Origin of the sequence: Bacillus sp. SIMBA_074 (assembly GCF_046534555.1) — a bacterium.
GTDB classification, from domain to species: Bacteria; Bacillota; Bacilli; order Bacillales; family Bacillaceae_G; genus Bacillus_A; species Bacillus_A mycoides.
In genome coordinates, this window is record NZ_JAWRYM010000003.1 from 114473 (window position 1) to 172143 (window position 57671).

Here is a 57671-nt window from a genome sequence, read left to right on the forward strand (position 1 = left end):
ACCATAAATTTGATCCATCAGCTTTTCAAAAGCTAGATGAAATTCCATTCGATTTTGCTCGGCGTCGCATGTCTGTCATCGTGAAAAATATTTTAGGTGAACATACAATGGTTTGTAAAGGTGCCGTAGAAGAAATTTTATCAATTTGTAACTACACTGAAGTTGATGGACAAATTGTCCCTCTCACTGAAGAAATGAGAGTAAATGTAAAACATCTTAGCGAAACTTTAAATAGTGAAGGAATGCGTGTCATCGCTGTAGCATACAAGAACGATAACAAACCTTATCATAAAGCTTATGCAGTACAAGATGAATCCGCTATGATCCTTACTGGATATATCGGCTTTTTAGATCCACCTAAACCATCTGCTGCTTCTGCAATTCAAGCATTGCAAAAACATGGCGTACAAGTGAAAATCTTAACAGGCGATAACGAAATTGTTACAAAAAAAGTTTGTAAAGAAGTGGGATTAAATATAGGCGAACCTGTCCTCGGTTACGAAATTGATTCTTTACCAGATAAAACATTAGCAACACTGGCAGAAGAAACAACAGTGTTCGCAAAACTAAATCCAATGCAAAAGTCCCGCATCATTCGCGTATTGCAAGGTAATGGTCATACTGTAGGTTATATGGGGGATGGTATTAACGATGCCGTTGCACTACGTGATGCTGATGTTGGAATATCTGTTGATACTGCTACTGACATTGCAAAAGAATCTTCCGATATTATTTTACTTGAAAAAAGTTTAACTATATTAGAAGCAGGTATTTTAGAAGGACGCACTACTTTCGGCAATATTTTAAAATATATAAAAATGACAGCTAGCTCTAACTTTGGAAATGTATTTAGTGTATTAGTGGCAAGTGCTTTCATTCCATTTTTACCGATGCTTGCAATTCATCTCTTAATTCAAAACTTACTTTATGATATTTCACAGCTTTCAATTCCATGGGATAAAATGGATAAGGAATTTCTAGAGAAGCCTAGAAAATGGGATACTGCAAACTTGCGTAACTTCATTATTTGCATCGGTCCAATTAGCTCTATATTCGATATTATCACATTCGTTGTCATGTGGAATGTGTTCGGTGCAAATACACCTGGAGAACAATCGCTATTCCAATCTGGTTGGTTTGTCGTTGGGTTGCTAACTCAAACATTAATTGTCCATATGATTAGAACACAGAAAATTCCGTTCATTCAAAGTACAGCATCAATACCAGTTCTTATATTAACCGCTTGTATTATGGCAATCGGAATTTACATTCCATTCTCACCACTTGGTGCAGCAATTGGTTTACAAGCATTACCACTAAGCTACTTCCCGTGGCTCATAGGAATATTATTAGGTTATGCTTTCTTAACACAATTCCTGAAAAAGCTTTATATTAAAAAATTCCACAGCTGGTTGTAAAAATGAGAATGAGTGGGTATTTCTCACTCATTCTCAAAAAATATAACATGTACTTATATGTATGGAGGTAACCATGATGATATGGTATGACATCGTATTAAGGTTATTTATAGCAATTATTGTAGGAGCTTGCATCGGAATGGAAAGACAATGGAGACATCGAATGGCTGGATCCTCTCTTCCATCTAAAAAAGAAGGGTTTAAATCTCTAAAACCTTCTACATAAACTTATTTTCTAATTTTTGCTGAAACGACTTTTCTTGCTTACGCAATAATTGACTACCTCTCTGTAAAAGAGGTGTTCCATACTTTTCATTAATTTGATCAATAACAGCAAGTAACGGCTCCTCTTTCGCATCTTCTTCGAATGAAAACAAATCTAACTGTTTCACTGATTCTGTCTTCCACTCTAATTCAGTAGCTGTAACACCTAACAGACGAACAGAATCACCATCCCAGTGTTGCTTCCATAAACGTGATGCTGCTTGGAAAATAACCCGTTCTTCCCATATTGCATTTTTCAATTGTTTACTCCGTGTTACCGTGCGACGATCATGGTATTTAATCATAATTTGAATGTTATAACTAACGAGAGTTCGTTTTTGTAGCCTTTTGCTTACTGATTTCGATAATCTTTCTAACATATCAAGTAATTCTTTTTCTTCGTCCATATCCTTTGAGAAAGTCATCGAATTTCCAACGCTTTTATGTTGTCCCATTTGATTCGGATCAACTTCCCTGTCATCCATACCTTTTGCACGTTTTTGTAAATCAACACCGTGCTTTCCAATTTTAGCGCGAATGATATGCTCGTCTCCTTTTGCTAACTGTTCAATTGTATGTATATGAATGTCTTTTAGTTTTTCAGCTGTTTTCTCTCCGATTCCATGCATCTCTGCAACTGATCGTGGCCAAATAATTTCTGGGATATCACGTTTTCGAAGTACTGTAATTCCAAGAGGTTTTTTCATATCTGAAGCAGTCTTTGCTAGGAAAAGGTTTGGGGCAATCCCAATGCTACATGGAAGCTGTAACTCTGTTAGTAACGCTTGTTGAACCATCTTCGCTATTTCAAGAGGCGAACCGAGCGCATAGCAATCTGTAATATCTAAATACCCTTCATCTATAGAAAACGGTTGTATTTTTTCTGTAAAACGGGAAAGAATTTGAAACATTTGAAATGAAGCTTCTCGATATAATGTAAAATTAGGGTGCCTCACAACTAATTGCGGGCATAATCGCTTCGCTTCCCATAGAGGCATCGTCGTACGTATTCCATATTCTCTCGCCTCATAACTACATGTTATGATAATCCCTTTTCTCTCTTTTTCATTCCCCGCAATCGCTAATGGCTTTCCTTGTAATGATGGGTCATGAGCAATTTCGACAGATGCGAAAAAACAATTCATATCTACATGTAAAATAACACGTCCATTTTTCGGATACATTTCTCGCATACTACTCACCCCTTAAAGAACATTTGTTCCTTCATTATATCAAATTTCTTTACACGTTATAATAATTATTGGCTTTTCTCTATCTATTTTTTGCTATACTGTACGTAACAAATGGATATTATTGTAAAGGAGGTGAATCGTTATGAAACAACATAATAAACTCAATTATGTATTTATTATTATTATAGTAATCCTTGCGATTAATTATTTGTTACTTCCCCTTTTTAACATTAACATTTACGCTTTAGGAATCTTCTCTCATTTCATACGTTTTGCAACAACTTATGTACTTCCGTGGGTCTTCTTATATTGGCTTATCCGCCTCGTGAAAGCAATTGAATCAAAATAAAAAAAGACGTGTAAACCATAATTGGTTCACACGTCTTTTTGACTTTATTACTTACTTCGCTACTTCTTCGATAATAGCTACAACTAATTCTGCTGTTTTCGCTAATTCTTCAACAGGAATTTTTTCATTTGTTGTATGAATTTCTTCATAACCAACTGCTAAGTTAACTGTTGGGATACCATGTCCTGCGATTACGTTCGCATCACTTCCGCCACCACTTTGGTGAAGAGAAGGCGTACGACCAATGTTTTCAGCTGCACGTTTCGCAACTTCTACAACGTGATCGCCAGCAGCAAACTTAAATCCTGGATACATAACGTTTACTTCAACGTCTGCATGACCACCCATTTCTTTTGCAGTTGTTTCAAATGCTTCTTTCATTTTTGCAACTTGTGCTTCCATTTTCTCATTTATTAAAGAACGAGCTTCTGCAAAGATTTGAACATGATCGCAAACGATATTTGTTTGTGTACCACCTTCAAAACGTCCAATATTTGCAGTTGTTTCAGAATCGATACGACCAAGTGGCATCTTTGCGATTGCTTTTGCTGCGATAGTAATTGCAGATACACCTTTTTCTGGTGCTACGCCAGCATGAGCTGTTTTCCCGCGAATAATCGCATTCACTTTCGCTTGTGTTGGCGCTGCAACTACAATTTCACCAACTTTTCCATCACTATCTAATGCATAACCATATTTTGCTGTAATGCGCTCGCGATCTAACGCTTTTGCGCCAATAAGACCAGATTCTTCTCCAACTGTAATAATAAATTCAATTTTACCATGAGGAATGTTTTTCTCTTTTAAGACACGAATTGCTTCAAACATAGATGCTAATCCAGCTTTGTCATCGGCTCCTAAAATTGTAGTACCATCTGATACGATATATCCATCTTTAATAGAAGGCTTAATTCCATTACCAGGAACTACTGTATCCATATGAGAAGTGAAATAAATTGTATCAACACCGTCTTTTGTTGCTGGTAAAGTACAAATTAAGTTACCTGCACCATGACCAGTCACACCCATCGTGTCATCCTCAAATACTTCTACACCTAAAGCAGTAAATTTCTCTGTTAACACTTTGCAAATTTCTGCTTCAAATTTTGTTTCAGAATCTACTTGTACTAACTCCATAAATTCATTTACTAAACGTTCTTGATTAATCATAAGACTGCGCCTCCTGCACTACCATTATGTATGTAACAACATTAATTATAACAGAATTTCGCAAAAGTTTCGAAATACAAGACAAAAAACAGATGGTTAACACATCTAGATACCCATCTGCCTTCTATTACTCGTTTAACAATACCCAGCGCATATGATCTTCCCAGATGCCATTTACCATTAGCATTTTTCGAGATACACCTTCATATTGAAATCCTATCTTCGTCACTACTTGTATAGATGCTAAATTTCGTGGCATAATTGGTGCTTCTATACGATGTAAATGAAATTCTTCAAAGGTAACTTGAATTGCTTTTCTAAGCGCTTCTGTTGTGTAACCTTTATTCAATTCTTCCTTATCTAATTTATAACCGAGTACACAAGATTGATAAATTCCGCGAACAATTAGATTAAATGAAATACATCCAATAATTTTTGTATCATCACCCTTTTTAAAAATCCAAAGCCTGATAATCTTGCCTTCCGCGAACTCTTTTCTATCCTTTTGTAACTTTTTCTTTTGATAATCTAACGTGAAAAACCCCTCCGGTCTATACTCTTCCCACGCTTTTAAAAATTCACGATTTCTATCGTAATATTGAAGAACTTTTTCCGCATACGACTCATCAATTTCTCTTAAATGTAAACGATCTGTCTCGTATATTTTCATCATTGTATCTCCATTCTTCAGCTTGCATAAAAAAAATTAATAATCTATCTTTTAACATATTCTCTACGTATGCTCAAATTCCCTGTAATATTTTGCACCCCCTTCCCGAATTTTGTCCTTTCTCTCCCCTTGTCCACAATTTCATTTCTCGTTACAATGAAATTGTACTGATTTGCAAGGAGGTTTAACGATGCATAAAAAAGCTCAAAAAATTATGGTTTATATAATGCTAATTTCTATGCTTGTAACAACATTACTTACTGGCGCAAGTATGTTTTGGTAAAAAGGACGATTCACTCGTCCTTTTTTTACTGCTTACACATACAAAATAGACCATCTCGAAATCGAGATAGTCTATCTTGTAATGAACATTTTATTTTATATATATTACAATTGCTACAATGCTAAAGGAAAAGGCCATTACAAGTGCTATTACAAAACTTGTATATTGTTTCTGCTGAAATGCCCCAATAACAAAAGTAAGATTGAGTAATGCCATAAATACAATCGCTACAACGTAAGAACATATATTAAAAGTTGCCAATATGAATGTAATAACAAATAGAAAACCAACACAAAACTGCATGTAAGAAATTTTTGGATTTAAATACATATGAGCAACCCCTTTACTCAATTATCTTTATATATTCTCATTAATGCATGGTTATGTACACATGTCAAGACAACTTATAATAAAAGAAAAAGCCAACCGTTTCGTTGACTTTTCCAAATACTATGGCCCCTTTTTCCTTCGCCAATTGCTGAAATGTTTTTTTCGATTTCACAATCGATACTTTCGTTCCAATTGGAATACGATCAAACAAATATTCCACATCATGTTTCTTCATTCTTATACATCCTTGCGAAATATATTTTCCAATTGAACTAGGCTGGTTTGTCCCGTGTATCCCATACTTACTTCCATCCGTTCCTCTTGCATTAAATCCCATCCACCTCGATCCAAGTGGATTTTTTGGAGAGCCCCCAGGAATATCCTTCGCAATATAATAGGGATCCTTCGCCTTCAATACAATGTCAAAGGTCCCTTCTGGGGTTAATTCATTTGTTTTCCCTGTCGCTACTGGAAAAACCTTTTGGATCTTCCCATCATCGATATAAGCTAGTTTATTCGTTGCTTTATTTACAATTATAAAAGGATCTCCAGCACGTGGGTTATCACCAAGAGGCCAGATCGGTGATAGAGAAAGACATAATACTAAAGAAAGAAGATACGGCATATATAGTTCCTACCTTCTAAATAAGTTCTTTTATATTATCCTTTCCCTTAAAACGACTTTTAATGAGTAAATATTGCTCCATTTCATAAACAAGTTGAACGAGTTTTGCACGTATTTCAAATTCTTCTCGCGAGACTGGTAAAGGCATTTCTCTAAATACTTCTCGCATTTCTTGAAGTTGTCTTAACGAAATGACCCCTGTACTTTCAGGTCGAATAGAATTCCCTATATTTTCAATTACGTCTGCAATCATATCAGCTTGTTCATACGTCCAAGATAGTGATGCAGCTAATGGTATCATGCGCTCCAAAATTTCAAATTGTTGCATACGCATATCAAAATACCGATAATAATAGTCATCTTCACGCATAAATTCATTCTCAAGTTTTTTAAATGATAAATCTTTCGCTTCTTTCAGCATCATTTCTGTTTCAATTAATTCGGCCCCACTCCAATTACTATCTCGATTCCTTAAATAAACGACCATTTCAAACAAAATCGTTCTGAAATGCTCTTCTATTTTTCCTTGATACTCTTTCAGTTTATCCTCACTGCTTGGCATGTACATGTTTACTAATAAAGCGACACTAATTCCAATCGTTAATATAGCAATTTCATTACCAACTATAGACCATGTAATTTGCTTTAATGAGTACAGATGCATAACGATAACTGAACTTGTGACAATGCCTTCTTGAATTTTGCACATAACTGCAGTCGGAATAAAGGTAAGCAGTAATACGCTAATCGCAAGTGGTGTATAGCCAATCGTTTCAAAAATACAAAACGCGAATACCATCGATAATACGCAAGCTAAAAAACGGTGCAACGATACTTGAACGGATTTTCGTTTCGTATTTTGCACACATAAAATGACTAAAATACCAGCTGAACTATAAAATTCTAATCCTAATAACTGAGCAATAAAAACTGCCACACCCGTTCCAAGTGCTGTTTTCACTGTACGGTATCCAATTTTAAACATATCATTACTGCTACAAAAAATATAGACAAATGTATATTCTTAGAGTATTCCTGCTTCTATGTGTCCTGTCTCACCACTAACTCGCTACTACAGTTTGATCTAACACTCCACAGGCGTAAATTCCGATGTAGCCCACCGTACATATATACAATCTATTCACGTTAGTATTGTATATTTTTTTGCTTGTAAAAGGTTGATTGACGCGTTCAAATCTCTATCCATTACATTTCCACATTCACATGTATATACTCGGTCAGATAGCTTTATATTCGTTTTCTTTTGACCGCAACATGAACATAGCTTTGAAGATGGATAGAACCTGTCTACTTGACGTAGTTCAATTCCATATTCCTTACATTTCGTAAATAACCATGTTTTAAATGTATAAAAGCACTGCTTAGCAACTGCTTTAGATAGATGTTTATTCTTCATCATACCTTTCACATTCAAATCTTCCACTGTAATAAACGTTGGCTTGGTTTTCACCACATCATTTACAATAGACTTTACATACGCTAATCGAATATTTGCTAGCCTGGCATGTAGTTTTTGCACCCTAAGAATATTTTTATCTATATTCGCTCTTTTGTTAGTAACAGATTGTTCACCTCTCTTTTTTATATTTTCAAATTTACGCGATAAAGAACGTTGCTCACGTTTTAAGCGTTTTTCTATCTTTTTTACTTGTATTGTTTTATTAATGTTTTCATGAACGATACCGTCGCTACGTATAGCAAAATCCTTCACCCCCAAATCAATCCCTACACCTGTTTGATTGAGTATTGGCTTCGTTCCTGCTTCTTCCCATTTGCAAAGCACAGACACAAAATATCTTCCTGCTCTTTTACCTATCGTTCCACTTTTTACAATCGCATTTTTGGGGATATGCCCATATTCTTTTAACCTCATCCAACCAATCGTTGGGACTTTTACCCTATGTCTTTCTACTGTCCAATCTGTTTTGTTGTTTTTAGGAAAATAGCATTTCACATCTTGATTCTTCTTTTTCTTATAACGTGGAAATCCAGATAAACCCTTAAAAAATCTTTTAAAAGCTTTATCTCCATTCATAATTGCCTGTTTTACCGCTTTACTAGATACCTTTTTAATCCATTGGCTACATTCTTTTGTATAGACATTGTTTAGCCATTTAGAAAAATCATATCCACTCAAAAACTTTCCCTCTGATTCATACATCTCTTTGTTTTTGGAGAGATACAGATTGTAAACGTACCTACACACTCCAATTGTTTGATTGATCTTGATTATTTGTTCATTTGTCGGTTTTATCTCTATAAAATATGCTCTTCTCATATCTCTTTATCCCTCGACATTTTTTGTATTTTCTCAATCATATATCCTACGACTACATACATGAATGATAGATAGCAAATCTTGAACAAGTTCTTCTTGTGGAGATCGTTTTTCATTTATTTTTTTGATTTCGATAAGCAGTTAAAACACCTGAATTATCCCATCTTTTCAATGTTTCAATAGACATATGAATTATTCCCAAAAATTCTTTCAACATATACTCGTTCATAATTACATTTTAATACATATGTCTATGATGGTTTACTTTTTTGACTACTGTTTAATGCTCCTATATGGTATAAACTTATTTACAGTTATTATAAAAAAAGGATGACGCAATGTCATCCTTTTCTACCTATTATTCACGTACCCTTCACATATTACAATATCTTTTGCAAAAATTCTTTTGCACGGTCACTTTTTGGTGCTGTAAAAAACTCTTCCGGATTACTATCTTCTACGAGCTTTCCACCATCTAAAAAGAGAACACGGTCTGCTACTTCTTTTGCAAATCCCATTTCATGTGTAACGATTGCCATCGTCATTCCTGTCGTAACTAATGATTTCATAACTTCTAACACTTCTTTCACCATTTCTGGATCTAGCGCAGAGGTCGGTTCATCAAATAACATAACTTCCGGTTCCATCGCTAACGCTCTTGCAATTGCTACACGTTGCTTTTGTCCTCCTGAAAGACGATTTGGATATGCATCTTTCTTATCTAATAACCCCACTTTTTCTAGAAGTTTCTCAGCTTTTTTTTCAGCTTCTTGCTTCGTTACTTCTTTTACATTGATAGGAGCATACGTAATATTTTCTAATACAGTCATATGAGGGAATAAGTGAAAATGTTGAAATACCATTCCGACATTTTCACGAACGTGCATAATATTTGTTTTCGGATTCGTTACTTCTTCCGTTCCAATCCAAATGTGACCATCTGTCGGCGCTTCTAATACATTCATACAGCGTAAAAACGTTGACTTTCCAGATCCAGACGGTCCAATAATTGCAACAACCTCTCCTTTCTCAATCGTTGTTGTAATTCCTTTTAATACTTCATTTTTCCCAAATGATTTATGAAGGTTGTCAATTTTAATCACTTTTCTTCATTCTCCCTTCAATGGCTTTCCCGACTAATGTAAGAATAATTACTAATATATAATAAATAAGTCCAACAAAAAGTAATGGCTCAAGATATTTAAATGTTTCACCACCTACAATATAAGCACGGCGCATTAAATCAGTCGCTCCTATTACGGTTACTACAGCCGACTCTTTCGTAAGTGTCGCAAACTCATTCACAAGTGCTGGTAATATATTTTTTAAAGCTTGAGGAAAAATAATATTTCTCATCATTTTACTGTACGGAATACCTAAAGCCATTGCTGCTTCTGTTTGTCCTTTATCGACTGCTTGAATGCCGGCACGAATTACTTCTGACATATATGCACCTGAATTTAAGCTAAATGCAAGTACAGCTGCTAAAAAGGCTGGTATCTCATAACCCATCATTTGCGGAACACCGAAATAAATAATCATTAATTGTAATACTAGCGGTGTGCCACGAAATATTGACGTATAAATATCTGCTGCAATATTTAATACTCGTATTCTAGCAATTTTGCAAAGTGCTAATAACGTTCCTAAAATAAATCCTACCACAGCTGATGCAGCTACAATTTTCAATGTAACTTCTAATCCCTTTAATATATATGGTATTGAAGGCGTAATTGCCGAAAAATCTAGATTCATCCTTTTCATTCCCCTCACAGAAAAGTGAAAGGCAGCTTATTTTCCGCTGCCAAACCATTTCTTCACTAATTTATCCATTTCTCCATTTTCTTGCATTTTCTTAATTACTTTATTAAATTCTTCTGTTTTATCACTATTTTTCGGAAGAGCAATTGCTGCACCTACTTCTTCTGGTGCTTCTTGAATTTCAATTCCTTGTAGTTCTTTCATTTTTTCTAAATAATTTTTTGCAACTGTGTCTTCTATAATTGCAGCGTCAAAACGACCAGCTTTAATTTCTTGTACGATTTCTGGTATACGGTCACGTCCCTCAGCTTTGAAATCGACTTGTTTCTGAAATTCTTTTGCCTTTTCTTCTTGAATTGATCCTGTTTGTACTCCTACTTTTTTCCCTTTTAAATCTTCTAACGATTTAATATTAGAGCCCTTTTTTGAAACGATCATATTTTTTGCAACAAAATATATATCTGTGAAATCAGCATTATTTTTACGCTCTGCAGTTGGCGTCATACCCGCCATAACGAAATCAACTTTTCCTGAATTAAGAGATGCTAATAATCCGCCGAAATCCATGTCTTTCACTTTCACTTCGTATCCAAGTTCTTTTCCGATATATTTGGCAATATCAACATCAAAGCCGATAATTTCATCACTTTTTGAAGCTTCCACGTATTCATACGGTTTATAGTCTGCTGAAGTCCCCATAACGAGTACTTTTTTATTTTTTCCCGTAGCCTTTTCTTCCCCATTACTACAAGCACTGAACATACTTACAATTAAAATAAGTGCAAACGATATTGATAATAACTTCTTCATCTTTCTTCCCCCTAATAATGTATATTTAAAAGTTTAATAGAATATTTATTCGATGTTTGTATTGTATCAGCACTTTAATTTTTATGCAATATATAAAATAAAAATAAATATAAAAACAGTATTAAAGCTGTTGTTAATGCATAAAAACATGCATAAAATAACAACTCCCTGCATGTTTAATTATTTTAAAAACTAAATAAAAAAGGCGGTACACCCACTTGATTGTGGACGTACCGCCTTTTTCTCTTCCTTATAGTTCTTCGCAATTATCTTCGAAATAAGATTGTAGTTTTGCAATTACTTGCATTGGTTCATGACCTTCAATTTCATGACGTTCTACCATCGTTACAATTTTTCCATCTTTCAATAACGCAAATGATGGAGATGAAGGTGGATATCCTTCAAAATATTCACGAGCTCTTGCTGTTGCTTCTTTATCTTGACCCGCAAATACCGTTACAAGGTGGTTAGGGCGTTTATCATAATGTACGGAATGTGCAGCAGCAGGACGAGCAATGCCACCTGCACAACCACATACAGAGTTTACCATTACAAGTGTTGTACCATTTCTTTTAAATGCTTCTTCGACTGCTTCTGGTGTCGTCAATTCTGTATATCCCGCAGAGACAATCTCTTCACGCGCTTGACGGACAACATCATTCATAAAAAAGTTAAAATTAATCAATCTTTTCCCTCCTCTAATTCTACCTATTTGTATCTTACCAGTTAATGTTTATGAAATACAAGTAAGTTTACTTGTATTTCGGCATAGAAAAGGTGTTAGAGCCCTTGCTCTAACACCTTTTTTTAATGGCCACGATGCTTTTGCTTTGCTTTTTGTACTTTAATTAAACGTCTTCTTTGTTTTTCAGCTTCTCGCTTCTCTTTAGACTGCACTTTCTTTTCTTGTTTATACAATTCATAAGATAAACTAATCGCTTCTTGTGCCTTAGTAAAACGTTTTACATTTACTTCTTTTGCCGCTTGTCGTATGATACGTTTTATATTTTTGGGACGCTGTTTTTCTTTCACTTCCACACTGCATTTTGCAACGTGCTGGAAATATGCTAACATTGGACCATTCACAAATATAAGTACTTCTTCATCTGAAGGTTCCATTCCAAAAATATATCTTGCTCCATACAATTTCCCTTTTTCTTTATGCGTAATAATTCCTACGAAAAATTGACCATCGTGATATACTGTCAAATCCATTGACAGCCCCTCCTTTAAAAAAATTAGAAATACTGGACATCCCGGAGGGGAAGGTTACTGACATAAAATCATGCGTCTGGACTACCGACCAGAACTGTGTTTTTGTATCTCCTTCATTATATTATATCTTATTTCCCATAATTTTCATATATTCACCAATCATTTTTTTATGCGATCCTACAATATAATCAGGTAGCTCTGTTACCGGGAAGAATGTAAGCTGAACCGCTTCTTCTTTATTCATAACAAAGTTCCCTTCGTATTCATCGGTATAATAGGCTGTCGTTACGGATTGAAACTCATCACCGTTTGTTAATTTTGAAAAATAGTTCGCTCCAGAAAATACATTGATTAATCGGAGGTTCTTTACTTCTATTCCTGTCTCTTCATATACTTCACGGTAAGCTGTTTCTTCTGGTGATTCACCAAGCTCCATTAGCCCGCCAGGCAACCCCCATTTTCCGTAAGGCTCTGTTCTTTGCTGTAATAATACATATCCACTTTCATTTATAACGAGTACAACAGCACCAACTAAAATTAAAGGGCGATGACCAACTACTTTTCGTAACTCCTCTACATATCCCATCGTATCCCTCCTTTTTCGTTGTCCACACTATTGTATCATATGTATGAAACGACAAAATGCGTATATTTTTCATTTTTTTAACAAAACATTTATTTTATGCGCTTCATCTACTGTAGCTAACATAATGGATTCGACTTCTGCACTCTTCTCTAGAAATTCTCTCGCCCACTCTTCTGTTTTTCCTACTAAAGCTAGAACATCTTGCTGAATCCTCCCATCCTTTACTAGTACAAAAGAAACTGGAGATCTTCTTCCCGCCACTTTCAGATCAAGCCGCGAAACTGCTTCATATTCTGGATACTGAAATATAGAAACAACACCATTCGCTTCCCACAATGCTAATTTAATCGTTTGAATATCGCTCACATTTCGCATACGAAGTTCCGAAAATAAATATTCCACCGTAATTCTCGCTTTTTTCAAATTGCTAAAATCAATGGAACCATTATGTATAAGAATAATAGGTGCTGGCTCTAAAAAGCGTCTCCATCTATCCCATTTCAACATTAAGACTGAGCTTATAATGTGAAGTACAACGAGTATGAACGTTGTAATCATCGAGCCGAGTAACCCCACTTTTTCATCAGATAATGCGTTAGAAATATTCCCACCAAGCAATAATACTAATACGACATCTAAAAAACGAAGTTGTGCGATGGACCTTTGCCCCATCGCTTTCGCAACTAATATTAAAAATATGTATGCTATGATAGCTCGAATAACCCATTCACTATTAGATAGATGCCGTGCTCCTTCAAAAATATGCATATGCATCACTTTGCACTCCTTACCCGTCTCAAACTGCTATTCTGTCTTAGTTTGCAACGTTTAAGGGCATATATGTAAAAAAGCTAGTTCGTTTTTACACGAACTAGCTTTTTTACTTAACTGAAAACATATATTTTTTATACGTTTTCCGTACCGATAATATGAGCCCCATCATAATCATATTCGAAAATAAGGAACTTCCCCCATATGATAAGAACGGTAATGCAATCCCTTTTACAGGCATTAATCCAACGATCATACCGATATTTTGGAATATTTGAACCGTTAATATTCCGATTGATCCAGCACATAATAATGTACCAAATAAATTATCAGCAGAATAACCGATAATAATTGTTCGATATAGTAGTAATAGGAACAAGAACACAACTAACGCCGCTACTATAAATCCACCTTCTTCGGCAATTGTAGCGAAAATAAAGTCAGTGTGTTTCTCTGGAATATAGACGTTCCCTTCACCGAATCCTTTCCCTTCCATACCTCCACTACCTACAGCTAAAATCGATTGCTGTGTTTGATAGCCTTCATTTGCATTCTCAAATGGATTTAGCCAACCTATAATACGTGATTGTTGGTGAGGTTTTAACAAAGTAACTAATTTATTAAAGAAGAAATCTGGATATTTTACAAATATAAATATTAATGTAGACAATATGGTCACCGGAATGACTGTACATAACGCAATTAATTTCTTTTGAATTCCTGACATAAATAAAATACATGCGATAGCTGCTGCATATAAGAACACCATACCTGTATCCGGTTGGCTATATACAACGGCCATAGGCGGGAGGGATACTAGCATAATTTTACCTACTAATTGTAAATCCGTTTGGAATGTCCTTGCCATATACTGTGCATTATGCTTCACTGCTATACTTGCTACTACAAGAAGCAATGCGATTTTGAAAAACTCGGATGGCTGAATTTGTCCAAGTACTGGAAAAACGAACCACCTTTTTGCCCCTAACTTTTCAGGTGTGAAACCTGATGGTGGTAATACTTTCAAAAGAATAAGTGAAGCAAACCCAGCAATATAAAGCGGCCAAGACAATTTTTGCAACTGATCTAAGTCGATGCTAGCAACAAGAAGTAACAATACAACCCCAATTATGTAGTTAACTCCCTGCTTCATAGCAAAGTTTGCATCTCCATACTGTCCGGTTTGCTGACTGCTATATATAGCAGTTATACTTATAACACAAAATGCACACAAAATTAAAATTAATTTTACATCTAAACTTTTTAGAAACTCGGTACTTCTTTTCATGACATCCTCCTGAAACATTGTTACAGCAAAATAAAAAACCAGGAGTCAACATTCTTCATGTTTTGACGACTGATTACACATTATCTATAAAACACTTATATAGAATAACTCTCTTTTTCATACAATACAATATATTATACTACAGTTTCATCAGTAAGATTTGCCAAAAAAATTATTCTTTTCTTATTTTATATCTATATACCATATATCAGCAATGTATTTTCGTAAATTCCTAATACATAATCGTTCATTGTAAGATTACTGGGAAAAGTTTTGTACATATAGTAGGATGCAGATGAAGAAATAAGATGATAAAAAGCTCGCATAAGCGAGCTTTTTATTAATATACAGATGTATTGTTTTCTGACGTATTTTCTAAAATTTCTTTTACACGTCCTAAGAACTTACCACAAATTAAGCCATCTAGTACACGGTGATCAAGTGATAAACATAAGTTAACCATGTCGCGAGCACCGAACATACCATTATCCATAATTACTGGGCGTTTTACAATTGATTCAACTTGTAAAATAGCCGCTTGTGGGTAATTAATAATACCCATAGATTGAACAGAACCGAATGATCCTGTGTTATTAATTGTAAATGTTCCACCTTGCATTTCGTCCGCTTTTAACGATTTCGTACGTACTTTTCCTGCAAGCTCTGTAATTTCACGAGCGATGCCTTTAATCGTTTTTTCGTCCGCGTGCTTAATTACTGGTACAAATAGTTCTTCCTCTGTTGCAACAGCGATAGAAAGGTTAATGTCCTTCTTCTGAACGATTTTATCGCCAGCCCACATTGAGTTAATTTGAGGATATTCTTTTAACGCTTGTGCTACTGCTTTTACGAAGAAAGCAAAGAACGTTAAGTTAAAGCCTTCACGCTTTTTGAAATCGCCTTTAATTGAGTTACGGTATGATACAAGGTTTGTCACATCTACTTCAATCATCATCCAAGCATGAGGTGCCTCATGTTTACTGCGTAACATATTTGCTGCAATTGCTTTACGCACACCTGTTACCGGAATCTCGATATCTCCAGGCATTGTCGGCACAGAAACTGGTTTTGCAGCTTCTACTTTTTGCGCTACCGGTGCTACTGCCGCTGATTTTGGTGCTTCTGGACGCTCTGCTACTGCAACAACTTCCTCTTTCTTCGCACCTGCTTGCGGAATATTTCCAGATTCCACTAGCTTTAAAATATCTTTACGAGTGATACGGCCATTTGCTCCCGTACCTTCTACTAAATCTAAATCAACATTATGCTCACCTGCAAGTTTTAAAACAGCTGGTGAAAAACGTGGTTTTCCATCAGTTGGTTGTTTTGCTTTCGGTGCTTTTTCAGACGTAGCTACTTCTGCCTTTGGTTCTTCTTTTGTTTTTTCCTCAACAGCTGTCGCTGCTACTTCATCTGCGCCTTCTACTTGAATAACACAAACTACTTCACCTACAGCTAACGTCTCACCTTCACCAGCGATTAATTCTTTCACAATACCAGTGAAAGAAGATGGTACTTCAGCATTTACTTTATCAGTCATTACTTCTGCAAGCGGATCATACTTGTTTACGTGATCGCCAACATTAACGAGCCATTTACTAATTGTACCCTCTGTAACGCTCTCCCCGAGCTGAGGCATTGTGATATTTTCTACAGCCATGTATAGTCCCCCCGATTAAAATTCCGCAAGTTCACGCATTGCTTTTTCAACTTTATCTGGATTTACCATAAAGAATTTTTCCATTGTTGGTGCATACGGCATTGCTGGAACGTCTGGACCTGCAAGACGTGCGATTGGCGCATCTAAATCAAACAGACAGTTTTCAGCAATAATTGCTGCCACTTCACTTATAATACTTCCTTCTTTATTGTCTTCTGTTACAAGAAGAACTTTACCTGTTTTAGAAGCTGCTTCAATGATTGCTTCTTTATCTAATGGATATACAGTACGTAAATCAAGAACATGTGCAGAGATGCCATCTTGCGCTAACTTTTCAGCTGCTTGAAGAGCAAAGTGAACACATAATCCGTACGTGATAACAGTAATATCATCACCTTCGCGTTTTACATCTGCTTTTCCGATTGGTAATACGTAATCATCCTCTGGCACTTCACCTTTAATTAAGCGATATGCACGCTTATGCTCAAAGAATAATACTGGATCTTCATCACGAATTGCTGCTTTTAATAAACCTTTTGCATCATATGGTGTAGAAGGAATAACAATTTTTAAACCTGGTTGGTTCGCAAACATCGCTTCCACAGATTGTGAATGATACAATGCACCGTGAACACCGCCGCCAAATGGCGCACGAATTGTAACTGGACAAGTCCAATCGTTATTAGAACGATAACGAATTTTTGCTGCCTCAGAAACAATTTGGTTTACTGCTGGCATGATGAAATCAGCAAACTGCATTTCAGCGATTGGACGCATACCATACATTGCCGCACCAATTGCTACCCCAGCAATTGCAGATTCTGCAAGCGGTGCATCAAGCGCACGATCTTCACCAAATTGATCATATAATCCGTGTGTCGCTTTAAATACGCCACCTTTTTTACCAACATCTTCACCTAAAACAAATACTTTCTCATCGCGTTCCATTTCTTCGCGCATTGCTAATGTAATAGCATCAATATAAGACATTACAGCCATGAAACGTTCCCCCCTATTCTGCGTATACGTGCTTCAATGCATCTTCAGGTGCTGCATACGGAGCATTTTCTGCATATTCTGTTGCTTCATTTACGATATGCATAATTTCGTCTAACATTTGTTTTTCAAATTCCTCAGTTAACACGCCAGCTTCTTTTAAATAAGCTGCAAATGTTATAATTGAATCTTTTTTCTTTGCTTCTTCTACTTCTTCTTTATCACGATAAACACGATCATCGTCGTCACTAGAATGTGCTGTTAAACGATATGATACTGTTTCAATTAAAGTTGGGCCTTCACCACGACGGCCGCGGTCTGCTGCCTCTTTTACAGCTTTATATACTGCAAGCGGATCGTTTCCGTCTATTGTATATCCAGGCATACCGTAACCAATTGCACGGTCTGATACGTTTTTACATGCTAATTGTTTTTCAACTGGAATAGAGATTGCGTATTTATTATTTTCACACATGAAAATAACAGGTAGTTTGTGTACACCAGCAAAGTTTGCTCCTTCATGGAAGTCACCTTGGTTTGAAGAGCCTTCTCCGAATGTAACGAACGTTACTAAATCTTTCTTCTCCATTTTTCCAGCTAGTGCAATACCAACTGCATGTGGTACTTGCGTTGTTACTGGTGATGATCCTGTAACAATACGATTTTTCTTTTGACCGAAGTGACCAGGCATTTGACGACCACCAGAGTTTGGATCTCCAGCTTTTGCGAAAGCAGACAACATAAGCTCTTTAGCTGTCATACCAAACGCTAGTACAACACCCATATCACGGTAGTATGGTAATGCATAATCTTTCTCTCTATCAAGAGCGAACGCCGCTCCAACTTGTGCAGCCTCTTGTCCTTGACAAGAAATTACGAATGGAATTTTACCTGCACGGTTTAATAACCACATACGTTCGTCAATTTTACGTGCAAGTAACATCGTACGGAACATTTCTAATACTTGCTCATCACTTAAGCCAAGCTCTTCATGGCGCTTTTCTTTTACTTCTGCCATTTTTCATAACCTCCTAAATCCACATTTTTATGCGTGTAACGCTCTTCCATCTACAGCAAGTGCAGCTTCACCAATCGCCTCAGATAATGATGGATGCGGATGAATTGTATGTGCTACTTCCCAAGGTGTTGCATCAAGTACTCTTGCAAGACCAGCTTCAGAAATCATATCTGTTACATGTGGTCCGATCATATGAACACCGAGAATGTCATTTGTTTCTTCATCAACTACAAGTTTTACAAAACCGTCTGATTCTCCGTATACAAGTGCCTTTCCGATTGCACGGAATGAGAACTTACCGACTTTTAACTTATAGCCTTTTTCTTTTGCTTCTTGTTCTGTTAAGCCGACAGAAGCAACTTCTGGACTACTATATACGCATTTTGATACCATAGAATAATCAATTGGTGTAACTTCTTTACCAGCGATATGTTCTACTGCAACAATTCCTTCATGAGAAGCAACGTGAGCAAGTTGCAAGCCACCGATTACATCTCCAATTGCGTAAATATGAGATTCCTTCGTTTGATAAAACTCATTTGTTTGAATGTATCCTTTTTCCACAACAATATCTGTGTTCTCTAAGCCCATATTTTGCGTATTCGCTTGTCTTCCGACAGATACAAGCATTTTTTCTGCTTTAAATGCTTTGTTCTCACCGTTATGTTCAGCTTGAATTGTTACTCCATTATCTTTTACCAATGTTTCTGGTAATACTTTTGCACCAGTTACCACTTTAATACCTTTTTTCTTGAATAGACGTTGCATTTCTTTTGAAACGTCATTATCTTCTAGTGGTAATATGTTTTTCGCATATTCTAATACAGTAACTTCTACACCGAAGTCAGCAAGCATAGATGCCCACTCAATACCAATTACACCGCCACCAACGATAATGATTGAGCTAGGAAGCGTTTCCATTTTTAGGGCATGATCCGAAGACATTACATACTCTCCGTCTAACTCTAATCCTGGTAATGAATTTGGACGAGAACCTGTTGCAACAAGCACATTTTTTGGAATTAACATTTCATTCTCTTCTCCACTTGCAAGTTCAACTGAAATTGTACCTGGCATTGGAGAGAAAATAGATGGGCCAAGAATACGGCCAATACCTTCAAACACATCAATTTTACCTTGTTTCATTAAATGCTGAACGCCTTTATGAAGCTGCGTTACAATCTTCTCTTTACGCTCTTGTACTTTAGCAAAGTTTAGTTCTACATTACTTGCAATAACTCCGAACTCTTCTCCTTTTTTAGCAGTTGCGTATACTTCCGCACTACGTAAAAGAGCTTTACTAGGAATACATCCTTTGTGTAAACAAGTACCACCAAGATTTTCTTTTTCAACAAGTGCAGTTTTTAACCCTAGTTGTGATGCACGAATAGCAGCAACATATCCACCAGTACCGCCGCCAACGATGACTAAATCATATTCTCTTGCCATTATCTCAACCCCTAGCTACTGTTTGTTTTTCTCGTACAATATATTCTTTTGGAGCTTCTTCTTCACGTAATACACGAAGTGCTCCTTCTGCTAACGCTTGTAATTCATCTTCTCCTGGATGTACGATAACATCTGCAATCCAGTGAACACGTTCTTTTATTTCATCGACAAGAATTTTACTGTATGCAAGTCCACCAGTTAATACGATTGCATCGATTTTCCCGTGAAGTACAGCACTAGCTCCGCCAATCTCTTTTGCAACTTGATACGCCATTGCTTTATAAATAAGAGTTGCTTCAGGGTCACCTTTTTCAACCATTTGTTCTACTTTAATTGCATCGTTTGTACCGATAAGACTTACAAGTCCACCTTGTCCGACAAGTTTTTTAACCATTTCGTCTCGGTAATACTCACCAGAAAAACACATTTCAACTAATTGTCCTACTGGTACTGTACCAGCACGCTCTGGACTAAATGGTCCTTCTCCGTTTAAGCCATTATTCACATCGATAACTTTTCCTTTTTTATGAGCACCAACTGTAATACCGCCGCCCATATGTGTAACTAATAAATTTAAATCCTCGTATTTGTGGTTTAATTCATCTGCTACTTTACGAGCAACCGCTTTTTGGTTTAATGCATGGAAAATACTTTTACGTTCCATACCGGCAATACCGCTAATACGAGCAATCGGTTCCATTTCATCTACAACGACAGGATCCACAATGAATGCAGGAATATTTAATCCAGAAGCGATTTCATAAGCTAGAATGCCTCCGAGATTTGAAGCGTGATGACCGCTAAATCCATTTTTTAAATCTTCTAACATCGCATCGTTTACTGTATACGTACCGCCTTCGATTGGACGAAGTAATCCACCACGCCCACAAACAGCGTTTAATTTTGAAATGTTAATACCATGAGAATGTAGAACTTCTAAAATCGTTTCTTTACGAAACTCATATTGGTCGATAATTCGCTTATATTTTCCAATCTGTTCTACGTCATGACGAATAGTTTCTTCTAGAACGGGTCTTTCATTATCAAAAACACCAATCTTTGTGGATGTACTACCTGGGTTAATAACAAGAATTCGATTTACAGACAATGTTGCTACCTCCACTAATAAATTTAAAAGGAAGTGGAAACCTCATAAGAGGTAACCACACCTTTTGTAAAAGTTATATATGAATGATTAGCGACGGCTAATAATGTCGTGACCGTTGCGTAAGTATGTGCTACGAGAGTTTTTCAAGCTTGCAATGCGCTCTTCAGCTAGACGATCTGCTGCTACATAAGTTGCTATGCCATCGCGTTTTGAAATTTCGATTACTTTTGCAATTGTGTCATAAATAGACTCAACACGTTTTAATGCACGTTCTCTATTGTATCCATATAATTCGTCTGCTACGTTAATTACGCCACCTGCATTAATAACATAGTCTGGTGCGTATACAATACCCATTTCATGAATAAGGTCGCCGTGACGATCTTCTTTTAATTGATTATTTGCAGAACCTGCGATTACTTTTGCTTTAAGTTGTGGAATAGTTTCATCATTAACTGTTGCGCCTAATGCACATGGTGCGTAAATATCACATTCAACACCGTAAATTTCATTTGGCTCAACTGCTGTTGCACCGAATTCTTCTACTGCACGTTGTACAGCTTCTTTATTAATATCTGTAACGATTAATTTTGCTCCTTCAGCGTGTAAATGTTTGCATAGGTGATATGCTACATTACCAACACCTTGAATAGAAATTACTCTTCCTTCTAGGTTATCTGTACCAAATGCTTCTTTTGCAGCTGCTTTCATACCACGGTAAACACCGTATGCAGTTACTGGAGATGGGTTACCAGAAGAACCGAATGATGGTGAAATCCCTGTTACAAAATCAGTTTCCTCATGGATAATATCCATATCATCTACTGTTGTACCAACATCTTCAGCTGTAATGTAACGTCCGTTTAGTCCTTGAATGTAGCGTCCTAATGCACGGAACATCGCTTCGCTTTTATCTTTACGTGGATCACCGATAATTACTGTTTTTGCACCACCTAAGTTTAAACCAGCTGCTGCATTTTTGTATGTCATCCCTTTTGCAAGACGCAATGCATCTTCAATCGCCGCTTCTTCAGAATCATATGTCCACATTCTTGTTCCACCAAGAGCTGGTCCAAGTGTTGTATCATGGATTGCAATGATTGCTTTTAAACCAGATTCTTTATCTTGACAAAATACCACTTGCTCATAATCATATTTTTCTAAGTATTCGAAGATTTCTAATGTCATTGTCGTTTCCCCCTAATTGTTTTACCCTATTTGGTTTATTTTGAAGCAGTCGCAACTGCCAATGCTAATGAATATACTTTTGTTTCTGCTGAATCAGCACGTGATGTTAAAACAATCGGTGCTTTAGCGCCAGCAATCATCGCTCCTACCTTTGCATTTGCAAAATAGACGAGTGATTTATATAGCACATTTCCAGCTTCAATCGTTGGGACGAGTAAAATGTCTGCCTTACCTGCTACATCACTTACTATGCCTTTATGTTCTGCTGCAATTTGTGATACTGCATTATCTAAAGCAAGTGGTCCATCAACGACACAATTTTTAATTTGTCCGCGGCGATTCATTTGAGTTAACATCGCTGCATCAATTGTCGCTTGCATCGCAGGATTAACAACCTCTACCGCTGCAATTGGCGCTACCTTTGGCAAATCAATTCCTATTGCCTGGGCAACTTCTACAGTATTTTGTATAATAGCAGCTTTTTGTGTTACATCAGGTGCAATGTTCATCGCTGCGTCTGTAACAAAAATAAGACGATCGTAATTTGGAACTTCAAACGCTGCAACATGTGAAAGCACGCTGCCCTTACGAAGTCCCCACTCTTTATTTAATACAGCTTTCAAAATATTTGCTGTTGGGATGTTCCCCTTCATTAGCACATCTGCTTCGCCATTGCTTACAGATTTAACAGAAAGTTCTGCAGCCTCAGCACTTGACGCTGCTGCAATCACTTCAATATGTTCTGAAGTTTGTAACCCATGCTCTTGTAGCATCCCTATTATTTTCTCTTGATTTCCATATAGACGAAATTGAGCTAGCTGTAACTTGATTGCTTTCGCTACAGCTTCAATTACTTCATGATCTTCAGCTACTGCTACAGCCACAGTTTTTTTAGGCTGTCCTGCTGCTTGATCAATTAAGTGTTCTAACTTCATATTTTGTAATCAACCCTTTCCGTCGTCCCTCGTCTATTCATTAAGCAAATACCGTGCCAACTTTCAAAAGTGGTCTTACCAATAATGAAAACGCATTCAAAATGCAGTAAAATCAATACCTTAGAAAACGACGAAATATTCTGTCTCGTTTTGTCGCTTTTTGTATACCACGCAATAAATTGCACGGTACGCAATTTATTGCATGCTATTTTTTGCACAGTCATACTTTTCTAGCTTGTAATATAAGTTTCGAACTGAAATTCCTAACGCTTTTGCAGTCTTCGTTTTGTTCCCATCAAATTTCTCTAAATATTCACGGATAATATTCCCCTCAAATTCTGTCACTAGGTGTTCAAGGGCCTTCTCTTCTAATTCAGTTAATAAATTATTTTGTTTCGTCTCTACTTGTTCTTCTTTATGTAAAGGCGGTAAATGATGTACATCAATATATATCTCGTTATAATTCATAAAGATAATAGCTCGTCCTAAAATATTTTCAAGTTCCCTAACATTCCCTGGCCATTCATATGATTGTAAATACGAAACGGCTGAATCGGTGAGTCCTTCTACATTACGACCATAATCTTGATTAATTTTTTGAATTAACCTTTCTGCAATCGCTGGTATATCTCCTTTACGCTGACGAAGGGAAGGAATTTGAATCGGGATTTTATTTAAACGATAATATAAGTCCTCTCGGAAATTCCCTTCTAAAATAGCTTTTTCTAAATTCACATGCGTCGCAGCGATCACTCGAACATTAATAGGTATCGCTTTCGTTCCCCCTACTTTCACAATTTCTTTTTCTTGTAGCACACGAAGGAGCTTCGCTTGCGTATTTGCAGATAACTCTCCGATTTCATCTAAAAAAACACTTCCATTATTCGCTTCTTCAAAGAATCCTCGTTTCCCGCCTCTTTTCGCTCCAGAAAACGCGCCTTCCTCATAACCGAATAATTCACTTTCTAATAAGGTCTCAGAAATAGCAGCACAGTTTACTCGTACAAACTTATTGTATTTTCGATTACTACTGTTATGAATAGCGTGTGCAAATAACTCTTTCCCCGTACCAGATTCCCCTCTAAGCAATACTGTTGCCGGTGTATTCGCTCCAAGTTTTGCTTGTTCAATAGCTGCCGTCGTTTCATCTGAATCACCAACAATATCATCAAATGAATATTTTGCTTCTAACGTTCGAATAATTTGTCTTGCCCTATTCAATTCATTTGTTAACTTTTGAATTTCTGATACATCGCGAATTACCCCGACGCTCCCTTTCAATATTCCATCGACAATAACCGGTGCTACGTTTACAATTACATCTCGCTTTTTTTGCCCAATCTTCATATGTATTCCTCGTACCGCTCGGCGCGTCCGAAGTACTTTCATATGCATACTTTCACCTTCCACAATATCAGTTGTAGCCGGCTTCCCAATAATTTCTTCTTCAGTCAAACCCGTTAACTTCGTATAAGCAGGGTTTATAACTAGTCCTCTTCCTTTCTCATCAACAACCGAAATTGCTTCCTCAGATGAGTTAATAATCGCCTCAAGTAGCGTTTGAATTTCTTTTAAGTCTGTAACTTCTTCCGCTAAATCTACAACTTCTGTAATGTCTTTAAAAATCGCAAATGCCCCTTGAACCTCTCCACCTTCTTTTAATATCGGAATACGCGTTGTAATAATCTTTTTTTCATTCTCTAACGTCAGTTCATGATTCACTTCTATTTTTTTCGTGCGTATAATACGAAGCAACTTACTCGTTGGAATAACTTCTAAAATATATTTCCCTATCGCTTCCTCTTTTTTATATCCAGTAATACGCTCTGCGCTTTTATTAAACAGACGAACTTGTCCCTCTTGGTCTATAACAATCATACCGTCATGCGTTGAATTTAAAATTAAATTCCCTTGTTGCGTCTGTTCTTCTAGCTTTCCAATTAAGCTTTCCTTCTCATGCGCTAGTCTCGTAACAATTTTTGCAATATCCCCTGGTATAAGAAGGGTGTCTTTATGCTTGCTTCCCAATAAAACTTTATGTAAATCATAATCACCTGTCATATCAAACATTACATCAATATGCATAGAAAGAAACGGAGTTACACTATCACCAATCGGAACCCCATATTCCTTTGCGATTTGTAATCCTTTCGCAATTGGATTAATATCAATAACCCCTATAATTTGAAATATATTCGAATTTTGCAACAGACTCAGCAGTGTACTCCCACCTTCACCTGCTCCAACAATTAACACATTTTGTTTCATACATTACACTTCCTCTCGAAGTATCTCTGCAAAATTTTTCACATTCTTATCTTACTCGTTCAGCAACCTCTTGACAAACCCCCATTCCATATAACATCATTAAAATACACAAAATAATCTGAAAAGGAGCGTTATGTATGCAGCGTTACCTCGCTCTATTATTAGCACTCATCCCCATTTCATTAGCCGTGCTTGGTATTAAACTAATGAGAGATACTGTATTTGGGATTTTGTTCTCCCCAATCCCTATATTATGGTTACAATTTTTAATCGGCGCTCTTTGCTTCGCACTCGGGTTTTATATTTTCGGCGGCTTCGTCTTACACAGAGATCGTAAGAGAAATAAAGTACAAGCACGCTTCAGAAGATAAGTCAAAGTTTTCACATATCATAAATAAAAAATGAGACCATTATATTAGGTCTCATTTTTTTATCGGTAATAAAGTTCTTGCTGTTTCAGGATAATCAGTAATAATCGCTGATATATTCATATCAAAATATTTACGCATAAGCGTTTCTTCATTTATCGTGTAAGGACGAACCTCCACACCACTTTCCATCGTTAATTCAGCGATGGCATCTTGAAGATAACGATAATTCGGATGTACTGCAGTAGCACCCATCTTTTTTGCATATGCCCACGGGCTATGCAAACCTTCACGATACAAAATAGCTGTTTGAATATCAGGAGCCATCAAATGACATTTTTTCATACTGTAGTGATTAAACGAAGAAAATATAACACGATCCTCTAGACTAAACTTACGTACAAGTGTTATAACCTCTTCTTCTAAACCTCTGTATGGGATTTTATTATTTTTCAGTTCAATATTGAGTAGCAATTTCGTTTTTGCGAGCCATTCTAACACCTCTTCTAGAAGAGGTATTTTGCAAAAACCTACTTTGTCACCGAATTTATAACTCGCATCCAACTTACATAAATCCTCATATAAATAATTTCGAACCGCACCTTTTCCATTTGTTGTCCGATCCACCGTTTCATCATGAATAACGACAACTTTTCCATCTTTCGTGAATTGAACATCGAGTTCAATTCCATCTGCCCCGAAAGCCTCCGCCGCTTCAAATGAAATCATTGTATTTTCCGGATACGTTCCCGCTGCACCACGATGTGCAAATATAAGAGTCATCCTCACTCCCCCAATCTTATGCTATACTATACGAAAAAGGAGGTACTTCTATGAGACCATTACAAATTTCTCCAGACACTGCAGTCCGTCTATCAAAAGCGTTAGGTGTTCCACTTGAACAACTTATGCATATGCCACAGCATATTTTAATCCAAAAGTTAGTTGAATTAGAAAAACAAAATAAAGACGAAGAATAATATAGTCCTGTTTTGCAGGGCTTTTTATTATCATCTATTATATCATGGATGACTTCCCCGCTAAAATCCTTTAACAGATGTACTACGATGCGATTTAGCCTTTACTTCATCATTTAATAATGAATTATATATCTTCTTTTTTGTTACAAGTCATAAAGAAAGCAGAATATTTATTCACAAGTCACCATTGCCCCCTTAAAGCAAGGTAATAAAAAAACTAGAAGCCCTTCATATTATTTTTTATTGAACGTGCGGAGTATCCCCTGATTCGTATAGTTCTTTCGCTTTTTCCTCCCCGAATGTAGTTAAAATAATGTTGCTCTTCTACCGCATCCATCGCTCTAGTGGCTTTACAAACATTACCCTCTTGAGCATCCGAGAAAAAATTGTGATCTTCTACAATTTTACTAAAATCTTTTTTCGCCCATCTATCAGCAATTGCTACAAGCTCATTTTTCTTCGCAAAACTACTCTTATTTATGATTTTTTTTAATTTTTCAGCGTTATTTTGAATCATTGGGATGGATCCCGATTTTCGTTCTGCCACTACTTTTTGATGAGTCATGTGATACATCGCTGTAATGACTTCGCTTTCAGTAGAATTTTCAGTAACATACACATCAACAAAGACTCCATCTACCTCTCTACCTACTATCGTTGAGTCTTCTTTTTTATCTATTTGAGCATTTACTTCTTTATCTACTGGATTATCGGCAAGCTCTAACATTCCAAATGTAACTGCAACAGCAAGAACTCCCATAGCTGCTACTATTCCTAGCCAAGTTAATATTTTGTTTTTCATTTTCCTTCTCCCTCTGTATACCTATTTAATTACCTTAAAAAACTCACTTATATGTAATATTACTAAAAACAGGTTTTATTTTCCATAATATCAAACAACCCTTTTATCTACCCAAATAATTTTGATAAAATCGATATCACTTCTCCCTCTTTTTCTCAACAAAATAAAAAGACCAACGAATTCTAAAATTCATTGGTCATTAAATAAAAGTTTATTGGTTTTAAAATTGATATCGAGTATAAATTTCAAGAATTATTAAGCTCTACTAAAACTTAAATCCCTTACTACTTTTCCTCTCAGCTAGCCTTATGTTCAAGTCTTAGCTTATCCGCAACCATTGCGATGAACTCGGAATTCGTAGGTTTTGCTTTTGACATGGATACTGTATAACCGCCGCTATATCAAGGCATTGTATATTTCATAACTATCATTAAATGCTTCTATTTATTGGTTAGAAGTGCAAAATTTATCGCTTATCTAAATTTGATTGTACCATCTATTCAAAGTACCTTCAATAAAAAAAAGGTAATGGACATTATAAAAGCTTATGCAAGTTATACATAAGCTTTTTTACTCATGATTAGATATTTTTCAAATCCTACACCTTACAGCAAGTCTTAAAAAGATTAAATATAATAGTCAGGATTTTCATCCATTTTTATTAAAAATTCTTCTAAAGAATCCGCTATTTCCGTTGAATCATAATATATAGGACATTGACCTAATTCATTTTCCTGCTTAAATTTAATTGTTAAAAAGCTAATCTCTGATACTTCAAAAAATACTAGTGATTCTTCATCATCGACATCGTCGAAATCAGGATTATATTCATAAATATCTTGTCTTAAACGAAAATCTGCAACAGAAAACGGGTCCATGAATCTGTTAATAAGAGTCTTATTAGTCTTTAAAAATCCATAGCCAATTTCCTCATAGAAACGTTTTAGTTCTTTTGGGAATTGCATTTTCAACAAATCTTCTGCTTCTGCTTCTGCTATCTCTTCTTTTGGTAAAGGATAAAAAATAGGTGTTTGATTAGATTTAACACTCTCGTCTGCTACAATGTGTTTTTTCAAAAAATTAAACATGTTTTAATTACCTCCGTTATTTATTTTTAAAGATTTCTCTTGAAATTTTATCTTTCCCGTGTATTCCACCTTGATGTTCATTAGGATATTTAGCTGGGTGCATATTCCACCATTCGTGGGATTGGCATAGCTTGACTGATGGCTTCCATATTTGCTTTCATTCGGTCAATTTCTCGAATTTGTTCTAATATTTCTTGTTCGATTACATCTGTCGAAGCGACTTGTGATTGAAATTGACTTGGAAAAGCATCATTCTGACGAATTAACTCTTCACACAGATAAATGATTCCTTGTGCTAAAGGAAGAAAGGTTTGTACAAAAAATGATTTTGCACTGCTATAAGTTTGTCCTTGTAGAACAGTATCAATTGCAAAGGCGTCAATCGACTGAATGACTTGTTCCATGCCTTGAATGGTAGCGATACATACAGCATTCATGCTTTGATTCTGATTCTGTACTTCTCCCAAATACATATTTAAACTCATGCATTGACCTCCCTTGCCAATTGTTTCTGTTGATAGGAAAAGTCACTTTTCATTTGAACCATAATACCCCTTCTTTTCCTAGTATTTCATAAGAAAATTATACCACTCTTAATTATTGCACTGTTCTAAATACTTGGTTTTTAATGAAAATTTAATTCACCTCCTTTAAAAAGGAGGTGAATTAACTAGTTTTCTTCTATATAAATAAAAGGAACATATACGGCGGTCCTTTCAAAATATCCCCTTCCTTAACTTCTCCTTGGCAGACTCAAGGATTCGCCTCACTTTCTCAGGGTGATTTATACCGTATAAACACCCTTAATCTCTATATGATAAATGTGGGCTTTCTAAATACGTTGTTATTAAATTTGCTTCAGTATTATCACAATACTGTTCTATAATATTGCGAAGATAATTAGCAATCGTTGTTTCACTAATGGTCTTTCCATAATCAGTTCTACGTGTTGGATAATTAATTTGTTCACTAGCTGTATTAGATGTAAATGTGTATTTACCACGTTCCCTTAAATATTTAATATACGTCCGAATATGAAGAGGTTTTACCTTATCAACATCCGTAACTTTTAATTCTCTTTCTAAATATGAAGCAAATAACTTAGATGCTTTGCATCGCAATGAAGCAAAAAGTTTTCAGCATTCATCTGAAAGTTATTCATACAACAAAAAAACCTCCTAGCTATTGGAATTAAAATTTCAATCCAATAAATAGAAGGTTTTTAAATTAACCGCCAATTACCTATGTACTTTATTGCCTACATACGTAATTCGTTGGTTATTAAATTTTGTTATGAAATACGCTTAACACCTTGATATTACAGCGTTTACGAAGCCTTATGTTCAAGTCTTAGCTTATCCGCAACCATTGCGATAAACTCGGAATTCGTAGGTTTTGCTTTTGACATCGATACAGTATAACCAAATAAGGACGAAATAGAATCAATATTCCCACGGCTCCAAGCTACTTCAATTGCGTGACGGATTGCGCGCTCGACACGGCTTGCTGTTGTATTATATTTCTTTGCAATATCTGGATATAATACTTTCGTAATAGATCCTAGTAATTCGATATCATTGTACACCATAGAGATTGCTTCTCGTAAGTACATGTACCCTTTAATATGAGCGGGTACACCAATTTCATGAATGATACTTGTAATACTCGCATCTAAGTTTTTCGGTTTTCCATCGATCGTTGTTGCTGATCGGAAAGATGGTAATGGACGTTTAATAGTAGCACTTTCCTTACCACTAACTTGACGAATATGACTTGTTAAATTCTCCATATCAAATGGTTTTAATATGAAATATGATGCCCCTAAATCAACCGCTTTTTTCGTCACATCTTCTTGTCCGAATGCTGTCAACATAATAACGCTAGGTTGTCTTAACCTTTCAATATGTCGCATTTTCTCTAGCACAGCCAGACCATCTAAATGTGGCATAATAATGTCTAAAACGAGTATATCAGGCTGCTTTTCTTTCAATAAGTTTAAACATTCTTGACCATTGTAAGCAATTCCGATAACTTCCATATCATCTTGGGCAGCAACATAACTCTCTAGCATCGATACCAATTCTTTATTATCATCCACAAGACATACTTTAATTTTCTCCACAGTTTTTCCTCCCTTACCGAATCGATTCTTCCGACATGTGTAAGCTTCTAGGCTACATGAATTGTTCGACAATTGTGTGAAAATTCCCTTTAAAGTTTCTTACTTTCCGATAAAATCACAAAAAAATATGTTTATCGTTCATTTTTTTACTTTCGCAACACATTCCATCATAGAATTACAGCGAAACGTTCAACCCTTTGCTTATATCTTACAACAAAAAACAGCTCTTGCGGAGCTTTTACAAAATTTCAACGAATTTTTCAAAAGAAAAGCGAGCTAATATGTATTAGCTCGCTTTTTTCTCTTGATCATAAATATTAATTCCAGCCTCATGTAACATCCATTCAATATGAACACCGTATCCTGACGTTGGATCATTTACAAATACATGTGTAACCGCACCAATTACTTTCCCATTTTGTACAATCGGACTTCCACTCATTCCTTGTACAATACCACCCGTTTTTGCTAGTAAACGTTTATCTGTCACTTTTATAACCATACCTTTTGTAGCCGGGAACTTTTGTGGTACCGTACTAACAACTTCAATATCAAACGCTTCCACCTTATCTTGATCAATAACTGTTAATATTTTCGCTGGCCCTTCTTTTACTTGATGGGATAATGCGATAGGCATTGCTTTATCCATTATGCCGTTTGTCATATCTGTGTTTAATTTCCCAAAAATACCATACGGGCTATTTATTGTAATATTACCAATCACTTCACGATCCGGTGAAAATCTTGCTAATTTTTCTCCCGGGTTCCCGTGACTTCCTCTTTCAATAGACGTTACTGTCGAACGCATAATTTGTCCATCTTCTACTTGGATTGGCTTTTTTGTATCATTATCGGAAATTACATGACCAAGCGCTCCATATTTCATAGAATCTGGATGTACAAATGTCATCGTTCCGATACCAGCTGCTGAATCACGAATATACAGTCCAATTCGGTAAGAGGATTCACCATTGTCTTTTTGTGGTGTTAGCTTAGCACGAATATATTTTCCATCTCTTAATAAAACAAGATTAAGCGGTTCACCTGTTTCTCCACTATTATGAATAAATGGTGCTACATCACTCATTCTTTCAATTGTTTTACCATTGATTTCAGTAATCATATCTCCAATCTGTACACCAGCTGTTTCACCAGGAGATACTTTACCCTTTTCAGTTTGAATTAAATGATGGCCTACAACAAGTACACCTTTTGTGTTCAATTTTACACCAATCGATTGTCCACCTGGAATAACTTTAAAATCTTTTAATACTTTCACATTTACTTTTTTCACTGGAAAACCAGCAAGTTGAAACACCATATCAGCTTCACCATTTTGGTGAGAATTTACCATAAGTTCTTGTTCATTTGAACTTACAGTAAATACATTACGATTTGTAGATGCAGCCTTAAAAACTGGTAATGATGCTATTTCTGATTGTTGTCCTTCAAAAACAACAAGTTGCTTCGGCGATGAAATAAACGTTCGAAGCGGTTTAAAACATCCAATAAAAACTAGAGAAACAAGGAGACAAAGACCTATTATTTTTCGAAATCTTTCTAATTTCAATTTGTTCACTCTCCTCGCTCCTACCCCACATTCAGCCTCTTGGCTTCACTTTTTAATCTCTCCTTGCAGCGCTTTATTTATAACCGGAAGAATTAAGAAATCGTCATTTGAGAAAAAAAAGCTATCCATTACTGGATAGCCTCTGCTGTCTGTTTGAAATGATGCGCTTGCGTAAGTAACTCTTTCGCATGCTCTGTCGTTAAATCTGTAATTTCAACACCAGAAATCATTCGAGCAATTTCTGTTACTTTTTCATCCGTACTTAACACAGTAACCGATGTAATCGTACGATCATTCGCCACTTGTTTTCTAATAAATAAATGAGAGTCCGCCATTGAAGCTACTTGAGGTAAGTGCGTAATACAAAGTACTTGCGAGTTTACTGATACACGATAAATTTTTTCCGCAATAGCCTGTGCAACCCGACCACTCACACCCGTATCCACTTCATCAAAAATAACAGATGCAACACCTTGATGCTTAGAAAAAATGCTTTTTAAAGCTAAAATAATACGAGATAACTCTCCGCCAGAAGCGACCTTTGAAAGTGGCTTTAACGGTTCACCCGGATTCGTTGAAATATAAAATTCCACATGATCGTAGCCATCCGCCGTAAGTTTTACCGGTGTTCCTTCCACGAGAGGTTCTTCTACATTTCCTACCCTCTTCATAATTCTCACTTCAAATTTCGTTTTTTCCATATATAGTTCTTTTAATTCTTGATGAATAGCGCTTGTAAGATGATCTGCAAGCTCATGACGCATAGTACTTAACAACGTTGCTTCTTTTACAATAACACCTTCTAATTTCGTTAACTGCTTTCTCGTCGTTTCAATATGTACGTCTTTATTTTCAATCGTAAAAATTTCTTGTTCAATTTTATCAGCATACGCTAAAATCTCTTCTACAGTATTTCCATACTTTCTCTTTAACATACGGATTTCATTCAAACGTGTTTCAATTTCATCTAGACGTTTCGGATCATATTCCATCATATCTAATTTTTCTCTAAGCTGGTATGCAACTTCTTCTAATAAGTAATAACTATTTGCAATAGAATCATGATTTTCTTGATACGCTTCATCTAAGTGCGTAATACTCTCCATTTGTCCCATTGCATTTCTTACGTGATCCAATCCCTGTCCGTCTCCACTTAACGAACGATACGCATCTCCTAATGCTTTATAAATCTTTTCAAAATTGGAGATTTTTAATCGTTCCTCAGTCAATTCATATTCTTCATCCATTTTTAAATCCGCCTTACGAATTTCTTCATGTTGGAATTGAATTAAATCTAGACGATGGGCCATTTGTTGTTCATTTTCACTTAAAGATTTCAGCTGTTTTTTTAACTTCTCATAGTCTGTATATACATTTTGATATATGCCCAATTGTTTAACAATGCGATTTCCATCAAAATGATCAAGCATAAACATATGACGCTCTTCATTCATTAAATCTTGTGTTTCATGCTGTCCATGAATATCAACTAGCGTTTTTCCAATCTCTTTTAATATGCTGAGTGTAACAAGTTTCCCATTTACACGACAGACACTTTTTCCGTTCGCAGCGATGTCACGCTTCAAAATAATCATGCCATCTTCTATTTCTATATCTAACTCTTCTGCCTTTGCGATACATGGATGTTTGTCATCTTCTACATAGAATAAGCCTTCTATCTCAGCCTTTTCTGTTCCATATCGAACAAATTCTGCTGAACCACGGCCACCAACAAGCAAACTAATTGCATCAATAATAATGGATTTTCCAGCTCCTGTTTCACCACTTAAAACGGTTAAACCTTTTTGAAAAGAAATATTTAATGCCTCAATAATAGCAAAGTTTCTGATCGATAATTCCGATAACAATGCCCCATTCACCTCGTTATAAACTAATCCCCTATTAAGGGCTTTTCTCAGTATTCTTCATTCAAATAGTTATACTATATGTTTGTATGTATAAATTACTCTTCTAACCCGCTCCATTGTACCAAACATTCGTTTTACGGGTCAATCCACCTATTTTCTAACTTCATTCAAAAAAAATAATGTATTGTATTTGAAAATCCGTATTTTTCGCCAATAAAAATATCTTGTTTACTTTCCACCTTACAGAGGAAAGTAAACAAGATTTTTCTGTTAAAGCATATTTAAGAAACGATCAGAGACAACACCTGTATCTTCAGGTGTACGGCAAATAATTAAGCAAGTATCATCACCACAAATGGTTCCGACAATCTCATCCCACTCTAAATGATCAATGAGTGCCCCAAGTGAATGAGCGTTACCAGGCAATGTTTTTAGCACAAGCATATGTCCTGCCGTGTCTAATTTTACAAATGAATCCACTAGATTTCGTTTTAATTTTTGCAACGGATTAAATCGTTGATCTGCTGGCAAGCTATATTTATAGCGGCCATCATGTAATGGCACCTTCACTAAGTGCAGTTCTTTAATATCGCGCGATACTGTTGCTTGCGTTACATTAAACCCCACATTACGTAAAATATCAACTAGTTCATCTTGTGTTTCAATTTCTTTGTTAGCAATAATTTCCCTGATTTTAATATGGCGCTGACCTTTATTCATACATTTGCACCTCACACTATCTCTTACCATAGTTTAAACATTGGTATACTTCATTTATTTATGTTACCGTATAATCCATTACTTGTACACAATTGTTTTTACAATCATTATACGATTACAACAAAAAGAGGAACAACATATGTTATTCCCCTTTCCCTTTTTGTTTTAGAACATCATGTGCTTCTGTAACAACTTGCTCAATAGAAACCGGAGAATGATTTTCGCCATTCTCACGCTCACCGTGCCACTTTAGATGAATTAAAAATTCAATATTTCCATCCCCGCCTGTAATTGGTGAGAATGTTAAACCTTCGATATTATAGCCTTCCTTAAGAGCAAAATCGACAATCATTTCCACGACAGCTTCATGTACTTTTCTATCACGAACAATGCCTTTTTTCCCGACTTGTTCTCGTCCAGCTTCAAACTGAGGTTTAATCAATGCAGCTACATCACCATTTGGCATAAGCATTGTTTTTAAAACCGGCAATATAAGCCTTAATGATATAAATGAAACATCAATACTTGCAAACTGCGGTAAACCACGCTCTAAATCTGCCGGTGTCACGTAACGGAAGTTCGTTCGTTCCATCACAACAACACGCTCATCTTGACGCAATTTCCACGCAAGTTGATTATATCCTACATCTAATGCGTAGGATAACTTCGCCCCATTTTGAAGCGCACAGTCTGTAAAACCACCAGTTGATGAACCAATATCTATCATAACCTTATCTTGTAAATCAAGTTGAAATGTTTCTAATGCCTTTTCAAGCTTATAACCACCACGGCTTACATACGGCATGACTTGCCCTTTCACCGTAATCTCCGTATCTTGTGAGATTTTCTCCCCTGGCTTATCGAGTCTCATTTCATTCGCATATACAAGACCTGCCATAACAGCACGTTTAGCCTTCTCACGCGTTTCTATAAGTCCTCGCTCTACTAATAGTACATCTACTCTTTCTTTTTTTACGCTCATTTGTTACGCCCTTTTTTGTTTTGATGGAATCATTGTATGAATACGGTCTACAACAGCATCTGTTGTTAAACCAATTTCTTCTAACAGTTTTGTTACACTACCATGCTCTATGAAGCGATCAGGAATACCCATTCGTTCAATTAAAGCACTATGGTATCCGTTCTCAGAAGCAAATTCAACTACTCCCGTTCCAAAGCCACCGATTAAACAAGCCTCTTCAATCGTTAAAATCGGTATATTTTTCCCTAAAAGATCATGTAAATATGCTTCGTCCATCGGCTTAATAAAGCGAGCATTCACTACTTTCACTGATACTCCAGCTTGTTCAAGACGCTCAGCTGCTTCCATTGCCATCGGGATTGTCGTACCAAACGTTAAAATTGCTGCTTGTGTGCCTTCTTTTAACGTTTCCCATGTACCGATTGGAATCGCCTTTAATTCTTCATCCATTTGAACGCCAAGTCCATTTCCGCGTGCATAACGTAAAGCAATCGGTCCATCTTCGTATTGCATCGCTGTATATACTAAATGTTGACCTTCATTTTCATCTTTCGGCATCATAAGCACCATATTCGGCAAGTGACGTAAAAACGCGATGTCAAATACACCTTGATGCGTTTCACCGTCTGCTCCTACTAATCCAGAGCGATCTATTCCAATGAAAACATTTAAATTCTGGCGACAAATATCATGAACAACTTGGTCATATGCTCTTTGTAAAAATGTTGAATAAATTGCTAAGAACGGCTTCATCCCTTGTGTTGCCATACCAGCTGCCATTGTTGTAGCATGCTGCTCTGCAATACCTACATCAATCATGCGATCCGGAAATTCTTTTTGGAATTTCTCAAGTTTCGATCCAACAGGCATTGCAGGCGTAATTGCAACGATACGTTCATCCGTTCTCGCTAGCTTAAGCACTGTTTCACTAACAACAGCACTCCATGCTGGTGCAACTTCTTTCGGTTTAACGAAGTCACCTGACTCAATTTTATACGATCCTGTTCCATGCCAAGTTCCAATAACGTCACTTTCAGCTGGTTTATAACCTTTTCCTTTTTTCGTAATAACATGAACAAGTACTGGGCCTTTTGTTTTCTTTGCATATTGCAACGTTTCGAATAACTTTTCATAATCATGCCCATCGACCGGACCTAAATATGTAAAGCCTAATTCTTCAAAAAAGACGCCTGATACTAGTAAATATTTTAGACTATCTTTTATTTTCTCTGCTGTCGCAGCAACTTTCCCGCCGACTGCTGGGATTTTCTTCAATATATACTCTAGTTCATCTTTTACCCAATGGTACTTCCCTGCGGTACGTAAACGACCAAGTACATTATGAAGTGCACCGACGTTTGGTGCAATTGACATTTCATTGTCATTCAAAATAACAATCATGTCCGTTTTTTCATGCCCAATGTGGTTCAATGCCTCTAAAGCCATTCCGCCTGTTAATGCACCATCGCCAATGATTGGTATAACGTATTCTTCCGTTTTCTTTAAATCACGTGCTAGAGCCATTCCCATTGCAGCAGATAACGATGTCGAACTATGACCAGTTTCCCAAACATCATGCTCACTCTCGCAGCGTTTTGGAAAACCACATAGACCTTGGTATTGCCTTAATGTGCCGAATTCTTTCGCACGCCCTGTTAAAATTTTATGTACATAGGATTGATGTCCTACGTCCCATAAAAACTTATCTTTCGGACTATCAAATAATTTATGCAGAGCAATTGTGAGTTCTACTACACCTAAATTAGGTGCAATATGTCCACCTGTTTGAGAGAGCTCTTCAATTAAAAACTTACGAATATCCTCACTCAACCCCTCTAGTTCACTGATAGACATATCTTTCAAAAAACTAGGGTTTTGAATTTGCGTTAGATCCACATGGATCACTCACTTTCATTTCATAATCTGTCAACATGTCAAATATTATAAGAAACATTTACACAACACAAGAAATTATCTTTTCTATTCTTTTTATCTTGTCCTGCTTTCAGAAAACACTTCCATTTTTTCACTTATCATATTATACATCATATTTCTTTACGTGATGAAAAAAATAGCCGCTAACACGAAGTGATAACGGCAATGTAATCTACATATATTTTTGCCAATAACAAGAAAAGAAAAACCTTTCCTACATTTATATCATAAAATGATGAATGACTCAACAAATGGAAACGCTGTTATATTAGTTATTACGTTTTGCGATTAAATCACAAATAGATAGTAAATATTCATCTTGTAATTGTAAGGAGCTAATAGAATCTTTTGCTTTTGCAATTTTCTCCTCTAAAATAGATTTTGCTCTATCTACAGTAAATAACGTCGTATATGTGCTCTTCTCGTTGGAAGCATCACTACCAATCGGTTTTCCAATCTCTTCTTCTGTTCCTTCTACATCCAAAATATCATCTCTAATTTGGAAAGCTAGACCGATATATTTCGCAAATGCAAGTAACTTCTCTTCTTGCTCTTCTGTAGCATCAGAAAGTATCGCGCCTGCAAGTACAGCAAACTCAAGCAGTTTACCTGTCTTATGATTATGAATGTACTCTAATTCATTAATTGTAAGTCGTTTTCCTTCAGCTTCCATATCTGCCACTTGTCCAGCAACCATTCCTTCAGGTCCTGCTGCTTTCGCAAGCTCAAGTACAAGTCTTACTTTTTTTTCAGCAGAGATTTCTTTTTGCTCATATGCCATAATAACTTGAAAAGCATATGTCAACAAACCATCTCCCGCTAAAACTGCCATTGCTTCACCAAATACTTTATGATTTGTAGGCTTTCCTCGTCTTAGATCATCATCATCCATACAAGGTAAATCATCATGAATTAACGAATATGTATGAATCATTTCAAGGGCACAAGCTGCACCCACTCCAAGATTTCTTTCTTTCCCAAACGCTTGTAACGTTGCAAATAAAAGTAACGGGCGGAGACGTTTCCCACCCGCTTCCAAAGAATATGCCATCGCTTCACGAAGCACATTTGGACATTGTAATTCATTTGCATAGCTTACAAGCTTTTCTTCTACGAAAGTTTTACTCTCTTTCAAAAAAGTATCAAAAGCTATATGTGTCACTATGCTTCATCTCCTAAAGCAGTAAACGGTTTAAGCTCTCCATCTTCCCCAAGGATAACTGCCATTTGTTCTTGTACATCTTTCAATTTCTCATCACAAAGCTTAGATAATTCCATGCCTTCCTTAAAATAAGAAATTGCTTCCTCTAAAGGTACATCACCTTGTTCAAGCTTAGAAACGAGATGCTCAAGCTGCGAAATTGCTTCTTCAAAGCTTAACTTATTTTCCATTATTCAATTCACGCTCCTCTATGCTTGATACGCTACAATCTAGTATTCCATCTTGTAATTGAACCGAAACAGCATCTCCAAGGCTAACATCTTTCACGCTTTTTAATACTTGTTTCTCTTCATCGTATACAAGCCCATACCCTCTCATCATTACTTTAAGCGGGCTTAATACCTCAAGCTTTTGAGCCGCTCTCACAAATACGAACTCCTTCGTTTGAAGTAATGTTTGCATTTCACGTTGCAACTGCTTTTGCAACGTTTCAATTGCCGTTTTCGTTTGTATAATTTTTTGAGATGGGTGGTGCTTTTCTAAATAAAATGAAAGTTGCTTTAATTGATTTACTTTTTTATCTATATAACGCTCTTTCGCTAAAACAAGTTGTTCAAGAGCCCTGTCTAACTGCTCTTCTTTTTGCTCGTACACTTGCCTTGGATAACGGAACGCATAAGATTTTTGTAACACTTGCAGTTTTTCTTCTTTTTTATGTACTCTCTCTCTCATTGCTCTTTGCAATCTCAGAGTTCTTTGTAATACCTTTTCTTGTAACTCTATAGTATTAGGTACCGCCAGCTCAGCTGCTGCAGTCGGTGTTGGTGCACGTAAATCCGCGACAAAATCTGCGATTGTAAAATCTGTTTCATGGCCTACAGCCGAAATAATCGGAATCTCACTTGTGAAAATTTCTCTTGCAACTATTTCCTCATTAAAGGCCCATAATTCTTCAATAGAGCCTCCACCACGTCCAACAATTAAAACATCAATATCTCCCATTTCATTCGCTGTACGAATTGCTTGTACAATCGAGGGAGCTGCTGACTCCCCTTGTACAAGTACAGGAAACACAATAACATTTCCAATTGGATAACGACGTTTAATTGTTGTTATAATATCGCGAATTGCTGCTCCTGTTGGCGACGTGATTACACCTATTGTTTTAGCATACGGAGGAATTATTTTTTTATAAACTTGAGAAAACAAGCCCTCTTCCTCTAAACGAACTTTTAATTGCTCATAAGCTAAATGCAAGTTTCCAATTCCGTCAGGCTGCATGTCTTGAATATAAATTTGATAAGAACCACTCGCCTCGTAAACAGAAATCTTTCCTTTTACAAGTACTTTCATTCCATTTTCCGGTCTGAATTTAATGTTACGATTATGACCCGCAAACATAACCGCTGCAATTCTTGCATTTTCATCTTTCAATGTAAAATACATATGACCACGACTATGATATTTAAAGTTGGAAATTTCTCCTTTTAACCAAACAGACTGTAAATGCGGATCATACTCTATTTTTGTTTTAATATAGCGTGTTAATGCTGTAACGGTTAAATATTGTTTCTCCATTTCTCTCTCCTCATAGCCGATTCAAATTATTGACAAACAACACCTGCACGCTTTGCAGACTCCACAGTGTTGTGAAGAAGCATTGTAATAGTCATTGGGCCGACTCCTTTTGGCACAGGCGTAATGTAACCTGCAACGTCTAATACATTGTCAAAATCAACATCACCACAAAGTTTGCCTGTTTCTAAACGGTTAACACCAACATCAATTACAACCGCACCCTCTTTAATATAGTCAGCTGTTACCATTTTCGGTCGTCCAACGGCTACGATTAAAATATCAGCTAACTTCGATAATTCTTTTATATTTTGCGTCTTAGAATGACAATATGTGACAGTTGCATTTTCATTTAAAAACAGTTGCCCCACTGGTTTACCAACAATATTACTTCTTCCAATTACAACAACATGCTTTCCAGAAATATCAAGATTCGTTTCTTTTACTAATTCTAAAATGCCATGCGGTGTACATGGAAGGAATGTGTCTTGTCCCGTCATCATACGTCCTACGCTGATTGGGTGAAATCCATCTACATCCTTTTCCGGTGAAATTCTTTCAATGATAGCTTTTTCTTCAATATGTTTTGGTAAAGGTAATTGTACCAATATGCCATTAATGCGGTCGTCTCCATTTAAGCGATCGATTTCAGCAAGCAAACGCTCCTCAGTAATCGTTTCAGGAAGTTCAATTAGCTCTGAGTAGATTCCTACTTGCTCACAGCCTTTTTCTTTTCCTTTTACATAAGAACGAGATGCTGGATCTTCTCCAACTAAAATAACTGCTAATCCTGGTACAATCCCTTGCTCTTTTAACTTCACAACTTTTTCTTTTAATTGTGCTCGTTTTTTCTCCGCAACTTCATTTCCTTTGATGATTACTGCTACCATTTTAAGTTTCCCCCTTAAAGAAATTACAGTGTATCTTTTATATTAGATAAAACGCCGTTAATAAAACGACGAGATTCCTCATCCCCAAATGTTTTTGCGATTTCAATTGCTTCGTTAATTGTTACATTGTGCGGAATTTCTTCCATGTATTTCATCTCACACACAGCTACACGTAAAATACTGCGATCAACAATACTAATACGCTCAAGCTTCCACTTTTTTAAATTTTGACGAATTGCTGCGTCAATCTCTTCTTTGTTGTCTACAAATCCTACAACAAGTGATTCTAGAAACTCATTTGTTTCTTCGCCTTCATCTAGCGTATTTTCCACCGCTACTTTCGGTTCTAATTCACCTGTAATATCCATTTGGTATAATGCTTGCATTGCTCTTTCTCTAGCCGTCCTACGTTTCATTGTAACTCTCCTTTATACTTCAAGTCTTTCCTTATGTTTTGTTATATTATTATAATTTATAAGCCGTCAATTCACTTACTCTTGCAGTTTTCATTGATTTTCCAACCTTATAATACAATGATAATAACACAATTTATCGTTTCACACACGGGGTACAAGGCTGAAAAATAATAAAAAGATTAACTTCAAGTTCCATATCTTATCACAATGTACGTTTTTTGGAAAAATGAAACATACCGTTTTATTTTTCTTTTTTTTTGAAATAGTATAATAATTAGAGGGTTTTAATTTGTGAAGAAATGAAACGATAAAAAAGATGCCTATTTTACTAGGCACCTTTTTCCACTCTTACACTGGTTCGATTTCTGTTTTTTGTGTTTCGAATGTTACGCCAACGATGTGAACGTTCACTTCTTTTGGCTCAAGTCCTGTCATTGTAAAGAGTGCTTGGCGAATATTGTCTTGAATTTTTTGTGCAACAACCGGAATCGCTACACCAAAATACATCACAACATAAAGGTCAACAATAATATCTTCGTTTGCTAATTCAACCTTTACACCTTTACCATGATTTTTCTTACCTAACTTCTCAACAACATCTGTAGCAAAATTACCACGCATTGCCGCTACACCTTCTACTTCAGCAGCTGCAATACCTGCAATTACTTCGATTACTTCTGGTGCAATTTCTACTTTTCCAAGAGTTGTATCTTGACCCATATCTAACATATGTTCAGCCATGAAAAAAACCTCCTTTAATGTATCACTGCGTCACAAGTTCATGCTCTTCCAAAAATTTCGTGTTAAACTCACCTTTTACAAAATCAGGATGCTCTAGCAATTGCAAATGGAACGGGATTGTTGTATGTACGCCTTCAATGACAAACTCACTGAGCGCTCGCTTCATTTTTGCAATTGCCTCTTCACGTGTTTTTCCGTGAACAATTAATTTAGCAACCATCGAATCATAGAAAGGTGGTATTGAATATCCCGGATATACAGCTGAATCGACGCGAATACCAAATCCGCCTGGTGGTAAGTACATTTCTACTTTACCTGGAGATGGCATAAATTTTTTGGCAGGGTTTTCCGCATTAATTCGACATTCCATTGCCCAACCATTAAATTGTACTTCTTCTTGCTGTAACGATAACTTTTCTCCAGAAGCAACAAGAATTTGTTCTTTAATTAAATCCATCCCTGTTACCATTTCAGTAACTGGATGTTCAACTTGGATTCTCGTATTCATCTCCATGAAATAAAAGCTTTTCGTTTTATATTCATAAATAAACTCAACCGTACCAGCACCTGTATAATCAACCGCTACCGCCGCTTTAACTGCTGCCTCACCCATTTGCTTGCGAATATTCTCATCAAGTGCAGGTGATGGACTTTCTTCTAATAATTTTTGCAGACGGCGCTGAATTGTACAATCACGCTCTCCTAAATGAATGGCATTTCCATGTGTATCTGCCATTATTTGAATCTCAACATGGCGGAAATCTTCAACGTACTTCTCCAAGTATACACCAGGGTTCCCAAAAGCGGTACTGGCTTCTTGCTGTGTAATTTGAATTCCTTTTACAAGCTCTTCTTCATGGCGCGCAACACGAATACCTTTTCCGCCGCCACCTGCAGTCGCTTTAATGATAACTGGATATCCAAGTTGATTAGCAAGCTCGATCGCTTCTTCGGTATTTTTAATAATCCCTTGTGAACCTGGTACAATCGGAACCCCTGCTTCTTTCATTGTATCACGTGCAACGTCTTTTGTGCCCATCTTTGAAATGGCTTCTGGGCTTGGACCGATAAAAATCAAGTTACACTCACGGCATAATTCTGCAAAATCTGCATTCTCTGCTAAAAATCCATATCCCGGATGAATTGCATCACAACCTGTTAATTTCGCAACACTAATAATGTTCGTCAAATTTAAATAGCTTTCTTTTGAAATCGTTGGTCCAACACAATACGCTTCATCTGCAATTTGCACATGAAGTGACTCTTTGTCTGCTTCTGAATAAATTGCAACTGTTTCAATATCCATTTCTTTACAAGCACGAATAATTCGTACAGCAATTTCCCCACGATTGGCTATTAATACTTTTTTTATCATCACAAAGACTCCCTTATTACGCTTTTACAAGAAATAGCGGTTGTCCATACTCAACAAGCTGTCCGTTATTAACAAGAATTTCAACAATTTCGCCCTCTACATCTGCGTCAATTTCGTTAAATAATTTCATAGCCTCAACAATACATACGATAGAATCTTTCGATACTCTGTCCCCAACACTTACATATTGAGGTGTATCAGGCGAAGAAGAGGAATAAAATGTCCCTACCATCGGTGATGTGATTTTATGTAGGTTTTCATTTTGAACAGCTGTCTTCTCTTCTTGTTTTGGCGCTTCTACTTGCGCTGCCGCTACTGCTGTTTCTACTTCAACAGATGCTGCTGGTTGTACTACCTGTTTCGTTACCGGTGCTTGCACAGCAACAACTTCATTACCACGTTTTTTCATTTTGATTGCTGTACCGTCTTTTTTGTATTCAAATTCATCAATATTAGAGCTATCAATTAATTTAATTAATTCACGAACTTCTTGAATTTTAAACATGTAAAATCCACTCCCATACTCTTGTTTGTCCCGTTTTTACAGATTGGCATCAAACTGATTTACTGTAAAAATACGATGTATTCTATTAGAAAATTTATTCCTATGACATTTACTAATAGAAATATTTACTATTCCCATCTTACGCTAAATTTTTTAAACATTCCAATTTATATTTCTTTATTATAAATCGAAACTCCTGTAAAAATATTATTCCGCCAAAAAATTATTACCTAGTAATAATACCAAGTTTCACACAAAATTGGCAAGACCACTTCCTAAAAAACATTCTTTACTTTTTCAAAACTGCAAAGTGTAAAAACGTAATTCCCTCAGCATTCTTCATTTTATCTACGGTAAAAAAACATATTTTTACCAAATATTATTTTTTTGTTTACGCGCCGTTCATTCTTCCTTCATAAAAGAATAGTATGTTCAAAGTGTAGCAAATTTATTGTAGTGAGGTGCGGACATATGATATGGCTCATCCTGTTCTTGCCTGCCGTAGTGATTTGGACATTGGTCCTCTTCATTCACGTCAAATCTGGAAAAACTAATCACCATCATCACGAACCATTAATCTTTTACTCACAGCGTATTTCCCCGTTTCCAATTGAAAATACTAAATACAACTGCAAAGATGAAATAGAAAAAAGCTATCGAAAACGATAGCTTTTTTCTATTATTCTTTTATCTAATTTGAAGCAGCAACACCTATTATAATTTCAATTTATTTTACTGATGGATCAAATTTCACACCTACATCTTTTGAACCACCTTCACTTCTTACGAGCTGAATAATTTTATTCGCTTCTTTTTGTGAATGCTTTGCCGATTTAACTGTTACTTTAATGTCCGTTCCATCAGCTCTTACAAGAGCATCCTTATATCCGCCTTGAGATTTAATCACTGTCTCAAGTAATTGTTGCTTCGTTTCCATCGTAGTGATTGCATCAAGATTATCTTTCGCTTTACTCTTTTCTTCTGCTGAAGATTTTGATGACTTCATTACATTTTGTAACTTTTCTTTCTCTACACTACGCTGATCTTCCATTTGCATACGTAGCGCTGTAAAATTCTCATCGCTTGATTGAACTGTTACGCTAGCCTCTTTTTTACTTGTTTCTTTTTTGTCATTCTCTTTTTTGTCTGTTTCTTTATTTGTAGTTTCCTTGCTTGTATTTTCTTTTGTTGTCTCTTTATTTGTAGTTTCTTTCGTTGTTTCTTTTGTAACTGCTTTATCAACACCTTGCTTTTCTTGTCCCATCTTTTCACCCGTTGCCGGTGCTGCTGTATTCATTTTATCAGGAGTTGTTACGTAATAAACAGATAGTACAACCACTAAACTTAACATCGTTAATAGCCAAACCGTTTGTTTTTTTAACACTTTATTTCCTCCCTATCAATTTTTCGGTGATACTGAAACGCGATGAGCTGGTACATCTAATAATCGCGTCACAGCTTCTTTTACCATTGCTTTTATTTGTATATTATCCACTCCCTTTGCTACGACCAGAACACCTCGTACTTTCGGTTTCTCTGTTCGCAAAACAATTGGAGTTTCTTTATCACCTTCACGTATAATGACTGTCTTTTCATCAAGAGACTCGTCTTCTACTTCCCTTTTCCCGCCTGCCTTATCAGTTTCACCTGTCGTTTGTGAACGTTTTACTGTATTTTTCTCGAGTATTTTTTCTTCAGATGAATCTAAGTTCACTTTAATAGTTACATCTTTTACTCCGGCTATCTCTTCTAAAGAAGCTTTCAATTCTTGTTCATACGCTTTTTCGTATTTTTCTACATTTGACATATTATCATTGTTTTTTTGACCGAAAGTTGGTACATCTTTATCTTGGCTTTGACTTGTCTTTTCTTTAAACACAGGCACTTCTTCTTTTTTAGGTGATAAGAAATTACTAGAAAACATAAGCGCAATCCCAAGTATGAGTAGGACAAGCAAAAACTTAGGTGTTACCTTTTTCCCCTTCTCATTACTTTCTTTTCCATCCCCATTTAATAGGTTTCGAAAAAATGAGAACCTCGAATTTTTATCTTTATTGTCCATTTACGCTACCTGTCCTCCCTTCCATCTGAACTTGGATTTGTTTATCCTCTAGTTGCCACCTGCTTGAAAAGAAATCTTTCATTTCTACATTCGTTTCTTCTATTTTTTTTGGAGGTTCTTTCATATTAATTTCAATTGGCTTTACTGTTTCGATTGCATCATTTTTACTACGTTCTTTTTCTTTCAACGTCACAACAACAGATTGAATATCTTTCGCTGACTTTACTTCTTCTGCATGTTCCACTGCGACTATTTGTATTTCAGAGACTGTCATACCATACTTTTTCTCAAACTCTTTTCCTACGTCTTTTTTCATTTTGGTAGCCATCTCTTCTAAACTATATGCACGTGTTAGAGCTTGTATTTCTTTTTTCTTCGAATCTATCGAATTTTTTACAGATCCATCTGCTACGTACTTTTCCTCATTGAAATTTGCGATAACTTCATTTACATCTGTTTGTAACAACTTAAATAGAGGCGTTAAAATTAATACGACTAACAATAGACTTACAACGAATTTAACGTACTTTTGCAAATTTGAATTTGGAAGAATAAGATGAAGCATTGTCGCTAAGAGTAAAAAAACGATAATATTTCTAATCCACTCTGTAACAAATTGCATACTCTTCACCTCCTACCGCATCATGAGAGTAATGTTCCCGGCAGCAATAATAATTGTGATACTTAAAAAGAACATAAATGATACGATAGCTAAGCAAGCAAATACGTAAATGATACTTCGTCCAATGATATCTAAACATTGAATAATTGCTCCTCCGCCTACTGGTTGCAATACTGCTGCTGCGAATTTATAAATAAACGCGATACAAAAAATTTGAATCGCTGGGAAAGCGACAATTAAGCATAAAATAACGAGCCCGATAATTCCGACTGTGTTTTTTAATAATCCAGATGCACTAATAACAGTATCCGCCGCCTCAGTAAACATCCTTCCTACTACAGGAATGAAGTTTCCTGTTACAAATTTGGCCGTTTTCACAGCTATACCATCAGCAACGGCTGACGCTGTTCCCTGTACAGATAATACGCCTAAAAAAACCGTCAAAAAGATACCAATAATCCCAACACTAACGTTTTGCAAAAGCTTGGACAATTTCGTAACTTTATATTGATCACTCATCGTGCTTACAATACTTAATATAGTTGCAAGTAATAAAAGTGGTAGAACGATATAGTTCATAAGAAGCCCACTCGTATTCATTAAGAAAATGATAATCGGATGAAAAAACGATACAGAAACAACACCGCCGCCTGTTGCTATGAGTGCGAGTAAAATTGGTAATAACGCTAGTATGAAATCTACCATTGTTTGTATCGTCTCTCTTGCATATGTCATGACGACATAAAAACTATTTAAAGCGAAAATAATAAGTACCATGTATACGACTGCATCAGCGATTTTACTCACGCTACTCTTTGAAAAAGCAGATTGCAACGATTGCAACAATGCACTGAAAATCGTGAGCATAATGAGCGTTCCAAGTAACTTTCCATTTGCAACAAGCTCATGAAATAAATATTTTAGTAGACCTATCATCCACTCTTTTATGGAGAACTCTTTTTCTCCCTTTACAAACTCCATAAAGCTTCCTTTTTGACTCTCTGGTAAATAGCCTCCATACTTTGTAACAAGCCCGTCCCAAAATTGCTTCACATCTTCAATTCCGAGCTTATCCAATTGTTGATCAACGACGTTTGTTTCTATAGGAGAAGCTTGTACAACAATCGGTAAAGAAAAGAAAAGGAAGCAAGCAAATAATAGCTTAGCTCCAAACTTCCTCAACATTCACTCCCCCTTATCCCGTAGGTAAAAAACCGAGAATTGTTTCAATTACAACCGTCAAAATAGGAATTGCCATGACGAGAATTAAGATTTTCCCAGCTAATTCAATTTTCGAAGCGATTGCACCTTGACCAGCATCCTTTGTAATTTGCGCACCAAACTCAGCGATATAAGCAATCCCTATAATTTTCAATAACGTTTCTACATATACGTTGCTAACCTTCGCTTCACTCGCCACTCTCTCAATCATTTGTAAAATAGAATGAATTTGATCGATTAAGAGAAGAAACATCATGCTACCAATGAACACAATAAATAACGATGTAATACTAGACTTATGCTGATTTAAAACAGCAGCTAAAAATGTAGCAACGAGGCCTAATCCGACAATTTGTATAATTTCGATTCGAACCGCCTCCTTTACTGGAAGAGAAAGACACTTTTAATCTTGTCGAATAGAGTATTAATTAAAAATGCAACATGAAACAAAATAACGACAAAACCGACAAGGATAACCCAATTTGCAATATCCTCTCGCTTTAATTCTTTTAGTACAGTATGAATGAAAGCTAAAACAATGCCGATTCCGGCGATTTGAAATATTAATCCAACATCAATGGACATCGCCTTTCTCCCCCCTATAGCAGTAAAATTACGATAAGTAGCCCTGCTAGTACCCCTAAACTCTTTATCATTTTTTCATATTGTAGTTGTAATGCTTTCGCTTCTCCTTCTTCTCTCTCCAAATGTGTAATACATAAGCGAATATGTTTTTGCTGTGATTCACGATCATGTTGTCCAAGTGTTTCACCAAATTGTTGTAAGATTTCATACTCGGTTTGTTTAAACGCCGTTAACGTCCAGTTCTCCTTCAAACTATCAATCCAAGCTTCTCTAACTGTTTGCTCCCCGTCCTCTAGCCGTTTCGAAAAGCTTTGAAATATCCAATTTAACGGCTTCGGCATTTGTTTGACTAAACGCTCTGCAGCCTCAGATAACGGCGTGTGTCCATACATAATTTCAGCTTCTAATGATTGCAATGCTGCCTTCAATAACCTAAGTTGCCGCGGTCTCTCACTGTACCTTTTAGCGTATGAAAATCCGAAAAAAGTGCTAACAGCAACTATTAATACCGCACCAAATATTTTCACCATACGCCTTGAACCTTTCTATGGGATAATACTGGTTTTCCATCTCTATCTTTCACTTGCATAACTGTTCCTGGCCCTCTCGCTTTTGATAATTCCACAAACCTATCAAATACACCAAGTTCCAGCACCGCCTGTAACGATGGACGTTTCACAACGTCATCATAAGAAAATCCATGTGCACTTATAAAAAGCTGAACACCTGCATGTACCGCCTCCATAATCGCTTCACTATCTTCTTTACGTCCAATTTCATCTACGATTAATATGTCTGGGCTCATAGAACGAATCATCATCATCATTCCTTCAGCTTTTGGACAAGCGTCTAATACATCTACTCGCACGCCAAAGTCATATTGCGGGATTCCTTTCACACAACCCGCAATTTCTGATCGTTCATCAACAATCCCCACTTTACATGAAGGAATTTTCGAAGCACTTACACCTTGACTCATACAGCGTGCTACATCTCTTAAAAGTGTTGTTTTCCCCGTTTGCGGTGGGCCAATTACCATCGTGTTTAACCATCGCGATTCATAAAGATATGGCAGAAGCGGCTCAGCAATCCCTATTTTTTGACGGGCAATACGAATATTAAAAGAAGAGACATCCCGAATCATTTTCACTGCACTTTTTTCTGTAATGACTTTTCCAGCTAGGCCAATTCTATGTCCTCCTCGTAGTGTCACATATCCACGTTTCAATTCCTCTTCCATCGTATAAATTGAGAATTGGCTTAATTTATTCAATAAATGGATCGCATCTTCCGCTGTAGCGATATAGTCATAGAAAAACACTTCTCCATGTGCGATACACTCTAGTGGCCTTCCAATTCGAACGCGAATTTCCTCTAGAGTATCGTATTGTTTACAGCCTTCAACTAACTGTTTCATCGTTTTCGGTAAAACTTCTAATACTTCTTTCATAAGCTTCTCCCCACTATACTCGACTTACTATTTCAACAACGCGATAAAAATGCAGCCAATTCCAAGTGCTAGAAAAAAGAGTTTCAAGAAAGAAATCTCACTTGCTACACTCGCTATGCCAATTGTCATTGTTAAAATTAATACGGTCGGTCCAACAAACGCCAACATACCATTTATAAATAATGCTTTCTTCGCATCATTCACGTAAAGCATAAGCAAAGCGGCGAATATTTCCGCGCTTCCTGAAAACAACCGAAGTAATCCCATAACAAGCACGGATGTTTCCATTGCCGCTAGCCACTGTTTCATTCTCCCACCTTCTCCCATAACAGTTACTACTTCCTTATTTTGAAAAAGAATATATTTGTACAACCATATGCAGAGGTTGTCTATTTCAGAAGTAAAAACATAATTTTTCTCTATCGACTTAATCTAAAACTGAATATTCTAATTAATTTATGGTATATTTAATAGAAAAGGAGCATAGATGATGAAGCAAGTTACTTTATTACCGCTCGATTTACGATATGCAAATGTGATTTTTGAGCTATCAAGCAATCCACATGTAAAAAATGCATTAGGGCTAAAAGTAGAATCAGTGGAAGATACAAAAACATTCATTCTTTTTGCAATTGAAGAGGAACGAAAAAAGCACTCCTTATCAAGAGTGATTGTAAATGAAGAAAATGAAATAATTGGCCTCACCACACTTAAACATATTAATTATGAGAAAAAGCAATCTCACATTGGCAGTTGGATCGGCTATCCATACTGGGGAAAAGGATATAACGAGGCCGCTAAAAAAGAAATCTTTAAAGTTGCTTTCTTAGACTTACAACTCACATACGTATTCGCTGGTGCCAAAACGACTAACATTCGCTCTTTAAAGGCGCAAGAGAAACTACCTTATATTTCATTGCATGTGGAAAACAAGTTTCCAGGCGAACATGCTGCACTTGAGAAAGAAGTAAAGTCACCTTGCTCACTACATGTCGTATCACGCAAGAATTTTTCAAATTGGCTGGACGTACAAAATGAGGGGGGAAAATATGAAAGCATTAAAAATTAGTTTAACAATTGTAGTAGAATTAGCTATTATTTATCTTTTTTCAAAAATGGTCGGCTGGTCATTTTTGGAGAGCTTTTTCCTTGGCAGTCTAGCAATATTTGCAATTACGTGGTTAATTATTATGAGTAACTTTAGAAATAACAATATGGATCATGTAACGAATAAAACTTTTACCGGTATTGAAACTGGTGAAATACGCCCGTTTCAAATTGTTTTGACTCCATATATTATGGGTACCCTTTCACTCGTCACAGTTAGTTTTGTTATAACTGCAATTTACTATCTTCCCTACTTCCTATAAAAAAAGCACTCGTGATAATCACGAGTGCTTTTCTACTATGCACGAGAAACGTATTTACCTTCACCAGTGTTGATGATAAGCATTTCGCCTTCGTTAATGAAGATTGGTACTTGTACAACAAGACCAGTTTCTAATTTAGCTGGTTTTGTTACGTTAGAAGCTGTGTCACCTTTAATACCAGGCTCTGTTTCTGACACTGTTAATTCAACTGTGTTCGGAAGTTCAACACCAAGTACTTCATCTTGGTATGTCATAATAGATACTCCCATGTTTTCTTTTAAGAATTTTAATTCGCGCTCGATTTGGTTTTCGCCAAGTTCGATTTGCTCATAAGTTTCGTTATCCATAAATACGTGAGACTCACCGCTCGCGTATAAGTATTGCATACGACGGTTTTCGATGTGTGCTTTTTCTACTTTTTCACCTGCACGGAATGTTTTCTCTTGAACAGATCCTGTGCGAAGGTTACGTAGTTTAGAGCGAACGAATGCAGCACCTTTACCTGGCTTTACGTGTTGGAAATCCATTACTTGCCAAAGGGCATTGTCCACTGAAATTGTTAAACCTGTACGAAAATCGTTTACTGAAATCATGTAAAAAAATCCTCCTGTGTATTACAAAATAATAAGTTCTTTTGGTGATTTCGTTATTACTTCATTGCCTTCACTTGTTACAATGATATCATCTTCAATACGTACCCCGCCAACACCTGGAATATAAATACCTGGTTCTACTGTTACAGCCATACCTGGTTCAAGTACTGTATCAGAACGGAACGCTAAACCTGGTGCTTCATGGATTTCAAGACCGATTCCATGACCAGTAGAGTGTCCGAAGTATTCACCATATCCTTTTTCCGTTATGTAATCACGCGTTAATGCATCAGCCTCACGACCCGTTAAACCAGCTTTAATACCGTTCACACCACGTAGTTGTGCTTCTAAAACGATATTATAAATTTCTTTTAATTTATCAGATGGTTCACCGACTGCAATCGTACGAGTAATATCAGAGCAATATCCTTTGTAATAAGCGCCGAAGTCTAATGTAACGAAATCTCCTTTTTCTATCACTTTTTCAGATGCCACGCCGTGCGGTAATGCCGAACGAAGACCTGAAGCAACGATAATATCAAACGAAGAAGATGTTGCTCCTTGTTTTCTCATGAAAAATTCAAGTTCATTTGACACTTCAATTTCAGATACTCCCGGGCGAATGAATGATAGAATATGCTCAAAGGCAGCATCTGCAATCTGTGCAGCTTCCTTTAATATCTTAATCTCTGAATCAGTCTTTATCAAGCGTAACTTTTCTACAAGCCCAGAAGTTGGGATGAATTCAGCTTCGATCGCTTCATTATGCGTTACGTAAGAGCTATATGTAAGAGTATCTTGCTCAAAGCCTAGCTTTTGAATTCCAAGTTCTTTAACTTGTTTCGCAACTTCATCAAGAATTAATCCTGGATGCTGCACTATTTCGTATCCAACCGCTTGCTTACTAGCTTGCTCTATATAACGGAAATCTGTAATAAATAGAGCACGCTCTTTTGAAATTAGTACAACACCAGCTGTTCCTGTGAAATTCGCCATATATCTACGGCTATGTTCATTCGTTAATACGATACCGTCAATACCAGCCTCATCAAACGCACTTCTTAATCTCCCGATTTTTTCCATTACTTTATGCCTCCCTCAATTTCTCCATTAATGCAAATAACGCTAACTTATAGCCATAAAAACCAAATCCAACAATTTGTCCCGCACAAACAGCCGCCGTCACAGATTCGTGACGGAACGATTCACGCTGGTGAATGTTAGAAATATGTACTTCAATAACAGGGATCGAAATGCTCGCAATTGCATCTCGAATCGCATAGCTATAATGCGTAAATGCTCCAGGATTTAAAATGATCCCTTCATATATATCTTCAGCCTCATGAAGACGATCGATAATAGCACCTTCATGATTCGATTGGAAACATTCTAACTCCACTCCCATTTTCTCTGCTTCGTGTTTCATATCTGTTTCAAGCGTCGCTAACGTTCCTTTTCCGTATACATTTACTTCCCTAACGCCAAGGCGATTTAGGTTAGGACCATTTACGAGGAGTAACTTTTTCATTTTCTTAAAACTCCTTAATATTAAAAAATGTCTATACGACATTTTAACATAGGAATCACTTATTTGAATAGTTTGTCTTCTCGACCCCTTCTCCTCTATTTGTATTATTCGATTCGAATGCTACAGAATACGAAATAAAAACACCATATAATATAAAGATACATATTGTCGTTACAATTGTTTCTTTCGGTAAATGGAGTGCACTTTTAATAACAGGTGCCATTAGCCCCATCCCCAAAAATAATAATGCCCACCAAAACAAACCGTATAGTACGCCAGGGAATACTCCTTCAAACTTTTTAAAAAGGGCTTTATAGAGAAATGCCACTAAAATTGAAAGAAGTCCCATACAAACGATACCTAGTACATTTCCCCAAACCCCTTCTTTCCAATCTCCAAATGCAAACGGTAAAAGTAAATAGTTAGGTCCAGCTTCTGTAAATGAGAATATATGAAGGAAATACCATATACCTCCCCAAAATAAGCCACCAAATAAACCAATTTGTACAAAGTTTCTTATTGTTGATTGTTCTTGATTCACATTGACACCTCCGCTCAATAGTATGCCCGAAACTATTTTGAGGCATGTTTAAATCCTGCAAAATTTGTCTATAAAAAGAATAAGAAATGTCCGACTCTCGTAACATTTTCCCTTGTCATCTGCCTGTATTTGTCGATAAAATAAAGGAAACTCGGTGATTGTCTTATTTCAAGATGACAAAACCAAGTATGACAATTGCCTCTTTTTCTACATAAGAGAGAAACAAATACAGGTTGGTGTTAACATGGCAGAAGAGTCAAAACAAATATATGGCGGGCAGGCAGTCATAGAAGGAGTTATGTTTGGCGGTAGAGAATATACTGTTACAGCGGTTCGTCGTAAAGATAAATCGATTGAATTTTATCGTTTACCACGCGTTCGTAATAAAGCATTATCTCTACTAAAGAAAATTCCATTTTTACGAGGTATTGCCGCTATTGTGGATGCAAGTGCGAATGGAGCGAAACATTTAAACTTTGCTTCAGAACGATTTGATGTCCACCCAGAAGAAGATGAACAACTTGCAAATAAAAAAGAAGAACAATCAAAATTAACGATGGTATTAGGAGTTGCAGCAGTTGGCGTTTTATCGTTCATATTCGGTAAAGTAATTTTCACAGCAGTTCCTGCACTTTTAGCTGAATTAACGAGACCGATTTTCCCATCTCATACAGGGCAAATCATTGTCGAAAGTGTCATTAAGCTCATGCTATTATTGAGCTATATATACTTCATTTCTTTAACCCCACTTATTAAGCGGGTATTTCAGTACCACGGTGCGGAACATAAAGTAATCAATGCTTATGAGAATAATCTTCCACTGACTGTAGAAAATGTTCAAAAGCAAACTCGCCTCCATTATCGCTGTGGCAGTAGCTTTATTATATTTACAGTCATTATTGGAATGTTTGTCTATTTCCTCGTCCCTACAGATCCGCTTTGGGCAAGGGTAGTAAACCGAATTTTATTAATTCCAGTTGTTCTCGGTATTTCTTTTGAAGTATTACAATTTACCAATCGATTACGAGATGTCCCTGTTTTACGAGTACTTGGATATCCAGGATTATGGCTGCAACTATTAACAACGAAAGAACCAACAGATGATCAAGCGGAAGTTGCAATCGCATCGTTTGAAGAATTATTACGTTTAGAAAACAAACAATAATTATTTAAAAATGGTGTTCAACTCCTTTCCTCATCGTTAATATACTAATTTTAATATATGTTTTTAGGAGGTGTCCCTTATGAACGGTCGTTCGTTTACATTCGCTATATTTGTGCTTATTATCGGATTGGCAATATTCGGCCTTGTTTCATCTGTTATTACAAATCCAATGGAAGTATTGAAAAACATTGGTATCATGTTAGCTGTCGTCGGTATCTTTTACTTACTCTACAAAATGTTTACAAACTCTAGTGGTTCTGCAAATTCGCAAAGCTCATATAAGCGTGCAGCGAAACAATCGAACCGCAAACACGGGAAACAAAATGTAGCACCCCTAAGCAATTCTTTCTTGAAACGAAATGCTTCTGATGACAAGGGGAAAAAGGGTAATTCTCCATCGTTGAAAAGAAAAAGAAAACAATCTCATTTAACTGTCATTGAAGGTAAAAAAAACAAAAAGAAAGACCGTGCTTCCTTTTAGGAAATACGGTCTTTTTTTATCCCGGTTGGTGCGGGGCTAATAATCAGTGGAAGATGCGAAAAACCCTACTGATTAAAGTTTCACTTTATATGTTGAAGCACTTCTTTCAAACTTTTCTCTTTCATACTTTCGATACGAAGGTGATGGTTTTCAAATTGCAAATTTCTTGTCACATCATTAGGTACGACGACACACTTTAATCCTGCTGCCACCGCTGCTTTCAATCCATTTAATGAATCTTCAAATACAACAGCTTCTGATGGTTCAATTCCTAATTCTTCTATCGTAACTTTATAAAGAGCTGGATCTGGTTTTACCTTCTCTACATCTTCTCGCGTTTTAATCACTTCAAAATAATCTCTAATTTGTAGCTCTTCTAAAAAACGAACGACCCACTTCCTAGATGAACTAGAGGCCAATGCGATTTTCAATCCAAGTTCTTTCGCTTCTTCTAAATATTCTTTTACCCCGTCACGCGCTTTTGGTATTTTCATTTTCTCTTTATGTAAAGTTGTTACTTTTCCCTTTAATGCATGCTCGTTAAAGTTTTCTTTTAATTGCTCTTTTAAATATGCATAAAGCACTTCATCTGTCGTTCCAATACATTTTGCAAATTCCTCTAAAGGTAACTCACCGCCGTATTCACGAACAGCATCTCTGAAAGAGTGAAACCATATTGTTTCTGTGTCCACAATTAATCCATCAAAATCAAAAATAATTGCTTTCATTATTCTCCCGTCCTTTTCGATTGAAATAAAAAAGGAAACGCCACACGTTCCCCTTAATTACTTTTCTCTTCATTTGCTTTTTGAACACCACGAAGTGTTTTTACTCGAACTTCATCTTGTTCAAAGTATTGTACTAAATCACCGATACGGTCAATTGATTCCCAACTTAAATGATGTTCAATTCCTTCTACATCATTATAAATTTTGCTTTCATCCACACCGATAATGCGCATAAACTGTTCTAACAATTCATGACGATATACGAGACGTTCTCCGATTTTTTTACCTTTTGATGTTAATACAAGCCCTCTATATTTTTCATAAATTAGATATTCGTCTTTGTCTAATTTTTGTACCATTTTTGTTACAGAGGATGGATGTACACTAAGCGCTTCAGCAATATCAGATACACGGGCATAACCCTTTTCATCAATCAACAAATAAATTTGTTCAATATAATCTTCCATACTAGGGGTAGGCATCGGTTTCCTCCATCCAATTTCATTTTGCTTATTCCGTACGAAGCAATCAATAAAATGATACACCAGAAAGAATAACGTGACAAGGTGGAA

The 57671-nt window shown here is 36.3% G+C and carries 65 protein-coding genes and 6 pseudogenes (1 of these 71 cut by a window edge); 11 read left to right on the forward strand and 60 right to left on the reverse strand.

The window, feature by feature from the left end:
* Together mgtA and SB773_RS05150 are read left to right on the forward strand one after the other, a co-directional pair.
* A pseudogene (gene mgtA, locus SB773_RS05145) lies at positions 1-1418 on the forward strand (magnesium-translocating P-type ATPase) (its annotated part extends 19 nt beyond the left edge of the window); the annotation flags it as partial.
* Positions 1419-1494: 76 nt separating this feature from the next.
* On the forward strand, positions 1495-1644 hold the full coding sequence (locus SB773_RS05150) for a hypothetical protein (RefSeq protein WP_162014387.1): 150 nt from the start codon (positions 1495-1497) through the stop codon (positions 1642-1644).
* Here the strand turns inward: SB773_RS05150 and SB773_RS05155 are convergent.
* Positions 1637-2875 carry a DNA polymerase IV gene (locus tag SB773_RS05155; RefSeq protein ID WP_410588883.1) on the reverse strand — a complete coding sequence of 413 codons (1239 nt, stop codon included), beginning with the start codon at positions 2873-2875 and terminating at the stop codon, positions 1637-1639. The two genes, SB773_RS05150 and SB773_RS05155, sit on opposite strands and share 8 nt — an antisense overlap.
* 142 nt (positions 2876-3017) lie before the next feature.
* Between SB773_RS05155 and SB773_RS05160 the strand changes: the two genes are divergently transcribed.
* A complete protein-coding gene (locus SB773_RS05160) occupies positions 3018-3224 on the forward strand; it encodes a hypothetical protein (RefSeq protein WP_002129020.1) in 207 nt (68 codons plus the stop codon).
* 51 nt (positions 3225-3275) lie between these two features.
* Here SB773_RS05160 and SB773_RS05165 read toward each other — a convergent pair whose 3' ends face one another.
* A complete protein-coding gene (locus SB773_RS05165) occupies positions 3276-4394 on the reverse strand; it encodes a tripeptidase T (RefSeq protein WP_002015107.1) in 1119 nt (372 codons plus the stop codon).
* A gap of 127 nt (positions 4395-4521) precedes the next feature.
* Positions 4522-5067: a GNAT family N-acetyltransferase gene (locus SB773_RS05170; protein WP_044442662.1), complete on the reverse strand. Its 546-nt coding sequence runs from the start codon at positions 5065-5067 to the stop codon at positions 4522-4524.
* A gap of 187 nt (positions 5068-5254) precedes the next feature.
* Between SB773_RS05170 and prli42 the strand changes: the two genes are divergently transcribed.
* Positions 5255-5347 (forward strand): stressosome-associated protein Prli42, encoded by a 93-nt coding sequence (gene prli42 / locus SB773_RS05175; protein ID WP_000549036.1) that lies wholly within the window; start codon positions 5255-5257, stop codon positions 5345-5347.
* A 90-nt stretch (positions 5348-5437) separates the two neighbouring features.
* Here the strand turns inward: prli42 and SB773_RS05180 are convergent, their stop codons facing one another.
* The 21 genes and pseudogenes from SB773_RS05180 to SB773_RS05275 form a co-directional block, all read right to left on the reverse strand.
* Positions 5438-5677 carry a DUF3894 domain-containing protein gene (locus SB773_RS05180; RefSeq protein ID WP_002088543.1) on the reverse strand — a complete coding sequence of 80 codons (240 nt, stop codon included), beginning with the start codon at positions 5675-5677 and terminating at the stop codon, positions 5438-5440.
* 64 nt (positions 5678-5741) lie between these two features.
* Positions 5742-6302 (reverse strand): L,D-transpeptidase, encoded by a 561-nt coding sequence (locus SB773_RS05185; RefSeq protein ID WP_002067076.1) that lies wholly within the window; start codon positions 6300-6302, stop codon positions 5742-5744.
* A gap of 16 nt (positions 6303-6318) precedes the next feature.
* Complete coding sequence (locus SB773_RS05190) at positions 6319-7287, reverse strand: aromatic acid exporter family protein (protein ID WP_131246367.1); 969 nt, start codon at positions 7285-7287, stop codon at positions 6319-6321.
* Between the two features lie 156 nt (positions 7288-7443).
* The gene (locus SB773_RS05195; protein WP_410588888.1) at positions 7444-8601 is read right to left on the reverse strand and encodes an RNA-guided endonuclease InsQ/TnpB family protein; all 1158 of its coding nucleotides are present in this window, start codon (positions 8599-8601) and stop codon (positions 7444-7446) included.
* Between the two features lie 33 nt (positions 8602-8634).
* Positions 8635-8718 (reverse strand): annotated as a pseudogene (locus SB773_RS35345) (IS607 family transposase); the annotation flags it as partial.
* Between the two features lie 263 nt (positions 8719-8981).
* Positions 8982-9704 carry an amino acid ABC transporter ATP-binding protein gene (locus SB773_RS05200; RefSeq protein WP_002088545.1) on the reverse strand — a complete coding sequence of 241 codons (723 nt, stop codon included), beginning with the start codon at positions 9702-9704 and terminating at the stop codon, positions 8982-8984.
* The gene (locus SB773_RS05205; RefSeq protein ID WP_002067073.1) at positions 9697-10356 is read right to left on the reverse strand and encodes an amino acid ABC transporter permease; all 660 of its coding nucleotides are present in this window, start codon (positions 10354-10356) and stop codon (positions 9697-9699) included. Before SB773_RS05205 ends, SB773_RS05200 begins: the two co-directional genes overlap by 8 nt.
* 36 nt (positions 10357-10392) lie before the next feature.
* Complete coding sequence (locus SB773_RS05210; protein WP_002192550.1) at positions 10393-11172, reverse strand: transporter substrate-binding domain-containing protein; 780 nt, start codon at positions 11170-11172, stop codon at positions 10393-10395.
* Between the two features lie 250 nt (positions 11173-11422).
* The gene (locus tag SB773_RS05215; protein WP_002015097.1) at positions 11423-11836 is read right to left on the reverse strand and encodes a BrxA/BrxB family bacilliredoxin; all 414 of its coding nucleotides are present in this window, start codon (positions 11834-11836) and stop codon (positions 11423-11425) included.
* Positions 11837-11979: 143 nt separating this feature from the next.
* Positions 11980-12387, reverse strand: coding sequence for a YjdF family protein (locus SB773_RS05220; RefSeq protein WP_410588891.1), 408 nt, complete (start codon positions 12385-12387; stop codon positions 11980-11982).
* Positions 12388-12508: 121 nt separating this feature from the next.
* Entirely contained in the window at positions 12509-12973 is a 465-nt protein-coding gene (locus tag SB773_RS05225) for an NUDIX hydrolase (protein ID WP_410588893.1), read from the reverse strand.
* Between the two features lie 69 nt (positions 12974-13042).
* Positions 13043-13747 carry a DUF421 domain-containing protein gene (locus SB773_RS05230; RefSeq protein ID WP_044442653.1) on the reverse strand — a complete coding sequence of 235 codons (705 nt, stop codon included), beginning with the start codon at positions 13745-13747 and terminating at the stop codon, positions 13043-13045.
* Between the two features lie 106 nt (positions 13748-13853).
* A complete protein-coding gene (locus SB773_RS05235) occupies positions 13854-15032 on the reverse strand; it encodes an FtsW/RodA/SpoVE family cell cycle protein (protein ID WP_002129028.1) in 1179 nt (392 codons plus the stop codon).
* A gap of 340 nt (positions 15033-15372) precedes the next feature.
* The gene (locus SB773_RS05240; RefSeq protein WP_410588896.1) at positions 15373-16692 is read right to left on the reverse strand and encodes a dihydrolipoamide acetyltransferase family protein; all 1320 of its coding nucleotides are present in this window, start codon (positions 16690-16692) and stop codon (positions 15373-15375) included.
* A gap of 15 nt (positions 16693-16707) precedes the next feature.
* Entirely contained in the window at positions 16708-17691 is a 984-nt protein-coding gene (gene bfmBAB / locus SB773_RS05245) for a 3-methyl-2-oxobutanoate dehydrogenase subunit beta (protein WP_000290073.1), read from the reverse strand.
* 13 nt (positions 17692-17704) lie between these two features.
* On the reverse strand, positions 17705-18706 hold the full coding sequence (gene bfmBAA / locus SB773_RS05250; protein WP_000852549.1) for a 3-methyl-2-oxobutanoate dehydrogenase subunit alpha: 1002 nt from the start codon (positions 18704-18706) through the stop codon (positions 17705-17707).
* A gap of 27 nt (positions 18707-18733) precedes the next feature.
* The gene (gene lpdA, locus SB773_RS05255) at positions 18734-20155 is read right to left on the reverse strand and encodes a dihydrolipoyl dehydrogenase (protein WP_002033960.1); all 1422 of its coding nucleotides are present in this window, start codon (positions 20153-20155) and stop codon (positions 18734-18736) included.
* A 4-nt stretch (positions 20156-20159) separates the two neighbouring features.
* Positions 20160-21263 (reverse strand): butyrate kinase, encoded by a 1104-nt coding sequence (gene buk, locus SB773_RS05260; RefSeq protein ID WP_002088555.1) that lies wholly within the window; start codon positions 21261-21263, stop codon positions 20160-20162.
* Positions 21264-21350: 87 nt separating this feature from the next.
* Complete coding sequence (locus SB773_RS05265; protein ID WP_002015088.1) at positions 21351-22451, reverse strand: leucine dehydrogenase; 1101 nt, start codon at positions 22449-22451, stop codon at positions 21351-21353.
* A gap of 35 nt (positions 22452-22486) precedes the next feature.
* Positions 22487-23386, reverse strand: coding sequence for a phosphate butyryltransferase (gene yqiS, locus SB773_RS05270; protein WP_002033959.1), 900 nt, complete (start codon positions 23384-23386; stop codon positions 22487-22489).
* 195 nt (positions 23387-23581) lie between these two features.
* Positions 23582-25654, reverse strand: a complete 2073-nt coding sequence (locus SB773_RS05275; protein WP_410588901.1) for a sigma 54-interacting transcriptional regulator — start codon at positions 25652-25654, stop codon at positions 23582-23584.
* Positions 25655-25791: 137 nt separating this feature from the next.
* Here SB773_RS05275 and SB773_RS05280 point away from each other — a divergent pair, with 137 nt between their 5' ends.
* On the forward strand, positions 25792-26025 hold the full coding sequence (locus SB773_RS05280) for a DUF2627 domain-containing protein (RefSeq protein ID WP_001190193.1): 234 nt from the start codon (positions 25792-25794) through the stop codon (positions 26023-26025).
* Between the two features lie 51 nt (positions 26026-26076).
* On the opposite strand, the gene SB773_RS05285 is transcribed toward SB773_RS05280, so the two are convergent.
* Positions 26077-26805 (reverse strand): glycerophosphodiester phosphodiesterase, encoded by a 729-nt coding sequence (locus SB773_RS05285; RefSeq protein WP_002192540.1) that lies wholly within the window; start codon positions 26803-26805, stop codon positions 26077-26079.
* A gap of 50 nt (positions 26806-26855) precedes the next feature.
* Here SB773_RS05285 and SB773_RS05290 point away from each other — a divergent pair, with 50 nt between their 5' ends.
* Positions 26856-27002: a YycC family protein gene (locus SB773_RS05290; protein WP_001247671.1), complete on the forward strand. Its 147-nt coding sequence runs from the start codon at positions 26856-26858 to the stop codon at positions 27000-27002.
* Between the two features lie 240 nt (positions 27003-27242).
* Here the strand turns inward: SB773_RS05290 and SB773_RS05295 are convergent.
* The 20 genes and pseudogenes from SB773_RS05295 to accB form a co-directional block, all read right to left on the reverse strand.
* Positions 27243-27804: pseudogene (locus SB773_RS05295) on the reverse strand (PRK06770 family protein).
* A 296-nt stretch (positions 27805-28100) separates the two neighbouring features.
* Positions 28101-28196 (reverse strand): annotated as a pseudogene (locus tag SB773_RS05300) (sporulation initiation factor Spo0A C-terminal domain-containing protein); the annotation flags it as partial.
* 234 nt (positions 28197-28430) lie between these two features.
* Positions 28431-28892 carry an SMI1/KNR4 family protein gene (locus SB773_RS05305; RefSeq protein WP_410588903.1) on the reverse strand — a complete coding sequence of 154 codons (462 nt, stop codon included), beginning with the start codon at positions 28890-28892 and terminating at the stop codon, positions 28431-28433.
* A gap of 16 nt (positions 28893-28908) precedes the next feature.
* Positions 28909-29010, reverse strand: a pseudogene (locus SB773_RS05310) (ADP-ribosylating-like toxin); the annotation flags it as partial.
* Positions 29003-29377, reverse strand: a pseudogene (locus tag SB773_RS05315) (T7SS effector LXG polymorphic toxin); the annotation flags it as partial. The pseudogenes SB773_RS05315 and SB773_RS05310, both read right to left, overlap by 8 nt.
* Before the next feature lie 318 nt (positions 29378-29695).
* A complete protein-coding gene (locus SB773_RS05320) occupies positions 29696-30013 on the reverse strand; it encodes an integrase (RefSeq protein ID WP_233151937.1) in 318 nt (105 codons plus the stop codon).
* Positions 30014-30219: 206 nt separating this feature from the next.
* Positions 30220-31014, reverse strand: coding sequence for a sporulation transcription factor Spo0A (gene spo0A / locus SB773_RS05325; protein WP_002015081.1), 795 nt, complete (start codon positions 31012-31014; stop codon positions 30220-30222).
* Positions 31015-31300: 286 nt separating this feature from the next.
* On the reverse strand, positions 31301-32593 hold the full coding sequence (gene spoIVB / locus SB773_RS05330) for a SpoIVB peptidase (protein WP_002015079.1): 1293 nt from the start codon (positions 32591-32593) through the stop codon (positions 31301-31303).
* A 119-nt stretch (positions 32594-32712) separates the two neighbouring features.
* On the reverse strand, positions 32713-34452 hold the full coding sequence (gene recN / locus SB773_RS05335) for a DNA repair protein RecN (protein WP_002088564.1): 1740 nt from the start codon (positions 34450-34452) through the stop codon (positions 32713-32715).
* A gap of 270 nt (positions 34453-34722) precedes the next feature.
* Positions 34723-35172 (reverse strand): arginine repressor ArgR, encoded by a 450-nt coding sequence (gene argR / locus SB773_RS05340; RefSeq protein WP_002015076.1) that lies wholly within the window; start codon positions 35170-35172, stop codon positions 34723-34725.
* A 142-nt stretch (positions 35173-35314) separates the two neighbouring features.
* Positions 35315-36154, reverse strand: coding sequence for a TlyA family RNA methyltransferase (locus SB773_RS05345; RefSeq protein WP_002015074.1), 840 nt, complete (start codon positions 36152-36154; stop codon positions 35315-35317).
* A gap of 3 nt (positions 36155-36157) precedes the next feature.
* The gene (dxs, locus tag SB773_RS05350; protein WP_002143098.1) at positions 36158-38050 is read right to left on the reverse strand and encodes a 1-deoxy-D-xylulose-5-phosphate synthase; all 1893 of its coding nucleotides are present in this window, start codon (positions 38048-38050) and stop codon (positions 36158-36160) included.
* Positions 38051-38357: 307 nt separating this feature from the next.
* On the reverse strand, positions 38358-39251 hold the full coding sequence (ispA, locus tag SB773_RS05355; RefSeq protein WP_410588908.1) for a (2E,6E)-farnesyl diphosphate synthase: 894 nt from the start codon (positions 39249-39251) through the stop codon (positions 38358-38360).
* Complete coding sequence (gene xseB / locus SB773_RS05360; protein WP_000428422.1) at positions 39251-39481, reverse strand: exodeoxyribonuclease VII small subunit; 231 nt, start codon at positions 39479-39481, stop codon at positions 39251-39253. Before xseB ends, ispA begins: the two co-directional genes overlap by 1 nt.
* Positions 39471-40829, reverse strand: a complete 1359-nt coding sequence (gene xseA, locus SB773_RS05365) for an exodeoxyribonuclease VII large subunit (RefSeq protein ID WP_002192510.1) — start codon at positions 40827-40829, stop codon at positions 39471-39473. The genes xseB and xseA overlap by 11 nt, the downstream gene beginning before the upstream one ends.
* A 26-nt stretch (positions 40830-40855) precedes the next feature.
* Entirely contained in the window at positions 40856-41716 is an 861-nt protein-coding gene (gene folD, locus SB773_RS05370; protein ID WP_002067081.1) for a bifunctional methylenetetrahydrofolate dehydrogenase/methenyltetrahydrofolate cyclohydrolase FolD, read from the reverse strand.
* A gap of 23 nt (positions 41717-41739) precedes the next feature.
* Entirely contained in the window at positions 41740-42132 is a 393-nt protein-coding gene (gene nusB, locus SB773_RS05375; protein WP_002067080.1) for a N utilization substance protein NusB, read from the reverse strand.
* A gap of 348 nt (positions 42133-42480) precedes the next feature.
* Positions 42481-42873, reverse strand: coding sequence for an Asp23/Gls24 family envelope stress response protein (locus SB773_RS05380; protein ID WP_000807630.1), 393 nt, complete (start codon positions 42871-42873; stop codon positions 42481-42483).
* Positions 42874-42895: 22 nt separating this feature from the next.
* A complete protein-coding gene (accC, locus tag SB773_RS05385; protein ID WP_002015065.1) occupies positions 42896-44248 on the reverse strand; it encodes an acetyl-CoA carboxylase biotin carboxylase subunit in 1353 nt (450 codons plus the stop codon).
* A gap of 16 nt (positions 44249-44264) precedes the next feature.
* Positions 44265-44753, reverse strand: a complete 489-nt coding sequence (gene accB / locus SB773_RS05390) for an acetyl-CoA carboxylase biotin carboxyl carrier protein (protein WP_002192509.1) — start codon at positions 44751-44753, stop codon at positions 44265-44267.
* Positions 44754-45224: 471 nt separating this feature from the next.
* On the opposite strand from accB, the gene SB773_RS05395 reads away from it, so the two are divergent.
* Positions 45225-45422 carry a hypothetical protein gene (locus SB773_RS05395; protein WP_012261697.1) on the forward strand — a complete coding sequence of 66 codons (198 nt, stop codon included), beginning with the start codon at positions 45225-45227 and terminating at the stop codon, positions 45420-45422.
* A 58-nt stretch (positions 45423-45480) separates the two neighbouring features.
* Here SB773_RS05395 and SB773_RS05400 read toward each other — a convergent pair whose 3' ends face one another.
* From SB773_RS05400 to SB773_RS05440, 9 genes are read right to left on the reverse strand one after another with little or no spacing between them, the layout of a single operon-like run.
* Entirely contained in the window at positions 45481-46137 is a 657-nt protein-coding gene (locus SB773_RS05400) for a SpoIIIAH-like family protein (protein ID WP_002015062.1), read from the reverse strand.
* 15 nt (positions 46138-46152) lie between these two features.
* Positions 46153-46815 carry a stage III sporulation protein AG gene (gene spoIIIAG / locus SB773_RS05405; RefSeq protein WP_002088572.1) on the reverse strand — a complete coding sequence of 221 codons (663 nt, stop codon included), beginning with the start codon at positions 46813-46815 and terminating at the stop codon, positions 46153-46155.
* Positions 46805-47437: a stage III sporulation protein AF gene (gene spoIIIAF / locus SB773_RS05410; RefSeq protein WP_002015059.1), complete on the reverse strand. Its 633-nt coding sequence runs from the start codon at positions 47435-47437 to the stop codon at positions 46805-46807. The genes spoIIIAG and spoIIIAF overlap by 11 nt, the downstream gene beginning before the upstream one ends.
* 12 nt (positions 47438-47449) lie before the next feature.
* Positions 47450-48622, reverse strand: coding sequence for a stage III sporulation protein AE (gene spoIIIAE, locus SB773_RS05415; protein WP_002033983.1), 1173 nt, complete (start codon positions 48620-48622; stop codon positions 47450-47452).
* A gap of 10 nt (positions 48623-48632) precedes the next feature.
* Positions 48633-49016: a stage III sporulation protein AD gene (gene spoIIIAD, locus SB773_RS05420; protein WP_078172833.1), complete on the reverse strand. Its 384-nt coding sequence runs from the start codon at positions 49014-49016 to the stop codon at positions 48633-48635.
* Between the two features lie 23 nt (positions 49017-49039).
* Positions 49040-49243, reverse strand: a complete 204-nt coding sequence (spoIIIAC, locus tag SB773_RS05425; protein ID WP_000020914.1) for a stage III sporulation protein AC — start codon at positions 49241-49243, stop codon at positions 49040-49042.
* Positions 49244-49257: 14 nt separating this feature from the next.
* Positions 49258-49773 (reverse strand): stage III sporulation protein SpoIIIAB, encoded by a 516-nt coding sequence (gene spoIIIAB / locus SB773_RS05430; protein WP_002088574.1) that lies wholly within the window; start codon positions 49771-49773, stop codon positions 49258-49260.
* Positions 49767-50693 (reverse strand): stage III sporulation protein AA, encoded by a 927-nt coding sequence (gene spoIIIAA / locus SB773_RS05435; RefSeq protein WP_002088576.1) that lies wholly within the window; start codon positions 50691-50693, stop codon positions 49767-49769. Before spoIIIAA ends, spoIIIAB begins: the two co-directional genes overlap by 7 nt.
* Positions 50694-50720: 27 nt before the next feature.
* Positions 50721-51002, reverse strand: coding sequence for a YqhV family protein (locus SB773_RS05440; RefSeq protein ID WP_000816054.1), 282 nt, complete (start codon positions 51000-51002; stop codon positions 50721-50723).
* A gap of 181 nt (positions 51003-51183) precedes the next feature.
* On the opposite strand from SB773_RS05440, the gene SB773_RS05445 reads away from it, so the two are divergent.
* Positions 51184-51762 (forward strand): GNAT family N-acetyltransferase, encoded by a 579-nt coding sequence (locus SB773_RS05445; RefSeq protein WP_176280945.1) that lies wholly within the window; start codon positions 51184-51186, stop codon positions 51760-51762.
* Positions 51743-52063: a hypothetical protein gene (locus tag SB773_RS05450; protein ID WP_016100630.1), complete on the forward strand. Its 321-nt coding sequence runs from the start codon at positions 51743-51745 to the stop codon at positions 52061-52063. Before SB773_RS05445 ends, SB773_RS05450 begins: the two co-directional genes overlap by 20 nt.
* A 35-nt stretch (positions 52064-52098) precedes the next feature.
* On the opposite strand, the gene efp is transcribed toward SB773_RS05450, so the two are convergent.
* The 4 genes from efp to SB773_RS05470 are packed head-to-tail and all read right to left on the reverse strand — an operon-like array spanning position 52099 to position 54725.
* Positions 52099-52656, reverse strand: a complete 558-nt coding sequence (gene efp, locus SB773_RS05455; protein WP_002033989.1) for an elongation factor P — start codon at positions 52654-52656, stop codon at positions 52099-52101.
* 21 nt (positions 52657-52677) lie between these two features.
* Entirely contained in the window at positions 52678-53739 is a 1062-nt protein-coding gene (pepQ, locus tag SB773_RS05460) for a Xaa-Pro dipeptidase (RefSeq protein ID WP_410588916.1), read from the reverse strand.
* A 4-nt stretch (positions 53740-53743) separates the two neighbouring features.
* Positions 53744-54184 (reverse strand): type II 3-dehydroquinate dehydratase, encoded by a 441-nt coding sequence (gene aroQ, locus SB773_RS05465; RefSeq protein ID WP_002015049.1) that lies wholly within the window; start codon positions 54182-54184, stop codon positions 53744-53746.
* Between the two features lie 55 nt (positions 54185-54239).
* A complete protein-coding gene (locus SB773_RS05470; protein ID WP_002015048.1) occupies positions 54240-54725 on the reverse strand; it encodes a YqhR family membrane protein in 486 nt (161 codons plus the stop codon).
* Positions 54726-54969: 244 nt separating this feature from the next.
* Here SB773_RS05470 and SB773_RS05475 point away from each other — a divergent pair, with 244 nt between their 5' ends.
* On the forward strand, positions 54970-55890 hold the full coding sequence (locus SB773_RS05475; RefSeq protein ID WP_002015047.1) for a DUF1385 domain-containing protein: 921 nt from the start codon (positions 54970-54972) through the stop codon (positions 55888-55890).
* A gap of 79 nt (positions 55891-55969) precedes the next feature.
* On the forward strand, positions 55970-56371 hold the full coding sequence (locus SB773_RS05480; RefSeq protein WP_002015046.1) for an SA1362 family protein: 402 nt from the start codon (positions 55970-55972) through the stop codon (positions 56369-56371).
* Between the two features lie 80 nt (positions 56372-56451).
* Here the strand turns inward: SB773_RS05480 and SB773_RS05485 are convergent, their stop codons facing one another.
* Positions 56452-57099, reverse strand: a complete 648-nt coding sequence (locus SB773_RS05485; protein ID WP_410588919.1) for an HAD family hydrolase — start codon at positions 57097-57099, stop codon at positions 56452-56454.
* 53 nt (positions 57100-57152) lie between these two features.
* Positions 57153-57581, reverse strand: coding sequence for a transcriptional regulator MntR (gene mntR, locus SB773_RS05490; RefSeq protein WP_002143106.1), 429 nt, complete (start codon positions 57579-57581; stop codon positions 57153-57155).
* Between the last annotated feature and the right edge of the window lie 90 nt (positions 57582-57671).

Excerpts from the sequence above, each read along its gene's own strand:
- SB773_RS05150 (WP_162014387.1), top strand. The coding sequence starts at position 1,495 with ATGATATGGTATGACATCGTATTAAGGTTATTTATAGCAATTATTGTA.
- SB773_RS05155 (WP_410588883.1), bottom strand. The coding sequence starts at position 2,875 with ATGCGAGAAATGTATCCGAAAAATGGACGTGTTATTTTACATGTAGAT.
- SB773_RS05160 (WP_002129020.1), top strand. The coding sequence starts at position 3,018 with ATGAAACAACATAATAAACTCAATTATGTATTTATTATTATTATAGTA.
- SB773_RS05165 (WP_002015107.1), bottom strand. The coding sequence starts at position 4,394 with ATGATTAATCAAGAACGTTTAGTAAATGAATTTATGGAGTTAGTACAA.
- SB773_RS05170 (WP_044442662.1), bottom strand. The coding sequence starts at position 5,067 with ATGATGAAAATATACGAGACAGATCGTTTACATTTAAGAGAAATTGAT.
- prli42 (WP_000549036.1), top strand. The coding sequence starts at position 5,255 with ATGCATAAAAAAGCTCAAAAAATTATGGTTTATATAATGCTAATTTCT.
- SB773_RS05180 (WP_002088543.1), bottom strand. The coding sequence starts at position 5,677 with ATGTATTTAAATCCAAAAATTTCTTACATGCAGTTTTGTGTTGGTTTT.
- SB773_RS05185 (WP_002067076.1), bottom strand. The coding sequence starts at position 6,302 with ATGCCGTATCTTCTTTCTTTAGTATTATGTCTTTCTCTATCACCGATC.
- SB773_RS05190 (WP_131246367.1), bottom strand. The coding sequence starts at position 7,287 with ATGTTTAAAATTGGATACCGTACAGTGAAAACAGCACTTGGAACGGGT.
- SB773_RS05195 (WP_410588888.1), bottom strand. The coding sequence starts at position 8,601 with ATGAGAAGAGCATATTTTATAGAGATAAAACCGACAAATGAACAAATA.
- SB773_RS05205 (WP_002067073.1), bottom strand. The coding sequence starts at position 10,356 with ATGAATCTAGATTTTTCGGCAATTACGCCTTCAATACCATATATATTA.
- SB773_RS05210 (WP_002192550.1), bottom strand. The coding sequence starts at position 11,172 with ATGAAGAAGTTATTATCAATATCGTTTGCACTTATTTTAATTGTAAGT.
- SB773_RS05215 (WP_002015097.1), bottom strand. The coding sequence starts at position 11,836 with ATGAATGATGTTGTCCGTCAAGCGCGTGAAGAGATTGTCTCTGCGGGA.
- SB773_RS05220 (WP_410588891.1), bottom strand. The coding sequence starts at position 12,387 with ATGGATTTGACAGTATATCACGATGGTCAATTTTTCGTAGGAATTATT.
- SB773_RS05225 (WP_410588893.1), bottom strand. The coding sequence starts at position 12,973 with ATGGGATATGTAGAGGAGTTACGAAAAGTAGTTGGTCATCGCCCTTTA.
- SB773_RS05230 (WP_044442653.1), bottom strand. The coding sequence starts at position 13,747 with ATGCATATGCATATTTTTGAAGGAGCACGGCATCTATCTAATAGTGAA.
- SB773_RS05235 (WP_002129028.1), bottom strand. The coding sequence starts at position 15,032 with ATGAAAAGAAGTACCGAGTTTCTAAAAAGTTTAGATGTAAAATTAATT.
- SB773_RS05240 (WP_410588896.1), bottom strand. The coding sequence starts at position 16,692 with ATGGCTGTAGAAAATATCACAATGCCTCAGCTCGGGGAGAGCGTTACA.
- bfmBAB (WP_000290073.1), bottom strand. The coding sequence starts at position 17,691 with ATGGCTGTAATGTCTTATATTGATGCTATTACATTAGCAATGCGCGAA.
- bfmBAA (WP_000852549.1), bottom strand. The coding sequence starts at position 18,706 with ATGGCAGAAGTAAAAGAAAAGCGCCATGAAGAGCTTGGCTTAAGTGAT.
- lpdA (WP_002033960.1), bottom strand. The coding sequence starts at position 20,155 with ATGGCAAGAGAATATGATTTAGTCATCGTTGGCGGCGGTACTGGTGGA.
- SB773_RS05265 (WP_002015088.1), bottom strand. The coding sequence starts at position 22,451 with ATGACATTAGAAATCTTCGAATACTTAGAAAAATATGATTATGAGCAA.
- yqiS (WP_002033959.1), bottom strand. The coding sequence starts at position 23,386 with ATGAAGTTAGAACACTTAATTGATCAAGCAGCAGGACAGCCTAAAAAA.
- SB773_RS05275 (WP_410588901.1), bottom strand. The coding sequence starts at position 25,654 with ATGAAACAAAATGTGTTAATTGTTGGAGCAGGTGAAGGTGGGAGTACA.
- SB773_RS05280 (WP_001190193.1), top strand. The coding sequence starts at position 25,792 with ATGCAGCGTTACCTCGCTCTATTATTAGCACTCATCCCCATTTCATTA.
- SB773_RS05285 (WP_002192540.1), bottom strand. The coding sequence starts at position 26,805 with ATGACTCTTATATTTGCACATCGTGGTGCAGCGGGAACGTATCCGGAA.
- SB773_RS05290 (WP_001247671.1), top strand. The coding sequence starts at position 26,856 with ATGAGACCATTACAAATTTCTCCAGACACTGCAGTCCGTCTATCAAAA.
- SB773_RS05305 (WP_410588903.1), bottom strand. The coding sequence starts at position 28,892 with ATGTTTAATTTTTTGAAAAAACACATTGTAGCAGACGAGAGTGTTAAA.
- argR (WP_002015076.1), bottom strand. The coding sequence starts at position 35,172 with ATGAATAAAGGTCAGCGCCATATTAAAATCAGGGAAATTATTGCTAAC.
- SB773_RS05345 (WP_002015074.1), bottom strand. The coding sequence starts at position 36,154 with ATGAGCGTAAAAAAAGAAAGAGTAGATGTACTATTAGTAGAGCGAGGA.
- xseB (WP_000428422.1), bottom strand. The coding sequence starts at position 39,481 with ATGGAAAATAAGTTAAGCTTTGAAGAAGCAATTTCGCAGCTTGAGCAT.
- xseA (WP_002192510.1), bottom strand. The coding sequence starts at position 40,829 with ATGGAGAAACAATATTTAACCGTTACAGCATTAACACGCTATATTAAA.
- folD (WP_002067081.1), bottom strand. The coding sequence starts at position 41,716 with ATGGTAGCAGTAATCATCAAAGGAAATGAAGTTGCGGAGAAAAAACGA.
- nusB (WP_002067080.1), bottom strand. The coding sequence starts at position 42,132 with ATGAAACGTAGGACGGCTAGAGAAAGAGCAATGCAAGCATTATACCAA.
- SB773_RS05380 (WP_000807630.1), bottom strand. The coding sequence starts at position 42,873 with ATGGCTGAACATATGTTAGATATGGGTCAAGATACAACTCTTGGAAAA.
- accC (WP_002015065.1), bottom strand. The coding sequence starts at position 44,248 with ATGATAAAAAAAGTATTAATAGCCAATCGTGGGGAAATTGCTGTACGA.
- accB (WP_002192509.1), bottom strand. The coding sequence starts at position 44,753 with ATGTTTAAAATTCAAGAAGTTCGTGAATTAATTAAATTAATTGATAGC.
- SB773_RS05395 (WP_012261697.1), top strand. The coding sequence starts at position 45,225 with ATGATATGGCTCATCCTGTTCTTGCCTGCCGTAGTGATTTGGACATTG.
- spoIIIAG (WP_002088572.1), bottom strand. The coding sequence starts at position 46,815 with ATGGACAATAAAGATAAAAATTCGAGGTTCTCATTTTTTCGAAACCTA.
- spoIIIAF (WP_002015059.1), bottom strand. The coding sequence starts at position 47,437 with ATGCAATTTGTTACAGAGTGGATTAGAAATATTATCGTTTTTTTACTC.
- spoIIIAE (WP_002033983.1), bottom strand. The coding sequence starts at position 48,622 with ATGTTGAGGAAGTTTGGAGCTAAGCTATTATTTGCTTGCTTCCTTTTC.
- spoIIIAC (WP_000020914.1), bottom strand. The coding sequence starts at position 49,243 with ATGTCCATTGATGTTGGATTAATATTTCAAATCGCCGGAATCGGCATT.
- spoIIIAB (WP_002088574.1), bottom strand. The coding sequence starts at position 49,773 with ATGGTGAAAATATTTGGTGCGGTATTAATAGTTGCTGTTAGCACTTTT.
- spoIIIAA (WP_002088576.1), bottom strand. The coding sequence starts at position 50,693 with ATGAAAGAAGTATTAGAAGTTTTACCGAAAACGATGAAACAGTTAGTT.
- SB773_RS05440 (WP_000816054.1), bottom strand. The coding sequence starts at position 51,002 with ATGAAACAGTGGCTAGCGGCAATGGAAACATCCGTGCTTGTTATGGGA.
- SB773_RS05445 (WP_176280945.1), top strand. The coding sequence starts at position 51,184 with ATGAAGCAAGTTACTTTATTACCGCTCGATTTACGATATGCAAATGTG.
- SB773_RS05450 (WP_016100630.1), top strand. The coding sequence starts at position 51,743 with ATGAAAGCATTAAAAATTAGTTTAACAATTGTAGTAGAATTAGCTATT.
- efp (WP_002033989.1), bottom strand. The coding sequence starts at position 52,656 with ATGATTTCAGTAAACGATTTTCGTACAGGTTTAACAATTTCAGTGGAC.
- pepQ (WP_410588916.1), bottom strand. The coding sequence starts at position 53,739 with ATGGAAAAAATCGGGAGATTAAGAAGTGCGTTTGATGAGGCTGGTATT.
- aroQ (WP_002015049.1), bottom strand. The coding sequence starts at position 54,184 with ATGAAAAAGTTACTCCTCGTAAATGGTCCTAACCTAAATCGCCTTGGC.
- SB773_RS05475 (WP_002015047.1), top strand. The coding sequence starts at position 54,970 with ATGGCAGAAGAGTCAAAACAAATATATGGCGGGCAGGCAGTCATAGAA.
- SB773_RS05480 (WP_002015046.1), top strand. The coding sequence starts at position 55,970 with ATGAACGGTCGTTCGTTTACATTCGCTATATTTGTGCTTATTATCGGA.
- SB773_RS05485 (WP_410588919.1), bottom strand. The coding sequence starts at position 57,099 with ATGAAAGCAATTATTTTTGATTTTGATGGATTAATTGTGGACACAGAA.
- mntR (WP_002143106.1), bottom strand. The coding sequence starts at position 57,581 with ATGCCTACCCCTAGTATGGAAGATTATATTGAACAAATTTATTTGTTG.